Raw genomic sequence first — 57,671 nt, 5'->3', positions numbered from 1 at the left:
AATCAACCGGATGGTCAGCCTTTGTGAAACACAGATGGATGGAGCGTCTGCTTCTTCGCAGGTACTGCTGCTTTGGGACGGTTCGCGCAGTGCCTCCGGCTGGGTGGATGGAATGTGTGCCACACAGTATCAGTTTGACATCATGGATGTCCATCACATGAATTTGGACCGGATGAAAGAATATCAGGTTCTGGTCGTACCAGCTGGCTTTTATTTGAATGAGAAAGTGACGGCAATGTTGGTGGATTTTGCCGGCAGCGGAGGGCAGCTGCTTATAGAAAAGCATGATGCATCGGCAATCCAGAAACTGGCGGCGTATATGGGAATCAAGCCGGCGGTAACCGAAAGTGATTCCCTTACTGCCAGCTATATCCGATTAGAAACAGAAGATACAAGCCTGCGCAATCAGCTGGAGGAAATCACTTTTATTCCATTGAGGGGACAGGTGCTCTATATGAAGCCTCAGGACAATACTGAGGTGCTGGCTACCCTGGTTCCTCCATTTGCTCCAATGGACGCAGTGGGGGCTCCGCCGGAGCGGGCCAGTATGCCGGTCAGCCAGACGGATCTGCCGCTGATTCTGCGCCATTCGTATCAGGATGGAATTGTGATGACCCTGGGTTTTGGTCTAAGTGAATTGATTTTAGACTATCATTTGGAAGATCATTACCTGCTGATGCGGAATTGTCTGGATGCCCTTACCGGTGTTTCAAAAGAATTCATCATGGCTGAAACGGTGGCTGGAATTCTGACCACGGTATATCATAATGGTCAGGACATATTAGTGCACTTGGTTAACGGTGTCGGCCAGCGGCCGTTGATCAGCTCGATTCCTTATTTCAATGCCGGATTTACAGTAAAATTGCCGGAAGGCAGAACCGCCGTAACCGTATCTGCTGTAATCGAGGATGAAGCGGTAAGCTGGCACCAGGAAGGCAGTCAGGTGATTGTAAGTTTAAGTAAATTATCCGTTTGGAATATGATATCAATAGAAACAGCATAGGCTGGCAGAATGAGAGGTAAGTATGGCTTGGTGGATGAAAAATAATCTCCGGATGATTCAGAACAACATCCGGGATATTGATGCAAACATGGATATTGACAAACACATTGAATGGCTGAAAAGTTTTGATGTAAATGTACTACAGATTGGCTGCGGGGGAATTACGGCCTTTCATCCCAGCAAGCTGGAGTGTCAATGGAAAAGTCCTTATATGGAAGGAGATTTTTTTAATGAGGTAGTAACTAAATGTCATGAAAATGACATTAAAGTCATTGCCCGTTTCGATTTCAGCAAGACCCATGAACGGTTCTATGAGTCTCATCCGGAATGGTATTCGAGGAAGCCTGATGGTTCCCCAATACGCTATCATGATACGGTAGCAACCTGTGTAAATGGTGAATACCAGCGTAAATGGTCTCTGGAAATCATCCGGGAAGTGCTGGAGAAATATCCAGTAGACGGAATTTTCTTTAATATGTTCGGGTATATCACCTTTGATTACAGCGGCAATGATGTGGGAATTTGTCAGTGTGAGGGTTGTCAGTCGCGTTTCTATGAAATGTACGGTGAGCCATTGCCGGAGAAAGAAGATGACAGCAACCCGGTATTCCGCAAATATCAGGAATTTAAGGTGATTACGTTAAATGAAATTCTGACCAGCATTCACGAGCTGGCCCGTTCCGTTTCGCCGGAAATTGCGGTCAGTACCTATACCGCCCACGGCGTGGATATTGTCAGAAATGAGTCGAATTCGGCACTGGACCGGCTGCTTCCGTTCTGGATTTACAACAGTACGGATAATGTTGGGGTGATAGAAGGCAGCTATGAAAACAAGATCAGTTCCAATTGTGCCATTAATGCCGTTGACCTGCCCTACCGCTTTATGGGAGTTTCCAAATATTTGAATGAAATACGTTTATATGGTAATCTGGCTGCCGGGTCCGGGCTTGACTGGTGTATTATCGGAAATTTTGATGATTATCCGGACTATGATAATTTCTTGTCAGTTCGTGAAATCTTCAAATATCATAAACGTTATGAGCGGTATTACGGACATTTCAGGCATAATGAAAAGATCATGGTGGTTTGTGATACGGCCCGACATGTGATCAACAAAGAATACCGTGGACTGTTCCGGATGTTGAAAGAAGAACATATTCCATTTCGAATTGTTGAAGTTGCAGCACTTGAATCAATAATGGATGAATTCGACCGCTATGACTTGATTTTCCTGCCGGCAGTGAGGACACTCTCAGAGGCGGTTAAGGCGGCACTGGTTAAAACCACTGCACGGGTAGTTGGCAGCGGCCTGGCGCTGGAGGGTGATGAAGCTTATGTCAGTGAGCTGTTTGGAGTCCGGTTAAAAGAACAGATTACTGATGTGAGAGGCACCTATCTGCTGACAGAACCCAAGTTTGTATTCTCTGATTTTAAAGATAAGCAATGGGTCTTTCTGGATAAGCAGTATCGTGAGATAGAACTCTTAGAGAAAACCGGAGGTCTGCTGCCAAAAGTTGAAAAGGCGATGTTTGGACCGCCGGAGCGCTGCTTTGGTCATCAGGTAACAGGGGCCAGTATGATGGCATTCAGTGAAAACGGGAATATCTACATACCGTGGATGATTGCGGAAAATTACTATCAATACGGGTATGATGAGTTCAAACGGCTGTTGCTGGATGTGACTGGGGCTGCTGAAAGCAGGCCGTTTATTACCGATGCGGGGCCGATGGTGGAAATGTTCCTTTCACAGATTGATGATTCCCAGCATCTGCTGCAGCTGATTAATATGACCGGTTTCAACGGAATGACCTTCTTTGAGCCGTCAGAGATTCCGGAGATATCAGTGGTATTAAAGGATATAAAGCCGGCCTCCGTGAAGGTGATGACGAAAACCGGATTACAGGATACCTTCTATAAGAACGGCATGAAGATATCGATGGAAAAGGGTGAAGTTTATAAAGCATTTTTAGTGCAGCTTTAATGCTGTTGCAAAGGAGGGAATCGGACAATGAAGATCGTAGTTTTGGATGGGTTTACAGAAAATCCGGGGGATCTCAGCTGGACTGGACTTGAACAGTTGGGCTCACTGACGGTATACGAGAGGAGCCCCTGTGATGACGAGGCTGAAATCATCAGAAGAATCGGTAATGCCGAAGCTGTATACATCAACAAGGTGCCGTTGACGGCAGCCGTCATCGAACAATGTGAAAACCTGAAGTTTATCGGTGTGCTGGCAACCGGATATAATGTTGTGGATATCCGGGCTGCCAGTAAAAAGGGCATTCCGGTATGCAACATTCCCACATACGGTACCGCAGCAGTCGGACAATTTGCCATTGCACTGCTGATGGAAATCTGCCACCATATTGGGCATCACAGCCAGGCTGTTTACGAAGGGCGCTGGAGTGCCGGTCCTGATTGGTGCTTCTGGGATTATCCGTTGATTGAGCTGGCGGGTAAGACAATGGGGATTATCGGTTTTGGCCGGATCGGTCAGGCGACTGCAGGGATTGCTCAGGCCATGGGAATGAAGATTTTAGCTTATGATGCTTATCAGAACCCGGATCTGGTAACGGATACATGTAGTTACAGTGCTCTTGATACCTTGTTGGAGGAGGCGGATGTAATTTCTCTGCACTGCCCGCTGCTTCCGGAAACGGAAGGAATCATCAATAAAGAGACTATCGGGGTTATGAAGGATGGCGTGATTATTATCAACAATTCCCGCGGGCCGTTAATTGTTGAAGCTGATCTGGCTGATGCATTGAGAAACGGCAAAGTATTTGCAGCCGGTCTGGATGTGGTCTCATCAGAACCGATCCAGGAAGATAATCCGCTCCTTCAGGCACCGAATTGTATCATTACTCCGCATATTTCCTGGGCGCCGAAAGAAAGCAGGGCTCGGCTGATGGAGATTGCTGTAGAAAATTTGAAAAGATTTATTGACGGTACTCCTGTAAATGTGGTAAATCCTTAATAATGGAGAGAAAAAATGAACGAATCTATTCATAAGTATTTTAAAGTTGGATTAATTCAGTGGATGAGTCATCCGCGAAAAGATATTCTGGAATCGGTCCGCCAGATTGCGGCTGATGATTTTTTTGACGCCATTGAAATCGGTCCGATCAAGGACGATGAGAAGCGTGAACGGACCAAAGTGTTACTTCAGCAGAGTCATATGACGGTCTGCTATGGCGCACAGCCGCGCTTACTGGGAACGGGGCTGAACCCCAATGACTTAAACGAAGAGGGAAGACAAAAGGCGGAGCAGACTCTGCTGGATGCGGTGGATGAGGCAGCCGCTCTGGGAGCCAAAGGGATTGCCTTTTTGTCAGGCAGGTGGCTGGAAGAAACTAAGGATGAGGCTTACCGGCAGCTGCTTAAAACCACCACAAGTGTATGCAGGTATGCGGCAGCAAAAGGAATGAATGTAAACCTGGAAGTGTTTGATTTTGACATGGATAAAGCCGCCTTAATTGGCCCAGCACCCTATGCGGCCAGGTTTGCGGCTGATATGCGGTGCCGCTGCAGTAATTTTGGGCTGCTGGTAGATTTATCCCATTTCCCGACCACTTATGAAACCAGCCAATTTGTCATCCGGACACTGCGGCCTTATATTACCCATCTGCATATCGGCAACGCCGTGGTAAAATCAGGTTGTCTGGCATATGGGGATTTGCATCCGAGGTTCGGCTTTCCGGACAGCGCAAATGATGTGCCTGAGCTGACGGATTTTTTCCGGGTACTGAAAGACGAGGGCTTCTTTAACGAAAAAAACCCGTATGTACTTTCTTTTGAAGTGAAACCATGGGATAATGAGGAAGAAGATATTATTTTAGCAAATACAAAGCGAGTAATAAATCGGGCCTGGGCAATGGCATAAAACCGCCCGGCAAGGAGGATAACATAATGGATGAGAAAATAATGCTGAATTCGACGGACACTACCGGGAATATGATTGCCCAGGAGATACGCAAAGGCATTTCCGAAGGACGGTATAAAACCGGCGAAAAGATTAAAGAAGCGGATTTGTGCCAGCGGTTTGGTGTGAGCCGGACGCCGGTGCGGGAAGCGTTTCGTCTGCTGCAGAATGAAGGCCTTCTCGTTCATAATCCCCAGCGGGGCGTACAGGTTCCGGAATTCAGACTGGAGGAGCTGATGAACCTCCAGCAAATGCGGACAACGCTGGAATGCTTATCGGCCCGCAACGCAGCGCCTCTTGCAAACGAGGAGAACATATGGCGGCTGCGGGAACTCAATCGTCAGATATCGGAATTTGATGAGAACAATACCCATAAAACCGATGCCCTGGATCGTGAGTTCCATCTGACAATTGCCCGTATCGGCAGCAATCCATATGTAACTGACTTCCTTCAGAATATTTTAACGAGATATGAGCTCTCTACTTATGTAATACCATTTCAGGGGAGCCGTATTCCTTATACGTATAAAGAGCATGAGGATGTGATTACGGCATTGGAATTAAATGATGCCGAACTGGCGGAAAAATATATGAGTATTCATTTTCATTACAGTACCCTTTCGTTAAGTAAAAAATTGGCGAGATATATGGAGGAAATCAAGCAGAAAAAAAGGAAGAAACGTAATTAAATGTACTGGCTGTTATGAATGTAAATACCTGAACAGGATGATTATTTATAACGGCCAGTTTACAGGATCGCATAAATATATGATAGGAATGATTGCAGCTCGCTTAACGACAATAGCATTTTGTTGCAGGAAGTTAAGGTTTTTAAGACAAAAATACGGATTTTATTTCACTGGGAATGTACTTGATGCAGGTAGCAGGCTTAACTATGTGGTCGGTTCATGTTTTTAATGTACACGGCTTGACGGTATTGGCGATTAATATCATGACACTTGTGTTTTCAGCAATTATTTTATTCTGTAAAATGAAATATAAATAGACGTGAAAGGCGGTATTATAATATGAAAATCGGGTTTATTGGATTAGGAATTATGGGAAAACCGATGGCCAAAAATCTAGTAAATGCAGGTTATGAGTTAGTTGTTTTTGATTTTAATAAAGAGGCGGTGGCCGAACTGGTATCCTGCGGAGCAGCATCGGCAGAATCCGGCAAAGAGGCGGCGGCTCAGGCTGAAGTGATTATAACCATGGTGCCCAATTCGCCCCATGTCAGAGCCGCTGTTCTGGGTGAGAACGGGGTCGCAGAAGGCGCAAAGCCGGGAACGGTTTTAATTGATATGAGTTCGATCGATCCAACTGAGAGTAAAGCCATCGGTGAGGAGCTTAAGAAGTTCGGGATTGAGATGCTGGATGCTCCGGTCTCCGGCGGAGAACCGAAGGCAATTGACGGTACTCTGTCGGTAATGGTCGGCGGAAAGAAGGAGTTATTCGATAAGTATTATGAAATGCTGATGGTAATGGCCGGTTCGTCCGTATATGTCGGGGAACTTGGTTCCGGGAATGTTGCAAAGCTGGCAAATCAGATGGTTGTGGCAGTCAACATAGCAGCGATTTCAGAAGCGCTCACGTTTGCAAAAAAAGCCGGTACCGATCCGGGGCTGGTGTATCAGGCAATCCGCGGTGGCCTTGCCGGGTCTACAGTTATGGATGCCAAAACACCGATGATGCTTGAGCGGAACTTTAAACCGGGGTTTCGGATTGAACTGCACATCAAAGACTTAAATAACGCATTAAATGCGGCACATGCAGTCAGTTCACCGGTGCCGTTAACAGGACAGCTGATGGAAATCATGCAGGCATTGCGGGCAGATGATAATGACAAGGATGATCACTCTGCGATTGTAAAATACTATGAAAAGATAGCTAATATTACGGTTTGTCCGGACAAGCTGCAATAGCAGCGATGAGGTCATGCCCGGTGAAGCGGGGCACGCTGTGAGTAAATAGCGAAGCGGATTGCGAATATCCAATTGATTTAGTGGATAAAAGGTTTGTGACTGACCAATTTGTTTAATGGTCGGATATGATATTGAAAATCTGGCAAACCTGAGGATAAAGAAATCATATTATGGGGGAATTACTACTGGCCGCTATGGACGCACCGCTGATAAAAATCTTCTGGTCAGGAGAGTCAACATCATAGCGTATCATGTAACTGGTGGATGTGGCTGAACGCACTGGGCAAAATTGTGATTGACGATGCCCCGTGTTATTGGATATAATTAGGTTAGCTATAAGCAAAGTAAAGAAGTTCTTGCGGCGCAAGAGCTTTTTTGTTATTATGATGTAGAAATTAGGCGGTGAGATGAAGTGGCGAACAGATTTGAAGACAAAGTGGCCTCGGTAAGTAAGGCCCTGACCATATTGGAAGTATTGAGCAACGAGCCGGAGGGATTGGGGCTGCTGGAAATCAGCAGCCGTGTCGATATGCATAAGACAACGGTTTACCGACTTCTGACATCATTGATGGAGAAGAACTTCGTTGAGCAGGATGAACAGACGGGACGATATTCTATGGGTCTTAAGATACTGAGCCTGGCCAATGCATTTTATGAGAAAGTGGATATCCGGATTATTATACGTAAATACATATCCGGACTTTTGGCTGGAGAGGTAAGTTCCTCTTCTGAAGATCAGTGTTCAGAAGAAGGTTTTCTTTTGGTCAGCAAACGCATGGAACACAATTTTGTTGTGATGGACTGTCTGGAAGGCGGCATGCTGGCACCTCTGCGTGTTGGAGAGGTACTTGCAAAGGAGAGCATCATCGTGAAGACTTGCTGTGCCAATATTGCAGTTTGGCAGCAAGGCAAAAACATGTATCCATCAGGACTTACTGTGAAGCAGGAAGCAGAATACCGCCAGGAACTTAAGAATATCTCTATTCAGGGTTACGGATATTCTGAACGGGACGTGGGTGCTCTCCCCTGTGCAGCAGCGCCTGTATTTGATTATTCCAAAAATCTGGTATGCGTGTTGAGCATCCATTCCATATCATTGGAGGATCAGAAGGTACGCTCCAGAAAAATATTAGATTTGATGAATACAGTAAACCGTATTTCCGGTGAGTTGGGTTATGCAGGATATTTATAGATAAACAGAAAAACGTGTAATGACATTTACAAGGGCATGGAGAAGAGAGAGTTATGAAATCTCTTCTCCATGCCCTTGATTTTGTATTTGTGCATTTGTAATAAAATACAAAAAATAATTGACATTAAAGTGTAAGAGATGTATTATAAAAACACAAAGTTGTTTCGTAATACGAAACTAATGCAAATAATAAACCGTATTACGAAATGATAATTAAAAATACGAAATTCAAAAAGGAGGTAACTATGGAAAAGTACACAGCAAAGGTCAGCAGTGTGACAACTGCAGAGGTAATTGTGTGCGGTGGGGGATGTGCCGGTGTGGTAGCAGCGATTGCCAGTGCCAGGAACGGGGTTAAGACAATTTTGGTAGAAAAGACATCCATTGTAGGAGGAACAGCGACGAATGGTTTGGTTGGACCATTTATGACATGTTTTGACCCTTCAGGCAAACAGCAGATTATCAAGGGGATTTTTAATGAAATTATTGAAAGAATGGAAGAAAAGGGCGGTGCAGTTCATCCATCTAAGACAGGGGCTGTAAGTAACTATGGCTGTTATATCAAGCTCCGTCATAATAATGTAACTCCGTTTCATCCGGAGACACTAAAGATGGTGCTTTTGGAGATGCTGGTGGAGGCCGGCGTGGAATGTTATCTGAACACCACCATTCTGGATGTGGAGATGGAGGGTGACAGAGTTACTGGAATTGTGGCATTTGATGGAAACGACCTCCGGCTGTTTGAGGGGAAAATAGTAATAGACTGTACTGGAGATGCCTTTGTAAATGTAAAGGCAGGTGCTGCCTGTGAGATGGAGGATGTGGAGACAGGACTGCAGCCCATGACACTGTTTTTCTGGATTTACAACGCTGATGATGAGAAAATCGAGGAATTTTTAAGCCAGGACGAAGAAACAAGATACCTGCCTTACCACCATATCATTGAGAAGGCAAGACAGGAAGGCAAATTCAACATTAACCGGAATAAGATAGGCATGTACCACATGGTCAATCCGGGAGAGTGGAGACTGAATACCACCCGTATCCAGGGGAGGAATCCGGTGGATTCCAAGGATATGAATCAGGCTTATATGGATGGCATGAGACAGGTGGATTTTCTGATGGAATTCTTCAAACAGCTTCCCGGCTTAGAGAATGCACGCCTGGCTCAGGTGGGAGCAAACGTGGGAGTCAGGGAATCAAGGCGGATCATAGGCGAATACATATTGACGGAACAGGATATGATTGAGAACACAGAGTTCCAGGATACCATAGCCCTGTGCAGTTATCCTGTAGATTTGCATCCGGCGAAAGGAGCTCTCACTGGGACGAGCTATAAGAAAGAGCACACGGATGTGGCCGATGTATATGAGATCCCATTCCGTATCCTTCTCACCAGAGATCTGGATAATGTCCTGACAGCAGGCCGCTGCGTGTCGGCAACTCATGAGGCACTGGGAGCCATCCGGATTATGCCAAGTGTCTTTGCAATGGCTCAGGCAGCCGGAACAGCAGCAGCCCTGGCTGTCAGAAGTGATATAAAGCTAAAGCAGCTTGATACCAAAAGACTGCAGGAAATACTGGAAGAGCAGGGACAGTGCTTAAAAAGGCATAAATAAATTGAAAGTACATACTCGATTAGAAGAAAGAAGAGGGTTGGGATTATGAATGTGTCAACAGTTTTAATTATAGCGGCATTTATTATTATCGTTGCCTTGATGGTAACAGATAAAATCAATGCAGTGGCTGCTTTGCCGCTTATGGCAGTGGTACTCTGCCTTATCGTAAGAATACCTGTAAAAACAATTATGAATGATGTTGTAGGCGGCGGGATCTCCGGTCTGTCGGGTGCTATCTTTTCAACATTGATAGCGGCGGTGCTTGGAGAAGTGATCCGAAAGACAGGCATTGCTGAGAAATTAATCCGCAGTGCGGCAGAAATGGGAGGGGATAATCCATATTTTATGGCTATTCTTTGTTTTCTGGCCTGCGGTTTTTGTTTCATCGGTTTAAGCGGAGTAGGCGCTAAGATTATGCTTGGCTTAATTGTGTTCCCGATTATGCTGTCTGTCGGTGTACCTAAGGTGATTGCAGCATTTGTCATGCTTGCGGGAACGTCTATTGGATATTTCATGAATGTTGCAAGATGGACGTTTATCGGTAATCTTGTAGGTTTGGAAGCGTCAGACCCGCTTGTGAAGAATACGGCTATCATGCTGATTATTCCAGGTATTATTATCAGTATTCTTTTAATTGTTATTGGAATCAAGGTAAAGGGGCCGGTATTTTCCTGGTCCGCAGAGAAAAAATCAGTCTCAGCCAATGACAGCGATGTACCTTTATACGCCGTACTTGCTCCTGTGATTCCTCTGGTACTTGTTATGGCATTTAAGTGGGACGTGAATACTGCACTGATTGCAGGTATTATCTATGCAGTTTTATGTACCCAATGGAAAGTGGGATTCAAGGGTTCCCTTGATTTAATAAATAAAGCAGCATTTGATGGTTTTGCCAATGTTTCTGTGACAATTGTGATTATGATGGGCATCGGTATGGTATTGGCAGCCGCAAAGCAGGAGCTTTTACTGGCCCCCATACAGGCGCTGCTTACAAAAGTCGTGCCCACATCACCGCTTATGATTATTCTGGTATTTGGAGCCATCGGACCGTTCCTGACAATGTACCGAGGACCGTTAAATCCTTGGGGGCTGGGGGCTGCTCTGATCGGTATTCTTCTGGGAACAGGGCTTCCCATTGGACTGATTGTAACTTTGGCCTGGCTTTATGATTATTATGTGGCAGTGAATGACCCGACAGCTTCTCAGGTAACCTGGGCATGCGGTTATATGCAGCTGGGAGTTGGAAAGTATACGCGGGGAACATTCCTGATCGATGCTCTCTTTGTACTGGCAGGAGTCATTCTTGCAGTAGTATTCTTTATGTAGTAAATTGAGTAAATGAGGAAAAAATGATGGGAAGAAAAATAAGGATTGGAATTGATGTGGGAGGAACCTTTACAGATGCCATTGCTCTTGATAATGAGACATATGAAATCGTAGGCATCAAAAAGGTTCACACGACCCATCATGCAGAAGAAGGAGTTACCCGAGGGGTAATTGACATATTGAACATGCTGCTGGAGGAAATCCATTGCAGCTCAGAGGACGTGGTCTTTATAGCGCATGGGACCACTCAGGCAACCAATGCGCTTTTAGAAGGCGATGTGGCCGAAATCGGTATTTTGGGTATGGGGAGCGGTATCGGTGTGGCTAAAGTAAAAGCAGATACGGATATTGGAGGAGTAAAACTAGAGGATGACAAAGAGATAAAAACCTCCTATAAATTCATCAATACAGGGAATGGAGTGCCGGAGGCTGAAGTCATTCAGGCAGTAGAAGATTTTAAGAAAGAGCATATCAATGTACTTGTTGTAAGCGAAGCTTTTTCCGTGGACAACCCTGAAAATGAGGAGAAGGCAGCCGAGGCTGCAGCCAAAGAAGGCATGATGGTCACTGCAACCCATGAATTGTCGAAACTTTACGGGCTGAGGGCAAGGACGAAAACAGCAGTTATTAATGCATCAATTCTTCCGAAGATGATGCAGACAGCGGATTTGACCGGTCAGGCAGTAAAAGATGCACAGATCAAGGCACCTCTAATGATTATGAGAAGTGACGGCGGTGTCATGCAGATCGATGAGGTCAAAAAACGTCCTATACTCACTGTTTTGTCAGGGCCGGCAGCAGGGGTTGCGGGAGCTTTGATGTACGAAAAGATATCAGACGGAATCTTTCTGGAAGTCGGAGGAACAAGTACCGATATATCCGCAATCAGGAATGGGAAAGTAGTAACAAAGTATTCTAAGATTGGCGGTCATAATACTTATGTAACATCACTGGATATCCATACAATAGGTATCGGCGGCGGAAGCATGATACGTTTTAACCAGAAGAAAATCATAGATGTGGGACCGAGAAGTTCCCATATTGCCGGACTTGCCTATGCATGCTTTGCAGATTCAAAGGAGCTGGAAGGGGCAAAGGTGATCAGTGTCACTACGCCAAAAGATAAAACCTGTGATTTCCTGGCATTGGAGACGAAAGAAGGAAAACGTTACGCAGTGACCTTGACTTGTACGGCAAATTATCTTGGAAAAGTTGGAGATGGCGATTATGCCAGGGCAAATCCCGAAAGCGTCAGAATCATATTTGAGATACTGGAGCGGGAATTTGGCCGCCCGGCACAAAGTATTGCCTCGGAGATTATGGTTATAGCTGTTGCCAAGGTTGTTCCTGCTGTAGAGGAATTTGTCAAAGAATATAATCTGTCGAAAAATTACCTTATACTGACAGGAGGAGGCGGCGGGGCAAGCTCTGTGGTGCCATACGTGGCGGAACAGATGAAGCTTAAGTACAAAGTCGCCCAGAATGCCTCAGTAATTGCTACCATAGGTGCGGCATTGGCCATGGTGCGCGATTCTGTGGAAAGAACGATTGTAAATCCAACACAGGATGATATTATGAAGATAAGGAATGAGGCGGAGCAGGCTGCGATCCGCTCAGGCGCCTCACCGGAGTCTGTGGAAATAACCATAGATATTGACACGGCCAAGAATATTGTACGGGCAACTGCAGTGGGGACTACGGACTTAAGTGCAAAGACATCTCATGGAGAAGTGCTGGATGATGAACAGATTAAGGATAAGGTAATCCAGGCTTTCAGTAATCAGGAAGTAAGTGCTGTCAATGATATCTATCATTCACCGACTCTCCATGCCTTTGACGTTGTGTCATCAAAAAAAGGTTTTCTTCCTTTTATGAAGAAAAAAATGCGGACCACTTGTGTAATCGATATGAGCGGAGTGATCCGGTTAAATGTGGATGACAGTGATAATTATGTAATCCGTGAATCAGACAGAGCATCTTTTGTAAAACGGGTGGAAGAACATATGAAGTTCGATGAATCAGGGAAAACTTCTCCGATTATCCATCTGGTGGTAAATGGCAAGATTGCAGATTTGTCCGGATTGGACAGCGAAGAACAGATTATGGCTCTGGCAGACCTTGAGTTTAAGCGGCTGACACCAGGCAGTGATTATCTGGCAATTATCAAGAAGAGATAAGGTGAAAATATATGGCACAGGAATACAGCAGAGTGGAAAAATCAGGGCTTCAGATGTTTGAACGGTTTGAATATACAAAATCCCTGCCTGAACAGGAAAAAATCGAAATAATCCGGGAGGCTGTCCGGTTTGGAGAGAAGAGAGCCGATGAACTTAAGGCTGAGTTCCGCTCAGCAGTACCCAGCCAGATTCTCAACATGCAGGGAATTCTTATTCTTGAAGAAAACGACAAGGATAATACCCGCCCAAACTTTGTGAAATTTGCAGAGTTTCATGTTAAGCAGAAAAAGGTGCTGCTGAACAGTCAGGTGCTTCGTATAATATCCCGGCAGATGGAGCGAGATCTTGTAAAAGAAATTATCCTGTGCCATGAAATGTACCACTATTTTGAGATGTTCCGCTGGGGAAGGACGGGGGATTCCTTCAAACGTAAGGTGAAGCTGTTCCAGATGATTCCTGTGACAAGACGGATTCTCCCGGCAGAGGAAATTGCTGCAAATGCATTTACGAAAGCATATTTAAAACTGGAGTTTGAACCTCAGGAACTGGAGCAGATTTATTTTAACCGGATCAAGTAAGTCCGGTAAAGCGAGGCACGTTGTGAGCAAGTAACGGAGCGGATTGTGAATATCCGCTTGACAGGTGCTGCAGAATAGAGCGGCATATGTTTTAAATCAGGCACAGAGTTACATGGGCTGTAAGATGTTCAGGTGTGAAAAAAGGACTGAATAATTGATATATACCGTCCTTTAATATTACAGGTTTATGACACAGATCTAAAAAGGGGTAAACGGTACCCTGATAGTAAGACACAGAAAAAAGCTGTGTTGAACTATTAGGGTATCGTTTACCTCTTTAGGTTATCTCATTTTTTACTTTATGGTTTGTGTTACATATACACAAATAAAAATAAACAACTGCATTATTTGGAAATAAAAATAAACGAATATTGAGCACATTAATAATTTTTTTTGTTTATTTTTCATATATGTCTGTTCGTATATAATGGACACAACAGCTGGACGATAATTGTTGCTGTATCCAGTTGTAATTTGATAATTTTGTGAAATATCAAAAATTAGGAAAGGAGTACATGACACATGATTGATGAGACACAAGTTCAACAACCGCTGTTGTTCCAGGACAATCGGATTGAACGATTTTACATCGGCGGGAAACTGCTGAATGAGTGGCGGAAGGCTGAGGCGGGTGAAGATACCCATATGTGTGAGGAACTGCTTGTCACATCCATCGGCGCAATTTCCAAGGGAAAGGAGGAGGGATTTGCAGTCAGCAGAACAATAGAGGAACAAGGAGCGCTGCTGTTAAGCGATATTATCCGGGAGTATCCGGAGGAAGTGCTGGGAAAAAGATTTCATAAATATAATCCCAGTCAATTGACAGTTCTGGCACGGGCGGGAGATACTAAGGTCAGACTGGTGATGCAGTGCCACCCAAAGCGGGAGGATGCCAGAAGATTTTTCCAGATGCACATGGGTAAGAGCGAGGCATGGTACATTGCAGGAACCAGAGAAGAGGAACATAACTTATGCGTATATGCCGGCTTTAAACCTCATGTGACCAGGCAGCTTTGGGCGGATTTAATCGAAAAGCAGGATGTTCCGAAGATGCTTGACTGCCTGCACCAGATACCGGTCAGGCGGGGACAGACAATTTTAATTCCGGCGGGAATGGTGCATTGTGTGGGACCAGGCTGTTTGTTCCTGGAATACCATGAGTGTAACGATGTAACGGTCAGAGTGGAGCGAAACATTAATCAGATGACGCTGAGCGATGAAGAGATGTTTTGCGGACTCAGCACGGACGACGGCCTCAGTTTGTTTGACTACACAACCTATACAGATGAACAGATCGTCCATAAGGTTATTATGAAGGAACGCATTATTGAGAAGCAGGAACAATACATCATAACGGATTTGATCAATGAATCGGACAATGATTCATTCGGCATACAGCTTGCCGAACTCAACGGAACTTACGTTCTGCCGGAGTTTGACGGACACAGGATTCTGATTCCGGTGGAACATGATCTGATACTAAGAGAGGGTGATAAAGCATTCCGGCTGGTGCAGGGACATGCGGCCCTGATACCTGCGGCATGTAAAGATTTGAGGCTGGAAGGAAAGGGCTGTAAGGTAACCATTGGAATACCATTTATCTCGGAGAAGGAGAATTTGTGAATGAAAATTGTTGGGGTAGCAGCATGTACTGCAGGAATCGCGCATACTTACATTGCCAGAGAAAAGCTGGTAAAGAGCGCACAGCTTCGCGGGCATACCATTGCTTGTGAGACACAGGGAAATATCGGCATAGAGAATGAACTGGATCCGAAGGCTATTGCAGATGCAGATGTGGTCATTCTGGCAGTTGACGTGGCGATTGATAAGGCGGAGCGCTTTGAAGGGAAAAAAGTTATCAAGGTAGATACTTCGACATTGATTAAAAATCCCATCGGGTTTATGCAGAAAGTGGAAAAAGTGATTGATAAATAGGGGGAGCACTATGAAGGATATCATTAACTTGAAGGAATTGAAGCAGCACATATTGACCGGTATTTCTTATTTTATTCCGCTGGTGGTCGGTGCAGGTTTGACGATGGCAATCGGAAGGGCGTTGGCGGGACAGTCGGTTGCGAATCTCGGCGAGAATGGTATTGGGTACTGGATGTTCCAGACCGGATCTTTGGGCATGCAGATGATGACACCAATCTTTTGTGCCTACATTGCCTTTTCCATAAGCGGCAAGCCGGGACTGGCACCGGGCTTTATCATCGGCTGGCTGGCCCACAACATTAATACCGGCTTTATCGGCGGTATGGTGGGCGGTGTTCTGGTCGGTGTCGTAGTGAACTTATGCCGGAAATATATTAAATTGCCGAAGACGATTGAAGCTTTAAGGGGAATGCTGCTCATACCGTTTTTAGCTACGGCTGTGTCGGGGATGTTGATGTTTGCTGTTATAAAAGGGCCGATTGTCTGGCTGATGGCAACAATGACCGCTTTTTTACAATCCTTATCATCCGGTTCCAAGTTTCTTTATGGCGGTATGCTGGGAGCGATGGCAACCTTTGATTTTGGCGGACCGGTTAATAAAACTGCGACCGCATTTGTCAATGCTCTTTATGCGGAGGGAATCCGTGATGCCAAGACCGTCCAAATTATCGCCAGTATGATTCAGCCGCTGGGAATTTCACTCTCTTGCCTGATGATGAGAAATAAATACACCAGACAGGAAAAGGAGACATTAAAAGCCGCCTCCATCATGGGCTGCTTTATGATTTCAGAAGGTGTGATACCGATTGCAGCGCGCGATCTGCTGCGGGTAGTGACCGCCTGTGTCTGCGGTTCTTTTGTGGCAGGCGGGCTCTCCATGGTATGGGGAAATTCTTCCGAGCTGTTAAATGGCGGGTTTATCGCCTTCCCATTCTTTTCATCGCCGGTTCAAGGACTTCTCTCACTGGGGAGCGGTGTAGTTATCACAGCAGCAGTTCTTTCGATAATAAAGAAACCGGTTACTGAGGCAGATGAAAATCGAAATGAGGATTTGGGAAAAGAACTTTCAGATGAAGATCTGGACGAAATTGAAATTGAAATTATATAAACAGGAGGCATTATGCTATACAATTTAAAGGAAATGTTAACAGTAGCTAAGTTGAATCATTTTGCTGTTGGCGCATTCAATACTTCGGATCTGGCTCTGGTGAGGGCAGTAGTTGAGCAGGCGGAGGCGACAAATACACCTGCGATTCTGCAGTTTGCACCAGGGGAATTTAAATATGCTACTCCTCATTTCTTCCAATATGTGACTCAGAGGCTGAAAGACAGCAAAGTGGCCTTTGCCTTGCATCTGGATCATGGAAAGACCATGGAAGAGTGCGTGGAGGCGATCCGGGCCGGATTCACATCCGTGATGTATGACGGTTCCCTGCTGGAGCTGGCTAAGAATAAGCGGCATACAAAAGAAATCGTGGATTTTGCCCATTGGCTGGGTGTATCTGTGGAGGCGGAAATCGGCACCATCGGCCAGGTCAGCGGTTCGGATGAGGGCGGAGTTACGGATGTTACTTATACCAATCCGGAGGAAGTTGTTGATTTTGTCGGAGCGACCGGCTGTGACGCGCTGGCGATTGCTATCGGCACTGCCCACGGCATTTATCCCAAGGGATTGAAGCCCAAACTGCAGCTGGAACTGCTGGCAGAGATCAATAAAGTTGCCACCGTGCCGCTGGTGCTGCACGGTGGCAGCGATAATCCGGATGAGGAGATCAGGCAGGCCTGTGAGATCGGAATTCAAAAAGTTAACATATCGAGTGATATTAAGCAGGTTTTTTTTGCAAAGGTTCATGAAATTTATACAAACACCGGTAATTTTATGCCGCCGCAGGTCTTTAATCCGACCATTGAAACGGTGAAGTTTACGGTTCAGGAAAAGATGGATCTATTTGGGGCAACTGGGAAATCCTATTTATGGTAGGTTGAAATCCCAATGACACGATATCAGGAGTGAACGATGAAACAGGTAAAAGATAGTATCTTATTACACAATATACTATTGCTGCTAAGTGAAAATGAATACATATCCGTATCCAAGATTGCGTCGGTTCTGGAGACCAGCGACAGCACGATCCGTCGAAAAATAGACGCTCTTAATGATACGCTGAAGGAATCCGGGTATGGCTGTATACAGAAATCACCGCGGAAAGGTCTGCATCTGGTGGTAAAAAACAGCAATGCGATTCCGAAACTGTTTTCCAGTTTTGGTTCGGGAAGTATCGCAACCGGGAGACAGCAAATTGATAATTACCTGTTTCTGCTGCTATCGTCGAAGGATAACCGGCTGACCTTAAATGAGTTAAGTGAACAGGTATATGATTCCATTCCAGTGGTCAGAAAGAATTTGAAGGTCTGTGAAGAGTGGCTGGCAGTGTTTGAACTCCGGCTTAATTTCCGGCGGAATTATGGGATTTTTTTAACAGGAAGCGAAGAAAATATCCGGCTGGCAATCAAACATCTGGTGCTGAATAACGGATTGTACAGCATTGATGAGGCCATCAGCTTTTTTGCCAGAGGGCTTGACTTAGCTTTGTTAAAAAAATGTATTTTCACGATGAAGGACAAGTGGGACTTGAAGTTTGCTGAAGAGTCCTTTCATTCCCTGCTTATTTACGCGACGCTGGCCATTGTCCGCGGCCGGTTTGGATTACTGAATATTTCGGAGGCAGACCGGGATACAATCCCCAGGTATGAAGAGTATAACTGGTCAAAATCCTTGTTTTTGATGATTGAGGAAAAGTTTTTTGTTAAGATCAGTGAGGAAGAAACCATCTACTTTTCCATCCAACTGCTGTGTTCTTATCTGATACACGGCGGAGGGGCAGAGGAAAATACCGCTTACGAGTACGACGAAAAACTGAAGATATTTATTACCCGTATTGTTGAAGTGATCAGTGAAGTGCTGAGTATGGACTTGACCAGGGACAGGGAATTATATTATGGGCTTTTAAATCACATCCGGCCGGCCATATTCCGGATGCGGTTTGAGAAAAAGACGACCAAGACACTGAGTGACTTTATCAAGGAAGAGTATAAACAGATGTATCGGGTATCATGGGCCTTGTCAATTCTGTTTGAAGAGTGCTATGGCATTAATATCTCTTCAACGGAATTAAGCTATATTGCTTTGTATTTTCAGGCTTCCCTTGAACGGCTGTCCAATCCGGTGAGCATGGCGCTGGTCACGAACCTGGGGATGGGATTAAATCAGCTGTTTGCAAACAAGATCAGGATTTCAATTCCGAAGGTGGAGACGATTGCAATTATTTCCTTGCATGATTTTGAACGCTCTATGCTGCAGCAATATGATCTGATTGTCTCAACGTCGGATTTAGGCGTTGTCAGTAATAATGTTCTGCAAGTCGGTTCGCCGCTGGCGGATAAGGAAATAGGGGAGATCCAGCACCGGATTGAAATCCTTAATAATCACAAATTAAAAACAAAAATGAAGTTTGATCCGTCCTGTCATGATTTATTTGATCCGCAGTTGATTTTTACGGATGTGAAAGTCAGGGACAAAGAGGAATTGCTGAAGCTGCTGTCTGATCGTCTGGTTTCGCTGGGTCATGTGACCGCAGACTATCACGAATCCATCTTAAAACGGGAAAAGACAGTGTCCACCTGTATCGGGAATGGGGTTGCCATTCCCCACGGGAATTCTGGATTTGCCAATCACTCCAAGGTGGCAGTGGCACTCCTAGACAGTCCGTTGGAATGGAATATGGAAAACGCTGTGGATACAGTATTTCTCCTGGCGTTTAAGGTTGAAAACCGGGATGACTCGAAGCTGATCCAGCTCTTTTACAAGGGCTTTCTGGAGCTGATCGAGACCGAGAGCAGCCTTGGCTATCTACGGAGTCTGGACCGGGATGAGCTTTATCAATATTTGATTCAATAGAGGTGAATGATGCAGCTTAAAGATGTACTTGATGAAAGAATTATACGTATTGGCCTGGATGTAAAGGATAAAAATGAGGCATTAAACAGATTATCGCAGCTTTTATATGAAAATCATTACATCGATAATGTCGATGAATTTGTAAAAGATATTTATCTGCGTGAGGCGGAGGGAGTCACGGGAATTGGGGGAGGAATTGCCATTCCCCATGGTAAGAGCCTGAGCGCTAAGCAGCCGGGAATTGCAATTGCGACTTTGAAGGCACCGATTCAGTGGGAGACTTTGGATGAGGGAGATGTGGATACCATTTTCCTGTTCTGTGTCAATGCGGACAAGGATTTTGGAAGAAATCACATGCTTTTGCTGTCTAAGGTTGCGGCGAAGCTTGCGGATGATGAACTGATACATAAGATTCGGAAGGTTTCCTCCTGTAAAGAGATGATCTCTTATCTGACAGGGGAGAAGATATGAAGGCAATGATGGGATTTCAGAAAGGATATGATAAACGCTATGTGCAATAATTATGAAAGGGATGACAGCGTTCTGAAGAAAATGGCGATGGAGATCCGACTGCTGGCCCTGGAAGGGATTCATGCGGCGGGAAGCGGTCATACGGGCGGTTCGCTGTCTGTGGCTGAGATTCTTTCGGTGCTGTTATTTCATGATATGCAGGTGAATTTAAAGCAGCCTGAGGACCCTGATCGAGATCGGCTGGTGCTCTCTAAGGGGCACGCGGCGCCGGCTTATTATGCGGCTCTGGCATTAAAAGGATTTTTCCCGAAGGAGGATATGAAAGGACTGCGGCAGGTAGGAAGTCATCTTCAGGGCCATCCTTCCATGGTGAAGACCAAGGGCGTGGATATGTCCACGGGGTCTCTGGGACAGGGACTTTCGGCAGCAAATGGAATGGCAATGGCTGGAAAGTATCATGGAAAAGATTATACTGTTTATTGTATCTGCGGAGACGGGGAATTGCAGGAAGGGCAGATTTGGGAGGCGGCGATGACTTCCGCGCATTATAAGCTGGATAATCTGGTTTTGTTTGTGGATCACAATCATTTGCAGATTGACGGCCGGACAGAGGAAGTGATGAACGTTGAACCAATTGGTGAAAAGTTTCAGGCGTTTGGCTGGGATGTGGACGAGATTGACGGGCATGATGTGAAAGCGATAAAGGCGGCGGTAACTGCGGCAAAAGGCCGGAAAGGTGTGCCATCAGTGATTGTTTGCAATACCGTGAAGGGAAAAGGCGTGTCATTTATGGAGAATCAGGCTGTCTGGCATGGGCTTTCCCCGGATGATGACCAATATGAGCGGGCAGTCATGGAATTAACGGCAATGGAGACGGAGAAGGAACGGAGGTCGGCAGAGTGATGGGATATTTGTCAACGCGGGAGGCCTATGGGGAGGCGCTGGCTGTGCTGGGGCAGGAACGGGAGTTCGTGGTACTTGATGCAGATTTGTCCAAGGCAACGCAGACGATACGATTTGCGAAGCGTTATCCGGACCGCTTCTTTAATATGGGAATCAGTGAGGGAGATATGATGTCTGCAGCAGCCGGAATTGCATCGACTGGGGAGTGCGTGTTTGCCAGCACTTTTGCAATGTTTGCAGCAGGGCGGGCTTATGAGCAGATTCGGAATTCCATTGCCTATCCCGGGCTGAACGTGAAGATCGGGGCCACCCACGGAGGGATTCTGATCGGAGAGGATGGAGCATCTCATCAGTGCATTGAAGATATTTCACTGATGAGGACGATACCGGGAATGACAGTGATAGTACCCTGTGATGAATATAGTGTGTTTGAGGCGGTGAAAGCTGCGATGGAGATAGACGGACCGGTTTATTTAAGATTCGGCAGAATGTCGTCACCTCCGGTTTACGCAAAAGACACGGTTCGGTTCACGGTAGGGAAAGGCAATGTACTCCGGGATGGAAATGATGTGGTGATTATAGCCATCGGTGATATGGTATATGAAGCGCTGGCAGCGGCACAAACTCTATCCGAGGATGGGCTGTCTGCAGCAGTCATTGATATGGCGAGTGTCAAACCGATTGATCGGGATTTGATTCTGACCTATGCGAAAAAGATCGGAAAAGTTGTGACGGCTGAGGATCACAGTGTGATAGGCGGGCTTGGAAGTGCGGTGGCTGAAGTGCTGGCGGAGAATGGGAATGCAAAACTGCACCGGGTTGGAGTACAGGACCGGTTCGGGTGTTCGGGGAAGTCTGCGGATTTGCAGAATAAGTTCAGTTTGAATGCTTCAGGGATTATTATGGCAGTAAAGGACTTTTAAAATCAATGACGCCAAGTTGAGAAATTTAACTGAATCAAGTAAGTCCCCCACTTCAGATGTGAAAAGCATTAAGTGGTGGGTGGGAACTTGTTTGTGTCAGGTAGAGTACAGGCTCCACCTGACAGGCAGCGACAGCTGCTATTGGGTTTTGCCCGATAAAGCGGGGCAGGGCCTCCCCCCCCACTATCGGGGACGCCGTGAGCAAGTAGCGAAGCGGATTGCGGACTCTTTGGAGTCCGTTTTTTTTATTTGGCATAAAAATGGTGCTGCTGCTCCAGTAGATTTAATCTACTTTTGCAACAGCTCCTTTTCGGTTGAAGCCCATTATTGTTCCCCTCCGATTCCAACATTTTGTAAAGTAAGCCCTATAACACCCTGATCCCTTGGGCAGAAGATTCCAATAGTTTTTACTTGCAAAATGAAATAAGATAGAGTAGACTAAGTTATATTGGAATATGTTACATTAACATAATATACTTTGTTTTATTAATAAATTTAACTAGAAGGATAAACATTGCAGGCATATGGTATTCGGCAAATTCCTGGCTGCCTGTAACTACGAACACGCACATGTTTATGAAAAATATATCAAAACAACAGAAACGGATTTTAAAGTACAGGAGGAAGCAGGATGTATTATGAGATTTGCACACTGAGTTGTCTTATGGAAAAACCAATGCATGGCTATGAACTTGGGAAAACCTTAAAAAGGAATTTCAGCGCCTGCACACGCATAAGCAACAATACCATTTATCCCATTCTGAAAAAATTTCAGAAGTCTGGTTACATCATGAAACGAGAAGAACAGCAGGAAGGAAAACCTGACCGGTTTGTTTATGAAATTACGGAGGCGGGTAAAAGAAGCTTTATTCAAACGCTCAATACGATAACGGATACACTTGCCTTTGATCGTGAAGAATTTTTCATCCGGGTTTCTTTCTTTCACCTGCTGACGCCTGACATCCGCAGAAAAGTTCTGGAAGGCAGGCTTGCATTTATACAGGAGGCGATGCTTACCACAAGGACGCTGCAGGATGGAGAAAGCCTATACGGTCATCGGTCGGCGGAGGGACGGGAATTTTTATTGGAATTGTACCGTTTAGAGATGGAGACTATTGCCAAATTTCAATGCCGGATTGACGAGCCATGTTTGGCTCCGAAAGAATATTTTTTTTAAAGAAAGGACAATGATATTATGTTTAACAGTTTGCTACAACCAGGTAATATCGGAAACGTCACACTTCAAAACAGGATGATTATGCCTGCAATGGGCAGCGGGCACGGCGGAATGGATGGCTCCGTCACCGACGATCTCATTGAATACTTTGTTGCACGGGCAAAAGGAGGCTTTGGCCTGGTCATCACCGAGTATGCATTTGTTGATCCCCCAGGGAAAGCCAATCCGGGCCAGCTTGCTATTTATTCGGATGAATTCATACCCGGCTGCAGGCGGCTGACCGATCGCATTCACAGGGAGGGAGGCAAAATCTTTATTCAGCTTCATCATGCGGGCAGGCAAACAATGAAGCAAACCACGGGTATGCAGCCGGTGGCGCCTTCGGCGATTCCCTGTCCGATGTTGGGCGGCCAGCCACGGGAACTCACCACGGAAGAGGTCTACGGTCTGATTGAGAAATTCGGTGATGCTGCGGTGCGTGCGCAAGAGGCCGGATTTGACGGAGTGGAGCTTCACGCGGCACACGGATATTTGATTGCGCAATTTCTATCCTCTTATGTGAATAAACGGACGGATGAATTTGGCGGTGACTTGATGGGCCGGGCGCGTTTTGCAGCGGAAATTATTCAAAACATCAAGAAAAAGTGCGGTGATTTCCCCGTAAGCGTCCGCATCAGCGGAGAAGAATTAGTGGAAGGCGGACGGCAGATTAACGAGACGAAAGTGTTGGCTAAACTTCTGGAACGCAGCGGTGCAGATGCGCTTCATATCTCACTTGGCACCTATGCCGTGATGCCTTATATGGTTCCGCCCAGCAATGTACCCATTGGCTTTATTACCAAATATGCTGAAGCAGTCAAAAAATCTGTTAAAATCCCCGTCATTACAGTAGGCCGTATTAACGATCCGGTGCTTGCCGATTCCCTCATTGAGGATGGGATTGCGGATTTTGTTTCACTTGGACGTGCTTCCCTTGCTGATGCGGAGTTTCCTCTGAAGGTACAGGAAAATCGAATCGACGAGATTTCTCCATGTGTAGGCTGCCTGACACGCTGCAATGGCACTCCAGGTATTTTACCGGGAGATCATGGCGTCTCCTGTATGCTAAATCCGTTTTCCGGCCACGAAAGCAGTCTGAATATCGAAGCAGCCAATTCCCCCAAGAACGTGGTTATTGTCGGCGCGGGCGTTGGCGGACTGGAGGCCGCTTGGGTCGCCGCCGCCAGAGGTCACCATGTGGTAGTGCTGGAGAAAGCAGGAAAAGCCGGCGGGCAGGTTCTGCCCGGCTGCATGCCGCCAAATAAGAGTGAACTTGCGCGCGGTATCAAATACTATCTGATAATGTGCAGGAAGTACGGCGTGGAGATACGTTACAATACCGAGGCCACCACGGAAAGCATCTTGGCATGCAAACCGGATATCGTGATACTGGCAACGGGGGCAACACCCATCTGGCCGAATATCCCCAACGAAGGAATCCGGGTGACGCAGGCAAATGATATTCTGAACGGAAATGCGCAGATGGGTTACAACAACCTCGTGGTCGGTGGCGGTATGGTCGGGCTGGAAACTGCGGAATTCCTTCTTTCGGAGAACCGCAGAGCGACCGTGGTAGAGATGCTGGACAAAGCCGGTACGGATATGAACGGGAGTGTGGCATTCTTTGTGTTCAAGACTCTGCGTGAAAGCGGGGTGGAAATTATGACAGGTACCAAGGTGGAACAGTTCACCAAAGACGGTGTTGTCTGTTCTGGGAAAGATGGTGAACTTCACCTTTCCGGTTTCGACAATGTGATTTTGGCAATTGGTTCCAGGGCTTACAATCCACTGGAAGAGAGTCTTAAAGGTAAGGTGCCTGACCTGCACGTGATCGGTGACGCGGTACAGCCGAGGCGGATCGCGGCAGCCGTAGAAGAAGCTGCGCGGCTTGCGGTAAGCATTTAGAATGTGTTATGGGTTAATGAGTGCATAAATAGGAAGAAGGGATGCAGATATTCAACTGCATCCCTTTCATTTTATATAAACATTGTGAGTTACTTGGAATACTTATTTCATTTGCATGAAGTACGCCAAAGGCATAATCAATTTCTATAAGACTGGAAGTGACATCTGGCAGTGGTAAAAATCCTGAAAGGCCGACGTGGTTTAGATATTAAGAAATTGCCTCCGTGCCTAATTCCGGCAGCAACCGTAAAATAGAATTATACCGAAGTTATAATATAAAATGAATAATAAAACGGAAGAAAAGTAATTAAAAACAGAAAAAATACAGGAAAAGAGAAAAATGAAACACTTTTTATTGACAAGAAAAAGGTAAAAGAATAAAATGTGACTTAAAATTAAATAAAGCCGCAGAAAGCAGGCATTCCATATATAAAATAACAAACCGGAAATATGGGCGGAGACTCCGGAATGGGAATTCTGCCAAGCTTTATAACTAAAAAGTTTTTCTAATTCTTTTGCAAAGGGGCAACGTCCTATATCTGTAGGAAACTTGCTCCGAACCTGATATTCTTACTTCGTAAATCCCCAGCAGATACAGGATAAAAAATGAAATCATGTGATTACGGATACGTCTGCCGTATTCTTTCGAATGCATGCCAGGATATGCGTCAATATCTGCAGACGGGCGGATCGCCGGCCAGTCTTGAATCTGGGCCATACAGGCAAACTGTTTAGATAAATAATAAGAAGAATCAGGAGGAGAAAAATTATGAAAAGAAAAACGATGGCATTATGGATGGCGATTATAATGACGGCAGCGCTGATGACCGGATGCGGCGCTTCTGCATCTGCGACAACTGCGGCATCAGAGAGTACTACAACCGCCGCACCTGCAGCAGAAGCAGAGACCACCGCCGCTGAAGCATCGACAGAAGCGGAGACCACTGCTGCTGCATCGGGAAAAAAAACAGAAATCTATGCGTTCATCGCAGCCAGCTTAAAAAACACTATGGAGAAAATCAAAGAAGATTACGAGGCGGATCATCCGGAAGTGACCATTATTTACAATGCGGACAGTTCGGGAACCCTGCAGAAGCAGATTGAAGAAGGGGCAGAGTGTGATATATTTTTCTCCGCGGCGACCAAGCAGATGAAAGCGCTGGAGGACGGCGGCCTTGTGGTGGATGGCTCTGTGACGGATCTGCTGACCAATAAGATTGTACTGATCAAGCCCGCCGGTATGGAGACAAAAGTGACCGGATTCGATAATATCACCGAAGCCTCCAGTCTTGCACTGGCCGGGGAGGATGTGCCGGTTGGCCAGTATGCCCGCCAGCTGTTCACTAATATGGGTATGCTGGATAAGGTGATAGCCATGGAAATCAATGAAGGAGCCAATGTTACGGCTGTGCTTACTGCAGTAGCTGAGGGAAGCAATGAGGTTGGTATCGTATATGCCACTGACGCGGCATCCATGGCTGACAAGGTGGAGATCATTGCCGAAGCAGATAACAGCCAGATAGAACCAGCAGTTTATCCGGTTGGTCTGGTAAAGAATGCTGAAGCGGATGATACACAGGCAAAGGCTGCAGAAGAATTTAAAACTTATTTGACTGCAGATGAGGTACCGTTGGGCCTGTTTGAAGAAGCTGGATTTAAGATAAGTAAATAAAATATACTAAAGTAACCGGGAAGGGGATAAGAATTATGAAAATCAGTGCAAGGAACCAGTTAAGAGGAAAAGTAATCAGCATTCATACAGGAGCAGTCAATGCCATTGTAGGAATTGATATCGGCGGAGGTAATATTGTTTCAGCAACCGTATCCCTGGCGGCAGTTCAGGACCTGGGACTGGAAGCAGGAAAAGACGCTTATGCAATCATCAAGGCCACTTCCGTAATGGTAGGCATTGACTAAAATTATATATGGAATAAAGTGCCAAAGGGCTGATCTGAAAACGTTATGAAGAGATGGCCTAAAACAAGTATCATGAATAAGCCCGCCTGATGGCGGGCTTATTTACTGCATCATAATCACTTCCCGGCATAGCTTTTTCTCTTTCAGAATGTGATAAATGGCATCTTTCCATTTTCCTCAATACAACTTATTTTTTTTAACCGGATGGCTCTATTTCGGGTCATAAAGAAAAGGCTGACTTTGCTTTCAAAACAATTATAGGATATGGGTGACAGGTTTTGATATCACGTGTTACAATTTCCGACAAAGAATACATATAGAAAGTTACAGGAAAATAAAGGAATTGTACATTCTGGCGGAAAAAGCGGGGATGCTCAATTTTCATTGAATGGATTAAGAAAATTCAGCAGGCTGTGCCAGACGATGGCTATATTTATTCCAGACACTTTAAGGGGGCAGGTATTTCAGGCAAAGGATATTGAAAGACATACTTCCCAGGAACGGTGCGCCGTGATATTGGCAGTGGAAAGCCCTGTAAAGCTGGGTGAATTTAGGAAGTATCTTCTTCGAAAAGGGATTCTCCAGTCTGTGGTGAATAAGATTTTCTTTGAGAATGCACAGAAATTTTAATATTTTATGAAAAAGCACAGAAGCCGTAAGAAAACTGCAGGAATAAGGAGGCAGAAGAGATGATTGTCAAAGGCGGAACCGTGGTTATGGAAGCCAGGGAAAAAAGAGCGGATATCAGGGTAAAAGATGGCGTAATTGTGGAAATTAAAGAGAATATAAGCCTGGAGGAGGGAGAAGAATCCGTAGACGCATCCGGATGTATGGTGATGCCGGGAGGAATTGATGCCCATACCCATTTTGACATGCCGGCAGCAGAGTGTAAGACCTCCGATGATTTTTTTTTCGGAACCAGAGCGGCAATCATGGGGGGAACCACAACCATACTTGATTTTGCAGAATTTCAGAGGGGAGAGAGGATGCAGGATGGCCTGGACCTCTGGCATGAGAAAGCAGACGGCCGGTCCTTCTGTGATTTTGGATTCCATATGACAGTTCCGGAATGGAAGGAAGGGACAGGAGAACAGATCCGCTCCATGATCCGGCAGGGGATCACCTCTTTTAAAGCTTATACGGCTTACCAGGACAGCATAGGGGTCCGTGACAAAGAGCTGTATCCTATGATGGAGTGTATCAAAGAGACGGGAGCGATTCTTTGTGTGCATTGTGAAAATGGAGAAGTATTGGAGTATCTGCAGAAGAAATATTTAAAAAAGAATCCAGATAATATTCGCAGCCATCCGTTGTCCAGACCTGATTTGGTGGAAAAGGAAGCTGTGTCCAGAGTCATTGATTTTGCGGAAATGACCGGTGCCAGGGTCTATATTGTCCATGTGAGCACAGGGGAGGCAAAACAGGCCATAGGCCGGGCAAAGGAACGGGGGGTGCACATTTACGGGGAGACGTGTCCTCAATATCTTCTTCTGGATGAATCCTGTTATGAACTGCCGGGGTTTGATAGTGCAAAATATGTGCTTTCACCGCCTTTGCGGAAAAAGGATAACCAGCCCGCATTGTGGCAGGGGCTTAGGGAAGGAGTGCTGGATACGGTTTCCACGGATCATTGTTCTTTCTTTTATAAAACTCATAAACACCTTGGGAAAGGGTATTTTACCAGAATTCCCAACGGAATACCGGGAGTTGAGCACCGTATGGAACTGATGCTTCATTACGGAGAGCAGCAGGGGCTGAGTCCGTGGATGATTGCCAGGGCAACGGCTGAAAATCCGGCCAGGATTTTTGGGCTATACCCCCGCAAGGGAGTGATTGGGGTGGGAAGTGACGGAGATCTTATGGTTGTAAAAACGGATTTCCCACACATGATCTCTGCGGATACCCAGAATCAGCAAGTGGATTATACGCCCTATGAAGGCTTTTGGGTGAAAAAGAAAATCAGGCATGTGTTGCTGAGAGGTCAGATTGTTGTAAAGGAAGGGAAGCTTGTACAGGAGGAACCAGGAGGAAGATTTTTAAAAAGAGAGATCAGCAGATAGAAATGAGGGGATTTCCGGATGTCGTTGAGTTATTTGAAAAAGATTCAGGATACAGTTGTCCAGTATGGGAAAATACTGTCTCAAATGGTAAATATGGATATTGTAATTGTGGATTCCGATTGCCTGCGGATTGCGGGAACCGGATTTTTTGAGCCGGAGATAGATGTCTATGTAGGGGAGACTGCATTTGTCTTTAACCAGGTCATGCGCACCAAGCGTCAGATTGTGGTTGAAAATCCGGGAGAGCATCCGCTGTGTACGGACTGCCCCCGCTGTCACCGCTGCAATGAAACTTATGAGATATCAGCTCCCATTCTGATGGATGATATGGTGATCGGTGTGATCGGAATGGTGTGTATGACTCAGGAGCAGAAGGAACTGATCCAGCCCAGGCTTACCATTTATCTGGAATTTCTGCGCCAGATCGCGGGCCTTGTGGCATCAGCGGCAAAGGAACATTTAGAATCAGAACGGAACCGTGCCCTTAACGGCATGCTTCATGAGATGGTCAACCGGGTCAGCCAGGGCATCCTGGTGTTAGATGGACATAACAGGATCACCTCTGCCAATGAGGAGGCGGAAAGGCTTTTAAAGCTGGAAAAGTCAGAAGAGCTGGAAAAGTTTGTGAAGGTGGAAATCCAGGAGACCGGAGATGAGATGAACCATCAGAAGGAGTACAAGCTTTTGGTGAACGGATCCATCTATACCGTATTTGGCACCTGTTATCAGGCGCAGGTGGGACAGGCTCCTTATGGGACCATGCTCATATTCCATGATATTAAGGTATTGCAGGATGAAATATATGAAATCACCCAGTTAAGCAGCATCAAAGCTCCGGAGCAGCTGATCGGAGACAGTCAGTCCACCAGACAGTTGAAGGAATACATTGAAAAGATTGCGGATGCAGGCACCACGGTGTTGATCACAGGCGAAAGCGGAACCGGAAAAGAGGTGGCTGCAACCTCCATCTGGAGAAGGGGAAAACGAAACAAGGAGAGGTTCATTACGATTCATTGCGGGGCCATTCCCGACAGCACCATGGAATATGAGCTGTTTGGATATGTGAAAGGCGCTTTTTCGGGAGCAGATCCCAACGGACGAATGGGGAAATTTGAGCTGGCAAACGGAGGAATCATTTTCCTGGATGAAATCGGGGACCTGCCCATCCACCTTCAGGGAAAGCTGCTGCGGGCCATTCAGGAGCATGTGATAACAAGAGTCGGATCTAACCATGAAATCCAGGTGGATGTGCGCATCATTGCGGCAACCAACCGGGATTTAAATGAAATGATCCGGCTTAGAAAGTTTCGCCGGGATTTGTACTACCGCCTGAATGTGATTCCCATTGTCATGACGCCGCTGCGAGAGAGGACGGAAGAAATCCCTCAATTTGTGCGCCATTTCAGCGCCCGTTATTGCCGGCTGTTTGGTAAAAAGCTGACCAGGATCGCTCCTGAGGTCATGGAATGCCTGAAGGAATATGACTGGCCGGGAAATGTGAGGGAATTGGAAAACTGTGTGGAATTCATGGTGAGCATGATGGGGGAAGACGGGGTAATTGACCTTTCCATGGTTGGCAGCGAGCTGAAAGATAAGATGGCCCTTCCAGGCCGGGAGGTGGGCATTACCCCGATAAAGGAACTGGAACGCAGGGAAATAATCCGTGCTCTTGATTATTACGGTTACCATACGGAGGGAAAAAAGCTGGCGTCCGCCAGACTTGGCATGGGGATCGCCACTTTGTACCGGAAGCTGGAGGAATACGGGATTGCAGGCATAAAAAATTAAAAAAATTATTTATGCAAAGGCTGGAAATGAAATTTTCAGCCTTTTATCAATTTGATAAAAAATAAATTGCTTTATAGGTCTGAGAAAGGGGAATTGGATCTGTTATCAAATTGATAATTTATAATTATTGTATATTTATTCGAAAATACAGATTAAATATGCAAAAAGTGGAATAAAATGGGTAAATATACAGGGAATATACAAAAAAAGTAGTTGACATTTTTTTGCCGATTCGTTATACTTCCATTCAAGAAAACACGTAACAAAAAAACGAAGGCGTTTTGAATCCATTAGGTTCAAAGCGCCTCTTTCTTTTTGCCGTCAGAGAGGGTGTTGTTCCATGAAAAAAAATAAAATGACTGCGGTAAAAGCCTCCTGGCTCATATTGTCGGCGGATGAAGTTTATGAGAATCATGGGTTTCTCATAGAAGATAACAGGATTTCCTCCGTTGTTCCCAATGAACGGATCACAGGGACCTGGGATGAGGATGGGGTGCTGGACTGCAGAGGGAAGATTGTATGTCCGGGCTTAATCAATGCACATATGCACCAATATGGAATTTTATCCAGAGGCTTTCCTGTTATGGGAAGTGTGACGGACTTCGATACATTTCTGGGCAATTACTGGTGGCCTTATATGGAGGACCGGATTCGTTTTAAGGCTGTGGAGATAACCTCAAGGGCATCGGCGGCAGAGCTCATTCACAGCGGCGTGACCGGATTGTGCGATACCCTGGAAGCCCCGTATTGTGAACCGGATACTCTGATCCGGCAGGGGGAAATACTGGAAGAGCTTGGAATCCGCGGGATCGTTTCCCTGGAAAGCAGCCAGCGCATTGATGAAGCCAACGGACAGTTTTGTCTTTCTGAAAATGCCAGGGCTGCGCAATATTTTAAGAAAAAGCAGGGATTGGTGGAAGGGGCGGTCTGTACCCATACAACATTTACCTGTAACGACGGATTTATTCGCCAGGCAATGGAGCTGGCGGAAGGTATGGACGTAATGTACCAGTTTCATTTGTCGGAAAGCCGGCACGAACCGGAAAAAGCAGCATTCAGGAACATGCGGCCCGCCCAGATTTACGGCAGCCTTGGAGTCCTTGGACCGAGAACCCTGGCTTCCCAGTGTGTGAAGCTGGATTCTTCGGAAATCAGCCTGCTGGCCGAAAAAAAGGTAAAAACCGTACATATGCCCATCAGCAACTGCGAGGTGGGAGGAGGAATTGCTCCCATTGTATCCATGCTGGAGGCGGGCCTGACGGTAGGACTTGGAACCGATGGATACATCAATGATTTTTTTGCCGTCATGAAGGCTGCTTTTTTAATCCATAAGGCGGCCCTGGAAAAAACCGAGGTCATGGCTGCATCGGAGGTCTTTCGCATGGCTACGGAATATGGGGCCGGATGTCTTGGCTGGAAAAGGTGCGGAAAATTAACCCCCGGTTTTTATCCTGACTTTATTGTCTTAAAAGATGAGTTTTTAACTCCTGTTACAAGAGAAAATATATTTGACCAGATCGTAGTTCACGGAAAAAGGGATTATGTGGACCGGGTGGTGGTAAACGGCAGAATTCTCGTCGATAAAGGAATTCTTCTGAACATGGATGAAGAGAAAATTAACGCAGAGATGCGGGAATTTGCAAAGGAATTCCGGGAGGGAGCCGTATGAACACATCAATATTCGGGATAGAGCTCCAGTCCCCTTTTATCGTAGGATCAGGGCCCTTAAGCTATAATGCGGAAGGCATGATCCGGCTTCACCGGACCGGCGCCGGAGCAGTGGTGACTAAAACCATCCGTCTGGAAAAGGCAGTAAACCCGGTGAACCATATGGTCCGGTGTGAAAAGCAGGGGCTGATCAATTGTGAGAAATGGTCGGATTATGACTCCGGATTCTGGCTTGATGGAGAGCTTAAAAAGGCGGTGGACGCCGGAGTGGTGTGCATTGCCAGCGTAGGACACACTCTGGAGGAAAGCTCACAGATTTTAGAACGGCTGGAACATACAGGAGTTCCCATGGTCGAACTGGTATCCTATGACAGAAAAGAACTGGTTCCCATGATACGGGATGCAAAAAAGAGAGTATCCATTCCTGTTCTATGCAAGCTGTCGCCCAATGTTCCTGATTTTCTGGAAATGGCGGAGGCCTGTATGGCTGCCGGTGCCGATGGATTTACGGCATGTGATTCCATGGGACCTGCGTTGAGAATTGATATTGAAACCGGGCAGCCTCTTGTGGGAGGTACAGACGGATATGGCTGGGTGACCGGTTCCTCCATTCTTCCATTTATTGAACAGAAAATCTGTGAACTGCGGAAAGTCTGTCATTTGCCCATTATAGGTCTGGGAGGAGTGATGAAGTGGCAGGATGGAATTGAACTGGTCATGGCAGGAGCGGATTATATCGGTGTCTGTTCCGCACTGATTATGAACGGACCGGAATACCTTTTCAAACTGCAAAAAGGGGTGGAAGGCTATCTTGCCGGCCATGGATTTCAGTCTTTAAAGGAAATCCGGGGAACGGTCCATCAGTATCTTCCGGAACCGCCCGGCACAGATTTTCAGATGGGTTTTGAAAAATCCCGCTGCACCAGATGCAATATGTGCATAAAGGCATGTGCTTATGAGGCCAGGGGATTTGACGAAGAGGGGAATATGATTTTGGATATGGAACGGTGCCGGGCCTGCGGCCTGTGCCTGACCATGTGTCCAGTAAAAGCGATTTTCAGAAACACTCCGTAAAATTTAAGAAACGAGGACATGAACTGATGCTGAGTGAAGAAAGAGGAAATGCGGTTATTGATCTATGCAGAAAACTGATCCGGGTGAGAAGCTATTCCGGAGAGGAAAAGGAAGTCTCTGACTGCTTAAAGGAGTTCATGGAGTCAAACGGCTTCCATGAGGTAGCGGTGGACCGGTATGGAAACACCATCGGACACATAAAGGGAAACCGTCCGGGAAAGAGGATTTTATTTGACGGACACATGGATACCGTACCCATTACCCGGGAAGACCAGTGGCAGGCCCCTCCCTTAAGTGCTGACATAAAGGACGGGAAAATTTATGGAAGAGGAGCTTCGGATATGAAAGGCGCTCTGGCGGCCATGGCCTGTGCGGCGGCTGATTTTGCCAGGGACTGTCAAAATGATTTTGCCGGAGATATTTATGTGGCAGGCGTGGTCCATGAAGAATGCTTTGAAGGTCTGGCTGCAAGAGAGATCAGCGCTTATGCAGAGCCGGATTATGTGGTGATCGGCGAAGCCTCCCAGCTAAACTTAAAAATAGGCCAGAGGGGGCGGGCGGAAATTGTGGTGGAAACCTTCGGCGTTCCGGCCCATTCTGCAAATCCTGAGAAAGGAAATAATGCGGTTTATCAGATGGTGAAGGTCATTGAGGCCATTAAGGCCTTAGAGCCTCCTGAGCATCCGGTTCTTGGAAAAGGAATTCTGGAGCTGACGGACATCAAGTCCAGTCCATATCCCGGAGCCTCCGTAGTGCCGGAATACTGCCGCTCCACCTATGACAGGCGGCTTCTGGTAGGGGAAACCAGGGAAAGCGTTCTGGAACCCATTCAAAAGCTTCTGGAAGGGCTGATGGAAGAAAATCCCTGGATTCATGCAAAAGTCTCCTATGCCATTGGCAGAGAAATGTGCTATACAGGCAATCCCATAGAAGGTGAGCGCTTCTTTCCAGGCTGGCTGTATGAGAAGGACAGCGATTTTGTTCAGGCGGTTTACCAGGAGCTTCAGACGGCGGGTTATACTCCTGAAATCACCCAGTACAATTTCTGTACCAATGGAAGCCATTATGCAGGGGAAGCGGGAATTAAGACCCTCGGGCTTGGACCCTCAGAAGAATGTCTGGCTCATACCATCAGCGAGTATGTGGAAATACAGCAGTTGAAAAAAGCTGCGGACTGTTATTACCTGACTATGAAGGCTTTGCTTGATGAAACCAAAAAAAATATTTGACAATTGGGATTTACATATGGTATTTTACCTGTAACGAGGGCGTTAACAGAAATGTTTCCGCCCTCGTTTTTTTAATTAAATACAGGTAGATTTGTTAGCCGTAAATTACATCACTGATGTAATTCGTAAATCCTTATCTCATTTATCCATTTAATCAGAATGCCGTACTCTGTTTTCAGGACGGTCTGAAAGGATAAATGCAGTAAGGATTTTTTATTTCATGGAGAGAGGAAATGGGAATGAAAATATTAAAATCCATATCAAAACCAATTTTATCCATTGTGCTGGCGCTGCTCATAGGAGCTGTTGTCATATTTCTGGTAGGGGAGGATCCCGGGGAAGTTTATCTGGTTATGCTTGAAGGCTCCTTGGGAACTCAGAGAGCAATCGCCTTGACACTGGTTAAGGCCACTACCTTGATCTTTGTAGGAATGAGCTATGGCTTTGCCTATAAATGCGGTCTGATCAACATCGGTATTGAAGGCCAGCTTTATATGGGAGCGTTGTTTGCGGTCTGTCCTGCAGTTTTTTTAAAGCTTCCGCCCCTGCTTCACATTCCTCTCAGCCTCTTTTGCGGATTTCTGGGAGGAGGGTTATGGGGAGGCCTGGCCGGCTTTCTGAAAAACCGGTTTGGCTCCAATGAGATGATCACTACGGTCATGCTGAACTATGCGGCCATTTATTTCACCTCATATATGGTGAACGGTCCCATTCAGGAAGCAAAAGGAGCCTACCCTCAGACGGACAGCATCCAGCCGTCGGCCCAACTGATGAACTTAATTCCCAAAACCCAGTTAAATATCGGCCTGCTGGTGGCTTTACTGGCCCTGGCTGTATATTTCCTGTTCTGGAGGTACACCTCCAAGGGATACGAAATGAGCATGGTAGGCTCCAGCAGCGAAGTGGCCCGTTATGGTGGGATTTCCGTTAAAAAGACAGTATTCCTGTCCATGTTCGTGGCAGGGGGCCTGGGAGGCCTGGCCGGCTGTATGGAGGTTATGGGAGTTCAGCACAAGCTGATTGCAGGACTGTCCGCGGGCTATGGCTTTGACGGCATTGCAGTTTCTCTCCTGGGAAATAACGGAGCGGCAGGAATCCTGTTTTCTTCCATTTTGTTCGGAGCCCTCCGAAGCGGAGGAAATGCCATTCAGATGTTTACCAAGATACCGGTTGCTGTAATATACATTTTGCAGGCTTTGGTCATCCTGTTCGTGGTGGCTGATGTGTTCAGAAAGAGACAAGGAAGGAGATAAGCAATGGAAGAAATGTTCGGCTTTTTGAAAGTTGTGATCAACACGTCAACTCCAATTCTGTTTGCAACACTTGGAATTCTGCTGATGCATTTATCCGGCGTTTTAAACATCGGCGCAGAAGGGATGATGCTTATGGGAGCCTTTTCCGGAATGGCAGGGACCTATCTGTTTGGAAATGTCTGGTACGGCGCCCTGTTTGGAATGGCGATTACAGGTCTTATGGGACTGGTGTTCGCATTTTTTACCATAACCATGAAAGCAAACCAGACCGTAGTAGGCGTTGCCTTTAACATACTGTCCATCGGACTTACCACCACCCTGTACCGGATGCTGTTCGGCATCGGCGGCTCTACGCCCCAATTGACCGGATTCCGTCCGGCTGCCGCAGGACTTACACTTCCGGTCTATATGGGGATCGGAACGGTTCTTCTGTTAACGTTCTTTCTTTATAAGACAAAGCCGGGACTTAAGATCCGGGCTGCGGGGGAAAATCCCAGGGCAGTGGATTCCATGGGCTTAAGTGTACCGGGAATCCGGTATGCCGGCACTGTAGCCGGCTCCATGCTGATTGGTTTTGGCGGCGTGTACTTATCTATGGGAATCCTGTCCTTTTTTTCAGAAGAAATGGTAACAGGACGGGGCTACATTGCCCTGGCGGCGGTGATCTTCGGCCGGTATACGGCAGTGGGTTCCCTGCTTGCAGTTTTGGTTTTCGGTGTGGGAGAGGCTTTTGTTTACCGTCTCCAGGCAATTGGAAGCGGGATACCCACCCAGTTTATTTTGATGATTCCGTATGTACTTACGGTTATCATAGTAGCCGGATTCGGAAAAAAATCAAACGAACCGGAGGCTCTTGGCCAGCCTTATGAAAAGGCCAGGTAACCAGTTTTTCACACGAAGCAGGAGGAGAAAAAATGATGAAGAAATCTATGTTTTTCAAAGTGACCGCAATGGCGGCAGCAGCCCTGATGAGCCTTTCCATGGCCGGCTGCGCAGGAAGTACAGGAAGCTCCGCAGACAGCCAGACCACCGGAGCAGCTTCCCAGGCAGCATCTACTGAGGCAGCAAAAGGCGAGGCTGGGACTACAGCCGCTTCCCAAATGGCTCCGGAAGATTATAAAGTGGCTTTGCTGCTTCCGGGTACGGTAAATGACAAGGGATGGAACCAGGAGGCCTATGAAGGACTGGAGCAGATTGAAAAAGAAATCGGCTGTCAGGTAACCTATTCAGAAAAGGTTGCTCCTACGGATTATGAAAATGTATTCCGGGGCTATGCGGACCAGGGCTTTCATCTGATTATCGGACATGGATATGAATTTGCGGATGCGGCCATGAAGGTAGCTCCCGATTATCCTGATTCCATGTTCTGCATTACCAGTGCGGATATATACCAGGAGCCCAATGTATGCTCTCTGGAAAACTTAAATGGTGAGCAGGGATTTTTAGCCGGAGCGGTAGCAGCCATGGCCACCAAAAGCGGTGTAGTAGGTTCTGTCGGCGGAATGGAAGTGCCCTCAATCGTTTATTTTAACCAGGGCTTTGTACAGGGAGCTGCCTATGTAAATCCGGAGGTAAAGGCTCTGACCGCCTTTACGGGAGACTTTGATGACGCGGCAAAGGTAAAGGAACAGGCAAATGCATTTATCCAGCAGGGAGCTGATGTGATCACCCATGATGCCGATGCTGCAGGACTTGGAATTTTTGAATCTGCAAAGGAACATGATGGGGTATATACCATTGGTTCGGTAGGCGACCAGTACGAGCTTCTTCCTGAAAAGACCCTGACCAGCGCAACGAACCAGATCAGCAAGGCAATCCTTCTGGCTGCCACATATCAGGTTGCAGGAGAGTTAGAACCCATTTCCTATAAATTCGGTATAAAGGAAGAGGTAATCGGCCTGGCAGATTTCCGGGATTTAAAATCTGTCTTTACAGAAGAGCAGTTAACGGAACTGGAAGAAATACAGAAACGGATTGTAAACGGTGAAATCAAAATTGAGGTTTCTGCACAGTAATTCATAGTTGAGGAGAATAGTATGATGAAAAAATCTATGATTTCTAAAGTGTCCGCAGTGGCAGCAGCAGCCCTAATGACCGTTTCACTGGCTGGCTGCGCAGGAAGTACGGGAAGCACGGTAACCAGTGCTCCACCTGAAACAACCCCTTCCGTAACGGAAACCTCCGCTGAGGCCGAGGCTTCCGCCTCTTCCCAGACAGATGCAAAAGATTATGAGGTAGCTTTGCTGCTTCCGGGTACGGTAAATGATAAGGGCTGGAACCAGGAGGCCTATGAAGGCCTTCAGATGATTGAAAAGGAAACCGGCTGCCAGACAGCCTATTCAGAAAAGGTTGCTGCAACAGAATATGAAAATGTGTTCCGGGGCTATGCGGATCAGGGCTTTAACCTGATTATCGGCCATGGATATCAATTTGCAGATGCGGCCATGAAGGTGGCTCCCGATTATCCTGACTCCATGTTCTGTATAACCAGTGCAGATGTGTATCAGGAGCCTAATGTGTGCTCTCTGGAAAACTTAAATGGAGAGCAGGGATTTTTAGCCGGAGTGGTAGCGGCCATGGCTACAAAAAGCGGAGTGGTGGCTTCCGTCGGTGGTCTGGAGATTCCCGCAATTGTTTATTTCAACCAGGGCTTTGTACAGGGAGCAGCCTATGTAAATCCGGATATAAAGGCTCTGACAGCTCTTACCGGAAACTTTGATGATGCGGCAAAAGTAAAGGAACAGACAAACGCATTTATCCAGCAGGGGGCCGATGTGATCACCCATGACGCCAATGCTGCAGGGCTTGGAATTTTTGAAGCCATAAGGGAAACTAATGGAATATACGCCATTGGTTCCATACAAGATCAATATGATCTGCTTCCTGAAAAGACTCTGACCAGTGCCACTAATCGCATCAGCAAGGCAATTCTTCTGGCTGCCCAGTATCAGCTTGCCGGAGATTTAGAACCGGTGTCTTATAAGTTCGGTGTGAAGGAAGGGGTAATTGGCCTGTCTGATTTCCGGGAATTGAAGTCAGTGTTTACAGAGGAACAGTTAACGGAAATTGAGGAAATAAAGAAAAAGATTTCAAATGATGAAATCGAAGTAGAGGTTTCTTTACAATAACCGGAAGTTACGGAGGGACGGATCATGGCGCCATTATTGGAATTAAGGAACATTTCAAAATACTTTTTTGGTTTTTGTGCCAATCATGAAATTAATCTGACGGTGGAAGCGGGAAAGGTATATGGCCTGCTGGGAGAGAATGGGGCCGGAAAAAGCACCCTGATGAACATTCTCTATGGGCTGGAGCAGCCGGATGAGGGAACCATTTATATAGATGGAAAACAGGAAAGGATATCCTCCCCTAAGACGGCAATCAGCAGAGGAATCGGCATGGTCCATCAGCATTTCATGCTGATTCCGGCCCTGACTGTGACGGAAAATGTGATCCTGGCCATGGATGAAAACAGACATCTGCTTCTGGATAAAAAAACAGTGGCCAACCGTATCATGGAGCTGTCGAAACGGTATCATCTCCAGATTGACCCTTACGCCAAGGTGGAGGATTTAACCGTAGGACAGCAGCAGAGGGTGGAAATATTAAAGGCAATTTACAAGGACTGCCGCCTGCTGATTCTGGATGAACCTACGGCAGTTCTCACTCCAAAGGAAATCGAAGAGCTTTGCGGCATGATCCGTCACTTTAAAAAGGAACAGAAATCAGTTATTTTCATCACTCATAAGCTGAATGAGGTCATGCGGGTCAGCGATTCCATCTGTGTGCTGCGGAGCGGGGAAAAGGTTGCTGAGGTCCTGCCGGAGTCCACCAGCCAGCCGGAGCTGGCGGCCCTCATGGTTGGAAAGGCAGTGACATTCCGGGTTGAAAAGGAAAAACGGACTCCCGGCAAAGAGGTGCTTTCCGTCAGCCATCTGGGAGTAAACCATAGGAACGGCCGCCGTGCTGTAGACGATTTGTCCTTAAGGGTGCGGGAAGGTGAGATTTACGGAATCATCGGCGTGGATGGAAACGGCCAGCCGGAGTTGGTACAGGCAATTACGGCCCTGACTAAAATCGAGTCAGGATCAGTGGAAATCCTGGGGAAGGATGTGACCCGGGCAGAGCCAAAGCAGGTGCTGGACTGCGGAGTATCCCACATTCCGGAAGACAGGCAGCACATGGGAATAGCCATGAAACGGACTGTAACCGATAATCTCCTGCTTTATAACTATAATAACAAAGAACTGAAAAAAGGAATTTTTCTCGATTGGAAAAAGCTGGGATGGTTTGCAGAGGACATGGTGAAAAAATATAATGTCAAGGTGCCTGATCTGCAGATGCAGATCGGATATCTTTCCGGGGGAAACCAGCAGAAGGCTGTAGTGGCCCGGGAGATGGAAAAGGAGCCTAAGCTTCTTCTGGCAGTTCATCCCACCAGAGGAGTGGATATAGGAGCCATTGAATTTATCCATAAGCAGATTGTAGCGGCCAGGAACCTGGGCTGTGCCGTGCTTCTTGTTTCCACGGAACTGGAGGAGGTATTGTCCTTAAGCGACCGGATAGGCGTTATTTATGAAGGAAAGATTTTGGGAGAAATGGACCAGAGCGATGCGGACATTGAGAAAATCGGTCTGCTGATGGCCGGTTCGGCAGAGGAGCAAAGGACAGGAGCGTAAATATGGATAAGATGGATTTATTATTGACCCATGTAACAATTGTAACCGTAGACAGCCACCGCCGGGTGCTCTATGACGGAGCCATGGCGGTGAAGAAAGGAAGAATTGCCAAGGTAGGAGAGACAGAGGAAATTCTGAGTGAGTATCCTGAGGCAGAACGGATTTTAGACTGCCGGGGCAAGATTCTCTTCCCCGGTTTTATCAACACCCATAATCATTTATTCCAGACTCTTTTAAAGGGTCTGGGAGACGATATGGTGCTCAGTGACTGGTTAAAGACCATGACCTTTCCTGCAGCCCGTTTTCTTACGCCTGAGGACTGTTATTACGGGGCAATGCTTGGCTGTATGGAAGGAATCCACTGCGGAATCACCACAATGGTGGATTATATGTACCCCCATGCGGTTCCCGGCTTAAGCGACGGAGTGCTGGAGGCATTTTCCCAGATGAAGATCAGAGGGATTTTCGGACGGGGCTGTATGAATGATGGACTGGATTTTGGAGTCTGTCCCGAAATCATGCAGGATGTTTCCACTGTGGAAAAGGATCTGATCCGCATTTTTGACAGCTTCCACAACAAGGAAAACAGCAAAGTAAAGGTGTGGACGGCACCCGCCGCCCTCTGGTCTAATTCCGGAGACATGCTCCGCATGCTTTGGGAGGTGACGGAGAGCTACCAGTCCGGCCTGACGGTACACGTATCGGAAACTCCTTTTGACCGTATGGCTACAGAGGCCCTTCACGGCTGTGCCGGAGTGGACTGTTTGGAGAAGTACGGCATAACCGGTGAAAATGTGCTGATGGTACATTGTGTGTATCTGACGGAATCGGATATCAGCAAGGCCGCTCATTACGGCTTAAAGGTTTCTCATAATCCGGTGAGCAATATGTATCTTTCCTCCGGTGTGGCTCCCATTCCGGATATGCTGAAAGCAGGCGTTGCCGTAAGCCTGGGAGTGGACGGTGCCGCAAGCAATAACGGGCAGGACATGATAGAGCTGATGAAGACGGCAGCCCTGCTCCAGAAGGTACATACTCTGGACCCTACGGTCATAACTGCTGAAAAAGTACTGGAGATGGCAACCATTGACGGGGCAAGAGCTGTTGGAATGGAAGAGGAAATCGGCTCCCTGGAAGCAGGAAAAAAAGCAGATTTTATTATTTTCAATCCATACCGGTCCCCTAAGGCCGTACCGGTTCACAATCCGGTTTCCACCCTTGTCTATTCATCTACACCGGCCAATATTGAGGCAGTGGCCGTGGACGGGGAATTTTTAATGGAACAGGGAAAGCTGACCATGATGGCGGACGAGGAAGCGGTTTTGGCAAAGGGTCAAGCTCAAGCGGACAGTCTGGCAAAACGGGCCGGAATCACCAACCGGGGAGCCGGACATTTATGGAATACCCTATAGAAGGAGCGGTACAATGACCCAGAAGAAGGAATACCGGGTAATCGGTAAATCCCATCCAAGGGTAGATGCAGGAGACAAGGTAACGGGCCGGGCTCTTTATACGGATGACCTTCAGATGAAGGGAATGCTTTTTGCCGGCTGTGTGTATACCACCCACCCCCATGCCAGAGCCAAAGTCGATATAAACGCTGCAAAAAGTATGGAGGGAGTAGCCTGTGTGCTGACCATGGAGGATTTCCCAAAGCCCAGAAGCTATTGTGATTATTACTACTGCACTGATACGCCCTGCTTTATGGGAGATGTGCTGGCAGTGGCGGCGGCAGAGGATGAGGAAATATTGGAACAGGCTTTAAAAGCAGTCCGGGTAACCTATGAGGATCTTCCGGCCGTATTCACTATTGAAGAAGCCCTTAAAGAGGATGCGCCCCAGATCCGGGAGGACGGGGTGGGACTTTCTCAAGGCGTGCCGGCAAAAGAAAAAAAGGGAAATGTATTTTTAAATTCCTACCATCCTCTTCGCAAAGGGGATGTAAAGGCAGGATTTGAGGAATCACAAATCATTCTGGAGAGGACATACCGGACTCAGATGGTGGAACACGCCTACATAGAACCGGAATCGGTGCTGACCTATTCCGATCCTGACGACGGAATGATAACCATTCACTCCTGTTCCCAGCAGGGACATGCGCCAAGGGAATTTGTGGCGGATGCCCTAAACCTTCCCATGAACTGCATCCGCGCTGTCCAAAGGACAGTGGGAGGCTCCTTCGGCGGGAAATTTGAAGTGGTGGGACTGATGAGCGCAAGGGCGGCTCTCGTCACCTTAAAGACGGGACGGCCCTGCAAGATAACCCTGACCAGAGAACAGTCCATAGTGGAAAGCATGAAGCGCCATCCATTTCTCAGCAATATCCGCATCGGCGCCTTACGGGACGGAACAATTCTGGCTTATCAGGCCACTCAGATTGAAAATTGCGGAGCCTATAACAGCCAGGCCCCCTGGATGAATATCCGTGCCATGGCCCATTCCGCAGGTCCTTATGAAATTCCCAACATCCGGACCGATACCTACGGAGTGTTCACCAACAATATGCATCCCGGCGCATTCCGGGGATACAGCTCTCCTCAGATCATCTTTTCCAATGAGATGATAATTGACGAACTGGCCGATGCCCTGGGTGTGGATTCCCTGGATATTAAACGAAAGAACCTGCTGCGGCAGGGCAGCCTGACCGCTACGGGACAAACTCTCTGCCACACCACACTGTTTCCCAAAATGATGGAGGATATTGTAAGGAATACGGATTATGAGAGAAAAAGGAAGGCTTACAAAGGCCAGACAGGATTGTGGAAAAAAGGAATCGGGCTGGTGACCAGCTACCGCGGCTGCGCTCTGGGAAGTGAAGGAGTGGATGCCACCGGAGCCATGTTTACCGCCTTGCCAGACGGGAGCTTTCTCCTGGATGCGGCTCTGATGGAGATTGGTCAGGGCCTTAAGACCGTTTATCTCCAGATCGCTGCGGAGGCCAGTGGGATTTCCCCTGACCATATTGCCGTAAAATCAGTGGATACCCACAGTATCCCGGACAGCGGCTTAACTGTGGCCTCCAGAGGGACTGCTATGGGCGGACAGTCCGTCAAACAGGCGGGAGAAAAGATGAAAGAAATGCTTCTTGAATCGGGACGGCTCCTGCTGGATGCCAAAGAAGATGAAACTGTTGAAATTGCCGGCAGCATCTGCTTTTTGGAGGAAGATCCAGGGAGGCGGATTCCCGTATCCAAAATCTGCACGTACCGCAGATACCAGGGACTTCCTATGGCTGTTTATGAGTGGTATATTCCCAGGCCCCTGGGAACGGAAGAAGGGACAGGGCAGGGGGAGGCCTTTACAACCTATGCTTATGGCGTCTGCGTGGCAGAGACAGCCGTCAATGTCATGACCGGACAGGTGAAGGTGGAAAAAATAACTTCTTATCATGATGTGGGAAAGGCCATTAACCCTGACATGATACGGGGACAGATATACGGCGGTATTATGATGGGGATGGGATTTGGACTATGGGAAGAGATCCGGCTCCACAAAGGGAAGACCCCGGACTTGAATCTGGATTCCTACCGGCTGGGGACCGCCCTGGATGTGCCGGATATGGATATAAGGCTTTATGAATGCGACGACCCGGAAGGAACCTATGGCGCAAAATGCATTGCTGAGGCGGCCACAGAAATGATTGGGGCGGCCCTGGCCCTGTCGGTCAAGCATGCCATTCAAAAACCGGTCCGCAGCCTGCCGGTTACCATGAAACAGATTGCAGGCTTTGAAATGGAGGCTGGAGATGGAAAATAAAAAACTGCTTCAATTTATATGCAATGGAAAAACAGAAGCCGTGGCCGTAAATGGCAGCGAACGGCTCATTGATGTTTTGCGAAAAAAACTGGGACTTACGGGAACCAAGGAAGGCTGCGGTGTGGGAGAATGCGGCGCCTGTACTGTGATTGTAGACGGAAAAGCCGTAAATTCCTGTCTGGTCCCCGCTGTTTCCATTGAGGGCCGTCAGGTGGTAACGGTGGAAGGACTGAAAACCGATGAGGGCCTCCACCCTTTACAGGAGGCATTCATCCGTCATCATGCCGTTCAATGCGGTTTTTGTTCTCCGGGGCTTTTAATGAGCGCCAAAGCCCTGCTGGATGAGGTTCCCCATCCAGGCCGGAATGAGATAAAGAATGCCATCGCCGGAAACCTATGCCGGTGCACTGGCTATGAGCAGGTCATTGAAGCGGTTCTTGACGCGGCGAACCGGAAGGAGTGAGGACCTATGTTGTTTGAAGGCTATGAAAAAATGGTTTCGCTGAATGAGATAAGCTTAAGGCTGATGAGCAGGCCTTCTCTTCTGTTTGCAGGAGGAACCGATTTGATGGTAAAGGCCAGAGAGAGGGGCTGGTATGAAAAAAAGACCTTCCTGGACATATCAGAGCTGAAAGAGCTGAAAGAGATCCTTGAAACAGAAGATTTTGTGGAAATCGGGGCGGCGGTGACCCTTACAGAACTGCTGGAATCGGAAGACGTTCAGAAAAGCCTCCCTCTCCTTTGCCAGGCCGTTTCCCGGGTCGGATGCAGACAGATCCGAAACCGGGCCACTCTGGCGGGCAATGTGGCAAATGCCTGTCCTGCGTCAGATTGCATTCCTGCTTTGATGGTTCTGGATACAATCGCTGTTATTCAGGGGGTCAAAGGATGCCGGGAAATTTTATTGCCGGAATTGTTCCGTGAAACCAGAAGCTGCCTTCGCCATGAGGGGATGCACGTAAAGACCTGCTTTTACGGGGAGACGATGGAAAAGAAACTGTTTTTAGAGGGCGGGGAATGGATCCGGTCGGTCAGAATCAGGAAGCAGAAAACCGGTGAAAGAGGATTGTTCTATAAGCTGACCAGGAACCGGTCCAGTGAACTGGCCGTTGTCAACATAGCTGCAGCAGTCCGGCAGTCAGGGGCAGGGCTGCAAATAAGAACCAGCGTGGGAGGAGTATTTCCTAAACCCCTGCTTTTTCCTGAGTTTGAAGCTGCATCAGAGAAAAAAGAGGAAGCACCCTGTGGGTATACCTTTATGCCAAAGAACGTGGCAAAAAAAGAGGAAACAAAAGAAAAGATCCGGCAATATGCGGCCGCATGCGCACAACTGATGGAGCCCCTTCAAAATGCACTGGTGGATTATCCATATAAAAAACAGGTCGTAAAATATTTAACAGAAGCAGTGCTTTTAGAACTGCTTTTGGGGATTCCCATGGAAGACCGGGAGGAGTGAGCCTTATGGAAATAATAGGATTACAGGTAAACGGTATTTTTAAGGAAATAGCGGTGGAACCAAACCAGACTTTATTAAAGACCCTGCGAAAGGTGCTGAAGCTGACAGGAACGAAATGCGGCTGTGAGACCGGGGACTGCGGAGCCTGTATGGTTTTGATTGACGGAGAAGCAGTCCGTTCCTGCCTGGTGAAAACCTCAAAGCTTTCCGGAAAACAGGTGGTGACCATTGAAGGCATTACGGGGGAAATGAGAAAAAACGGTGACCTGCATCCCATTCAGCAGGCATTTGTGGAGGCCGGAGCGGTCCAATGCGGGTTCTGCACTCCTGGAATGATTATTTCAGCAAAGGCGCTGCTGGATAAAAACCCTGATCCAAGCCGGGAGGAAGTGATACAAGCCATTGATAAAAATTTGTGCCGGTGTACCGGTTACGTAAAAATTGCTGATGCGGTTTTACTGGCTGCCAAGAAGATGGGAGGGAAAGAAAATGAAGTCACAGAAAGCGCCGGGAGGTGTGGGAGCTTCCAGACCCATCCGGGATGCGCAGGAGAAGGTATCAGGTCAGAAGCTGTATGTGGCTGACATGGAGTTTCCGGGGATGCTTTATGGAAAGATGCTTCTAAGCCCCATTGCCCATGGAAAAATCCGTTCTATAGATACCAGGGAAGCGGAAGCACTTCCAGGAGTATACGCTGTGGCAACCTTCCGTAACACACCTGGGACATCCTTTAACAGCGCAAAGCGTCTGATCGAGCAGCAGGTAATCTGCAATGAAAAGATCTTTGATGATACGGTCCGTTTTGTGGGGGACCGGGTGGCTGCAGTGGCTGCAGAGACGGAAAGCATCGCAAAGGAGGCCATTAAGCGGATCAAGGTGGAGTATGAAGAACTTCCCGTGATTCTCAGTGCAGAGGAGGCCGCCGGGGAAGGACAGTACCCCATCCATCCGGGCGGAAATATTGCCGGAAAGGTAGAGGTTTCCGCCGGAGACCCGGAAGCCGCCTTTTTACAATGTGATTATGTTCTGGAAGGAAAGTATTCCACACAGGCCGTACACCATGGGGCAATAGAACCCCATGTGGCCATTGCGGACTGGAATGCAAGAGGCCATTTGACGGTATACAGTCCCAATCAGAACAGCTTTGCCTTCCGCATCATACTTTCCGAAATTTTCGGAATCAGCTATAACAGGATACGTGTAATTGTGCCTGCAATCGGGGGAGCTTTCGGAGGCAAGCTGGAGGTGACGGTGGAGCCTGTGGCAGCCATTTTGAGCAAAATGTCAGGGCGCCCGGTCAAGGTCGAGCTTGACCGCAGGGAAACCATACTGGCAAGCAGGTTGCGGCATCCATCCCTCACTTATATCAAAACCGGGTTTATGAAGGATGGGATTTTAAAGGCAGTGGATTTTAAGATGTATATCAACACAGGAGCTTATGCTTCCAGCGCCATGAATGTGGCCGGCGCATTGAGCCATAAAGTGTTCATGGCCTATAAATCCCCCCATATGCACATTGAGATTTACCCGGTTTATACCAATACCATTGTTTCAGGAGCCATGCGGGGATATGGGTCGCCCCAGGTGTATTTCGGTTTCCAGCGCCAGATGCATAAAATAGCAAAATTTCTTCACATGGATGAAGCAAAGCTGCAGCAAATAAATATGGTGGATCCTGACGGCAAAAATCCGGTCCATCATCATCCCCTGGGAAATCCAAGACCTAAGGACTGCCTTCAAAAACTGCTTGAGCTGATGGATTATTCAAAGCTTTTAAAGGAGCAGGAGCAGAGCAGGAAGGAGGGGGGAAGATACCGCATTGGCATAGGAATAGCCATGGGAGTACACGGGAACAACTGCTTTGGCGCACATCGGGATACCACCAGTCCAATGATCCGGATGAACGAAGACGGGAGCTGCATTTTGTATACCGGAGCCCATGATATGGGAAATGACAGCGTGGGAATGCAGGTGCAGATATTATCCCAGGTCCTGGGCATTTCCCTGGACCGCATCGAGGTGGTAGCAGCGGATACGGATGGCTGTCAGTGGCATATCGGCGATTATTCCAGCAGGGGAGTCTATGTCATCGGAGCAGCGGCTAAGAAGGCGGCGGAAAAGATGAAGGAAGAGCTTCGGAAGGAAGCGGCTAAGGTCCTGGATGTTTTGCCGGATCAGATTGAGCTTCACGATGATGCTGCATGGGCTTGTGACGGCAGCGGAAATTATGCTTCCCTCCGCCAGGTGATGATACACTGCCAGAGCGTAAGCAAGAGAGAGCTTTGTGTGATGGAAACCTATCACGCTTACCGGGGAGCATCTTCCTACGGGGTACATCTGGCAAAGGTGTCTGTGGACCGGTCAACCGGGGAGACGAAGGTGCTGGATTACGGTGCAGTCCATGACGTGGGCCATGTAGTGAATCCCATGATGATAGAAGGACAGCTTGAGGGAGCCATTCTCATGGGCCTGGGCTATGGTCTTTTGGAAGAAATCCAATACGATGCCAGGGGAATTCCTTCTCCCCTCACGTTCAGACGATACCGGATGCCCAGGGCAGGGCAGGTGCCAAAGCTCCATTTGGGCTTTGTGGCTGATATAGATGGAGGCGAGCCGGGAGGGCCTTACGGCGCAAAAAGTCTGGGAGAAAGTCCTGTGGTACCGGTAGCGCCTGCGCTTGTCAACGCAATCTGCAATGCGCTGGAAATTGAGCTGGATGAACTTCCTGCATCACCGGAACGGATAAGGGCGGCGCTTTTGGAAAAAGGAAATGCTTAAAAAAAGGAGATCAACATGGTAAAAATTTTAGGTATATGCGGAAGCCCAAGGAAAAAATCTGCTTTTACGGCACTGGAGGCAGCCCTGGAGGCTGCAAGGAATTCCGGAGAAGCCGTTGAGACAGAGCTGGTGGAGCTGAGGGGAAAGAAGATCAGCCTGTGCATCCACTGCAACCAGTGTTTAAAGCGCCAGGAGGATCACTGTACCGTCTTTACCGATGATATGACGCCTTTATATGAAAAGTTTTATCAGGCAGATGGCATTATCATCGCATCACCGGTTTATGAAATGAATTTGACCGCTCAGACCGCCGCCTTTATGGGACGGTTCCGTTCCGCATGGCTGAAAGGGATACAGGAGCCGGAGTTTTTCATGCACAAAGTAGGAGCCGGAATTGCAGTAGGAGGCACCAGAAACGGAGGGCAGGAGTTTACCATGGCGGCGATCCAGAACTTTTTCCTCACTCAGGGAATCACCCTGTGTGCCGGGGGAAGCGGGATGTATTCCGGCCCCATGCTCTGGAATCCGGGAGACGGCTCCACTGAGATGGACGATAAAACGGGCATGGAGCTGGTACGGCTGCTGGGTAAGAAGGTGGCGGTCATGGCCAGGATCATGAAAGAAGCTGAGATCCGATGAGAAGAAAAACGGAAAAGGGAACCATAGAAAAGTAACGATAGAAATGGAAGTGGCAGTTCATGGAAGAGATTGTATTGAATGTCAACAGCAGAAATTATACTATTTTATCAGAAAAAAACTGGACTCTTCTGTATGTGCTGCGGGAGATCCTGGGACTGACCGGAACCAAATGCGGGTGCGGAACAAACGACTGCGGCGCCTGCCGGGTCATCATTGACGGAGAGGCGGTAAACTCTTGCGCACGCCTGGCATGGAAGCTGGAAGGAAAGTCCGTTATTACCATTGAAGGGCTTGGAAACGGACAAAAGCTCCATCCCATCCAGCAGGCATTTATTGATGCAGGAGCGGTACAGTGCGGATTCTGCACGCCGGGTATGATTCTGTCAGCTAAGGCGTTGTTAGATAAAAATCCAGAGCCCCTGGAAGATGAGATACGGACTGCGCTGCGGGATAATCTCTGCCGGTGTACCGGTTATGTAAGAATTGTGGAAGCCGTAAAACTGGCAGCTGGGCGAATGAAGGAGGGGGACCATGAGGGAGGATGAGTTTCAAAACGGAGTTCTGGGAAAGAGCCATCCGGTTTTAAATGTAAATTCCAAGGTTACGGGAAACCTTCTCTATACAGGAGATATGAAGCTGCCGGGAATGCTTTATGCACAAGTGCTGTTCAGCCCGTTTGCCCATGCAAAAATCAAATCCATTGATGTGTCTGCCGCAGAAGCGCTGGAAGGGGTACATGGGGTTGTATGTTACCGGGATTCACCCAAAGTGCGCTACAATGGAAATGGGGAGGATTCATCCTTTAAGCCGTCGGAGCTGGTTTTTGAAGACGTGGTCCGTTACGTGGGGGATAAGGTAGCTGCCGTTGCGGCGGAAACTCCCCTGATTGCGGCCAGTGCAATAAAACTGATCCAGGTGGAATATGAGCCCCTGCCCTTTTATTTAGATCCGGAAGAAGCCCTGGCAGAAGGGGCATGCCCCATTCATGAAGGAGGAAACTTAATGGAAGAGGTTTGTCTTTCCGGCGGGGATCTGGACAATGGATTTGCCGAAGCAGACCGTATATTTGAGCAGACCTACCGGGTGCCGCCTATCCATCATGCAGCCTTAGAGCCCCACGTTTCGCTGGCAGTTTATGATCCCGACGGTAAGCTGACGGTATATACGCCCAGCCAGGATGTGTTCGGACAGAGGCTGAATTTAAGTAAAATATTCAGCCTTCCCATGAACCGCATCCGGGTGTTGAACCCGGCAATGGGAGGGGGATTCGGGGGAAAGATCGATCTGATTACAGAGCCCGTTGCAGCTCTTTTGTCCATGAAATGCGGCAGGCCCGTAAAGCTGGTATACACCAGGAGGCAGGATATTTCGTCATCCACAACCCGCCATGGGGAGACCATTTATATCCGCACGGGAGTAAAAGCAGACGGAAAGGTAATTGCCTGCGACTATAAGGTTTATTTAAGTGCCGGAGCTCACAGCGGAGCCACCTCAAGCGTGGCATGGGCGGCAGGAGGAAAATTTTTTAAGCTTTTTGATATTCCCAATATGCGTTACCGAGCTTATACTGCATATACCAACTGTTCTGTAGCAGGAGCCATGAGAGGCTTTGGTTCTCCTCAGTTGTTTTATGCATTTAACAGCCAGTTGAACCAGATCGCAATGAAAATGCAATTTGATCTGCCTTCCCTGATGAAAAAGAATTTATTTAATCCCAATGATACGGACCTGCGGGGACAGAATTTGGGAAATTACCGCATCAGGGATTGTCTCTTAAGAGGACTTGAGCTTTTTGGCTGGAAGGATGCATGGAAAGAGCAGCAGGAGTCAGGGAAGGCCAAGGGACGGTACCGTATCGGGGTGGGTCTGGCAGCAGGCCCTCATGCCAGCAGCCTGTTCGGGGTATTTGCCGATACCACCGGTGTCATGCTTAAAATGAATGAGGATGGTTCCCTTACCATCTTTACCGGCGTCAGTGATATGGGAAACGGCTCCAATACCATTCAGATGATGCTGGTCTCAGAGGTCCTTGGAATTTCCATGGACCGGATCGCCTGTGTGAAAACAGATACGGAACTGACCCTGTTTGATGTGGGAGCCTATGCCAGCCGGGGTACCTATGTCGGCGGAGGAGCAGCCTTAAAGGCAGCCAGGGAAATGAAAGAAAAAATTCTCCTGGAGGCGTCTGAAATACTTGGCTGTCCAGCCAGGGAGCTTGTATTGAGGAATAACGGTGTATGGATGGCTGATGGAAGCGGTGCAGGGATTTCTATGGACAGAATCGCTGCCCATGCTCACAATGAGCATGAAAAGGATCTGGTTGCGGCGGTCACCTTCGGTTCTTTAGCAGTACCCATATCCGGCGGTGTTCATCTGGTAAAGGTCCAGGTGGATACAAAGACAGGAGAGGTGAAGCCTCTTGCCTACACGGCCGTTCATGACGTGGGGAAGGTGCTGAATCCGGCCTCCGTAGAAGGACAGCTTCATGGAGGCATTATGATGGGACTTGGTTATGCCCTGTCAGAAGAACTTTCATACGACGAAAAAGGGGCCCTGCGCCAGCGAAGGCTGGGAGACTGCGGCCTGTTCCGGGCAGACCAGATGCCTGAGATCCAGACAGAGTTTCTGGACAGCTACGAATCCACAGGGCCATACGGCGCTAAGAGCATAGGAGAATGTGCTACGGTGCCTTCCGCCGCCGCCGTAGCCAATGCAGTCTCCAATGCCCTGGGACATGAAATCACAAGGCTTCCCATACGTCCGAATGCGGTCTTAGAGGCTATTTATAGTGAAGCAGTTAAATGAATTGAGGACATTTCCGTTTTGGAAATGTCCTTTTTCCCTTTATAAATGAGAAGTTAGGGGAGGTGAAATGTCCAAGAAACTTTTTTGATATAGTTCCATTTACACCACAATCGTCAGAAAACAATATATTACTGTTAAAAAATAGTGGAAACAAGACTTTAATGAGAAATTTTTTTGTTTATTATGCAATATTGAAATCAATGCGGAAAACCAATATAGTTAATACAACCTAAGTAGTCGACGAAACTTCAGGGAAACACACTGTTACGATGTGGTAGCACAGATATTTATCTGCTGGCTACCTTTTTTTTATTTAAAAGGAGGATGTGCTATGAGACAGGTTGCTATCTATGGAAAAGGCGGAATTGGGAAGTCAACAACAACACAGAACTTAACGGCAGGACTTGCAGAGATGGGAAAACACATCATGATTGTAGGATGCGACCCTAAGGCAGACTCAACCAGACTGGTACTGGGCGGTCTGGCACAGAAAACGGTTCTTGATACCCTTCGTGATGAAGGAGATGACATTGAACTGGATTCGGTCATGAAGGAAGGCTACGGCGGAATCAAAGGTGTGGAGTCAGGCGGTCCGGAACCTGGCGTTGGCTGTGCAGGACGGGGGATCATCACTTCCATCAACTTACTTGAGCAGCTGGGAGCTTATACCGATGATCTGGACTATGTATTTTACGATGTTCTCGGAGATGTTGTGTGCGGAGGTTTTGCGATGCCCATTCGGGAAGGCAAGGCCCAGGAGATCTACATCGTATGTTCCGGGGAGATGATGGCCCTTTATGCAGCCAATAACATCTCTAAAGGTATTGCAAAATATGCAAAGACAGGGGGCGTCCGTATGGGCGGGCTGATCTGTAACTCCAGAAAGGTAGACAGGGAGGAAGATCTGGTTCAGGCAGTGGCTGCAAAGATAGGAACACAGATGATTCATTTCGTACCCCGTGACAATGCGGTACAAAGAGCAGAGATCCGGAAACGTACGGTTATCGATTTCTCACCGGAGGAGCCTCAGGCAGATGAGTACCGGCAGCTGGCCCAAAAGGTTGACAACAATGAGATGTTTGTGATTCCAAACCCCATGAAGATCGAGGAACTGGAAGAGATTCTGATGCAATATGGCGTAATGGACTGATGATCCGGCAGAGAGGAGAACGGCTATGTTATTAGTGAGAGCAATCGTAAGGCCTGAAAAGTCAGGGTACGTGATGAAAGAAGCGGCAGAGGCTGGATTTCAGGCGGTGACAAAGATGGATGTATATGGACGGGGCAAGCAGAAAGGTATCCAGGTTGGTGACATCTATTATGATGAGATCCCAAAAGAAATGCTGCTGTTTTTCTGCAATGATGAAGATAAGGACGATCTGGTAAAGGTAATTTTAAGAACGGCAAAAACCGGTGATGGCAATTTTGGTGACGGGCGTATCTTCATCTCTCCGGTAGAGGATGCTTATACCATCAGCAGCGGAAAACAGGGGCTTTGATGGAGTTTTTCAGGAGAGGAGAAAAGTGATGAAGGAAGTAATGGCGTTTATCCGCACCAACAAGGTAAATGTGACGAAAAAGGCTTTAGCGGAAGGTGGTTTTCCGGCATTCACCTGCAGGCCGGTGCTGGGCAGAGGGAAAAAAAGTATTGATCCCGAGCTTTTATCCATTGTGATACAGAATGGAGAGCTGCCTCTCAATATGTCGGGTGAACATCTGACGGAGGCATTCCGTTTAATTCCAAAGAGGTTTTTTACCTTGATTATGGAAGACAGTGAAGTACCAAAAGCTGTGGAGATCCTGATTAAGACCAATCAAACGGGCAATCCGGGAGACGGTAAAATATTTGTTCTTCCCATTTATGAAGCATATACGGTCAGAAGCGGTGAGAAGACGGTAGAGGCTTATTAGGAGGCGAAATCATGGCAAAAGAAAGAGATGAATTATTGGATAAATACTCGGCGCGGGTATTTAAAAACAGAAAGAATCATATCACCCAGCTGGAATTTGGTGACGCCCGGGATGAGATTATGGCTAACACCCGTGCAATTCCAGGCATCGTAACCGCAAGAGGCTGCTGCTACGCAGGGTGCAAGGGCGTTGTTGTCGGACCGATGAAGGATGCTGTCGTGATTACCCATGGGCCCATTGGATGTGCATTTTATTCATGGGGTACCAGAAGGAATAAAGCGAAGTCTTCCTATGAGGGGGAACCGAACTTTGTACCGTATTCTTTCTGTACAGACATGAAGGCGCCGGACATCGTATTCGGCGGAGAAAAAAAGCTGGAGGCAGGAATTGATGAGATCATGGACTTGTTCAGCCCCAAATGTATCTTTATCTGCTCCACCTGTCCCATTGGTCTGATCGGTGATGATGTGCAGGCAGTAGCGCGGCGGGTGGAGGAAAAATACGGGATCACGGCAGTCGGGTATTCCTGTGAAGGTTATAAGGGTGTATCTCAGTCTGCCGGACATCATATCGCAAACAACGGACTTATGCGCTATGTCATCGGTAAAGGCGAAAAGGCTCCAAAAACAAAGTACAGCATTAATATCTTAGGGGAATACAACATCGGCGGTGATGGCTGGGAGCAGGAGCGGGTTTTGAAGAAAATAGGATATGAGGTGGTATCGGTGTTCACCGGAGACGGTTCCTATGAAACCATGAAAAATGCTCATTTGGCAGACTTGAATCTGGTCATGTGCCACCGTTCCATCAACTATATTGCAGAAATGATGAAGACAAAATACGGAATCGACTGGCTGAAAGTAAACTTCATCGGTGTTGGAGCCACCTGCAAGTCTCTTCGTATGATGGCGGAGTATTTCAATGACCCGGAACTGACGAAGCGGACAGAGGAAGTGATTGCGGAGGAGCTGGCAGAGATCCAGGAGGATATGGAGTATTATAAATCCAAGCTAAAGGGGAAGACAGCCGGTATCTTCGTAGGAGGCTCCAGATCCCACCATTATCAGCTTTTATTAAAGGATTTTGGGATAGAGACCACCATCGCAGGATATGAGTTTGCCCATAGGGATGACTACGAAGGCCGGGAAATTATTCCCCAGATTAAAGCGGATGCTGATTCCAAGAACATTGAGGAAATCACCGTTGAGCGGGAAGAGGGATATACGGACCGCTATACGGAGGAGGAACTGGTTAAGCTGCGGTCAGCCGGCGTGGAACTGGATACCTATGACGGCATGATTAAAGATATGAAGAAAGGCCATATGGTAGTGGATGATTACAACATGTTTGAAACTGACCAGCTGATCGAGGAATATAAGCCTGATATCTTTTTTTCCGGTATCAAAGACAAATACGCAATCCAGCATGGCGGCGTTGTATCCAGACAGATGCATTCTTATGATTATTCCGGTCCTTATGCAGGATTCCGGGGAGCTGTTAATTTCGGCAGGGATGTGACCATGAGCCTGTATACCAATGCATGGGCGCTGATAAGTCCGCCCTGGAAAACAGCCCCCATGCTGGAAGGAAGTTTAGGAGGTGGAAAATAATGCTTGATTTAACTCCAAAAGAAATTATGGAGAAACGCCATATAACCATAAATCCATGTAAGACCTGCGAGCCGGTGGGAGCCATGTTCTGTGCTCTGGGTGTGGAGAACTGTATGCCCCACTCCCATGGTTCCCAGGGCTGCTGTTCCTATCACAGAACAGTGCTGAGCCGTCATTTCAAAGAGCCTGCCCTGGCGTCTTCCAGTTCCTTTACAGAGGGTGCTTCCGTATTTGGAGGAAGAAGTAATATCAATACGGCGGTGAAAAATATTTTTGACCTCTATGATCCGGATATCATAGCCATACATACCACCTGCCTGTCAGAGACCATCGGTGATGACGTAGGATCCTATATTCTGGATATGGAAATTCCGGATGATAAGAAAGTACTGTTTGCCAGTACTCCATCCTATGAAGGCTCCCATATTCAGGGCTTCTCCAACATGGTAATCGGTTTTATGAAGTACCTGACGAAAAAGACGGGTACACCCAACGGAAAAACGGCGATTTTTCCAGGCTGGGTCAATCCGGGGGACGACCGGGAATTAAAAAGAATCGCATCTCTCATGGGAGCAGATTACATCTATTTCCCGGATCATGACGGTACGCTGGATCATCCCATGGATGGAAAAAATGAATATTTTCATGCCCATGCAGGAACATCCCTGGCGGATATGGAGGCTTTGGGCGACTGCGTAAAGCTGATTTCCATGGGAACCTACTGCAGCCAGGAACCTTCGGATTATATGAAACGGCAGTTCGCTACGCCTTATGCCAATATTCCTCTTCCCGTGGGGGTGGCGCTGACAGATCGCTACGTGACAGAGCTTCGGAAGGTGACAAAGCAGGAGGTGCCAAAGGTATTGGAGGATGAGAGAGGACGATTACTTGACCTGATGCTGGATTCCCATCAGTACACCTATAAAAAGAAGGTGGCCATTTATGGAGATCCGGATATTGTTTACGCATTTACGTCTCTTTGTCTGGAACTTAGCATGTGTCCTAAATACATTATCACAGGCACACCAAAGGAAAGCTGGGTAAAAGAGATCAGGGCGCTGATGAGCCAGTATGGGGTGGATGAGTCGGAGTATGTGGTAAAAGCAGATACGGACTTGTTTTATCTGCACCAGCTGATCAAAAATGAAGGCGTAGACCTGCTTTTGGGATCCAGCTACGGCAAACAGATCGCAAAGGCGGAAGATATTCCCATGGTCAGAATGGGATTTCCGGTGCTTGACCGGTATGGCAATCCAATTCAGGCCTCCGTCGGTTACGCAGGCGGGATACGGTATGTGGAGAAAATCGTGGATGCCATGATGGACCGGCAGGACCGGGATGCTCTGGATGAGGATTTTGATGTTGTCATGTAGGGTTATAGCAGCAGATACAACTACATAGCAACTGGGAGGGAGGACCCCTCCCTATTGCTGTATCAGAGAGGAGCGGTTGAATGGGAAATATACTGGATGCCAGGAAAAGTTCTATTTTGTTTAAAGATGACTGCAGCGGACAGAGAAGCGGAATCTGCTGTGACAGTGACAGTGTATCAGGTGCGGTATCTCAAAGAGCCTGCGTCTACTGCGGCGCCCGTGTGGTATTGAATCCGATTACGGATGCTTACCATATCATACACGGCCCCATCGGCTGTTCCAGCTATACATGGGATATCCGCGGTTCTCTGACCAGCGGGGAGGATATCTACCGAAACAGTTTTTCCACGGATTTACAGGAGACGGATATCATCTTCGGCGGAGTGAGAAAGCTGGAAGCCGCAGTGGATGAACTGATGAAATTCCACCGGGAAGCAAAGCTGATTTTTATCTATGCAACCTGTATTGTCGGCGTAATCGGGGATGATGTGGATGCGGTATGCCGGATGAAGTCCGAACAGTATCGGATACCGGTGATTCCGGTCAAATCTCCGGGCTTTTCAGGCAGTAAATCCACCGGATACCGGATGGCCTGCGATGCAATCATGGAAGTCCTGCGTCC

At 47.4% G+C, this 57,671-nt stretch carries 48 protein-coding genes and 1 pseudogene (2 of these 49 only partly in view); all 49 read left to right on the top strand.

Annotated elements, in window-relative coordinates; translation table 11 throughout:
* Positions 1 to 1,003 carry the end of a family 10 glycosylhydrolase gene (locus tag K401_RS0129160; RefSeq protein ID WP_024296265.1) on the top strand. Its footprint begins 1,049 nt before the window's first position, so only the last 1,003 of its 2,052 coding nucleotides appear in the window; its start codon lies off the left edge, out of view; its stop codon occupies positions 1,001 to 1,003.
* 22 nt (positions 1,004 to 1,025) lie between these two features.
* The gene (locus K401_RS0129155; protein ID WP_024296264.1) at positions 1,026 to 2,984 is read left to right on the top strand and encodes an alpha-amylase family protein; all 1,959 of its coding nucleotides are present in this window, start codon (positions 1,026 to 1,028) and stop codon (positions 2,982 to 2,984) included.
* Positions 2,985 to 3,011: 27 nt separating this feature from the next.
* A complete protein-coding gene (locus tag K401_RS0129150; protein ID WP_024296263.1) occupies positions 3,012 to 3,980 on the top strand; it encodes a D-2-hydroxyacid dehydrogenase in 969 nt (322 codons plus the stop codon).
* Between the two features lie 15 nt (positions 3,981 to 3,995).
* Entirely contained in the window at positions 3,996 to 4,886 is an 891-nt protein-coding gene (locus K401_RS0129145) for a sugar phosphate isomerase/epimerase family protein (RefSeq protein WP_024296262.1), read from the top strand.
* 26 nt (positions 4,887 to 4,912) lie between these two features.
* Entirely contained in the window at positions 4,913 to 5,614 is a 702-nt protein-coding gene (locus tag K401_RS32155) for a GntR family transcriptional regulator (protein ID WP_024296261.1), read from the top strand.
* Positions 5,615 to 5,953: 339 nt separating this feature from the next.
* Positions 5,954 to 6,850: a 2-hydroxy-3-oxopropionate reductase gene (garR, locus tag K401_RS0129135; RefSeq protein ID WP_024296260.1), complete on the top strand. Its 897-nt coding sequence runs from the start codon at positions 5,954 to 5,956 to the stop codon at positions 6,848 to 6,850.
* 412 nt (positions 6,851 to 7,262) lie between these two features.
* Positions 7,263 to 8,042 (top strand): IclR family transcriptional regulator, encoded by a 780-nt coding sequence (locus K401_RS32150; RefSeq protein ID WP_024296259.1) that lies wholly within the window; start codon positions 7,263 to 7,265, stop codon positions 8,040 to 8,042.
* Between the two features lie 245 nt (positions 8,043 to 8,287).
* Positions 8,288 to 9,661 carry an FAD-dependent oxidoreductase gene (locus tag K401_RS0129125; RefSeq protein ID WP_024296258.1) on the top strand — a complete coding sequence of 458 codons (1,374 nt, stop codon included), beginning with the start codon at positions 8,288 to 8,290 and terminating at the stop codon, positions 9,659 to 9,661.
* 45 nt (positions 9,662 to 9,706) lie between these two features.
* A complete protein-coding gene (locus tag K401_RS0129120) occupies positions 9,707 to 10,987 on the top strand; it encodes a hypothetical protein (RefSeq protein ID WP_024296257.1) in 1,281 nt (426 codons plus the stop codon).
* 23 nt (positions 10,988 to 11,010) lie between these two features.
* Positions 11,011 to 13,164 carry a hydantoinase/oxoprolinase family protein gene (locus tag K401_RS0129115; RefSeq protein WP_034620061.1) on the top strand — a complete coding sequence of 718 codons (2,154 nt, stop codon included), beginning with the start codon at positions 11,011 to 11,013 and terminating at the stop codon, positions 13,162 to 13,164.
* Between the two features lie 11 nt (positions 13,165 to 13,175).
* Positions 13,176 to 13,742: a hypothetical protein gene (locus K401_RS0129110; RefSeq protein WP_024296255.1), complete on the top strand. Its 567-nt coding sequence runs from the start codon at positions 13,176 to 13,178 to the stop codon at positions 13,740 to 13,742.
* 522 nt (positions 13,743 to 14,264) lie between these two features.
* Entirely contained in the window at positions 14,265 to 15,365 is a 1,101-nt protein-coding gene (locus K401_RS32145; protein ID WP_024296254.1) for a class I mannose-6-phosphate isomerase, read from the top strand.
* Positions 15,366 to 15,677: a PTS fructose transporter subunit IIB gene (locus tag K401_RS0129100; protein WP_024296253.1), complete on the top strand. Its 312-nt coding sequence runs from the start codon at positions 15,366 to 15,368 to the stop codon at positions 15,675 to 15,677.
* A gap of 10 nt (positions 15,678 to 15,687) precedes the next feature.
* Entirely contained in the window at positions 15,688 to 16,785 is a 1,098-nt protein-coding gene (locus K401_RS0129095; RefSeq protein WP_024296252.1) for a PTS fructose transporter subunit IIC, read from the top strand.
* A 12-nt stretch (positions 16,786 to 16,797) separates the two neighbouring features.
* Positions 16,798 to 17,658, top strand: coding sequence for a ketose-bisphosphate aldolase (locus K401_RS0129090; RefSeq protein ID WP_024296251.1), 861 nt, complete (start codon positions 16,798 to 16,800; stop codon positions 17,656 to 17,658).
* A gap of 36 nt (positions 17,659 to 17,694) precedes the next feature.
* Entirely contained in the window at positions 17,695 to 19,635 is a 1,941-nt protein-coding gene (locus K401_RS0129085) for a BglG family transcription antiterminator (protein WP_024296250.1), read from the top strand.
* Between the two features lie 6 nt (positions 19,636 to 19,641).
* Positions 19,642 to 20,106, top strand: coding sequence for a PTS sugar transporter subunit IIA (locus tag K401_RS0129080; protein WP_024296249.1), 465 nt, complete (start codon positions 19,642 to 19,644; stop codon positions 20,104 to 20,106).
* Between the two features lie 39 nt (positions 20,107 to 20,145).
* A complete protein-coding gene (locus tag K401_RS0129075) occupies positions 20,146 to 21,009 on the top strand; it encodes a transketolase (protein WP_024296248.1) in 864 nt (287 codons plus the stop codon).
* Entirely contained in the window at positions 21,009 to 21,932 is a 924-nt protein-coding gene (locus K401_RS0129070) for a transketolase family protein (protein ID WP_024296247.1), read from the top strand. The genes K401_RS0129075 and K401_RS0129070 overlap by 1 nt, the downstream gene beginning before the upstream one ends.
* Before the next feature lie 631 nt (positions 21,933 to 22,563).
* Complete coding sequence (locus K401_RS32140; protein ID WP_024296246.1) at positions 22,564 to 23,109, top strand: PadR family transcriptional regulator; 546 nt, start codon at positions 22,564 to 22,566, stop codon at positions 23,107 to 23,109.
* An 18-nt stretch (positions 23,110 to 23,127) separates the two neighbouring features.
* Positions 23,128 to 25,053, top strand: coding sequence for an oxidoreductase (locus K401_RS0129055; RefSeq protein WP_029701080.1), 1,926 nt, complete (start codon positions 23,128 to 23,130; stop codon positions 25,051 to 25,053).
* A 769-nt stretch (positions 25,054 to 25,822) separates the two neighbouring features.
* The gene (gene modA, locus K401_RS0129050) at positions 25,823 to 26,725 is read left to right on the top strand and encodes a molybdate ABC transporter substrate-binding protein (RefSeq protein ID WP_024296244.1); all 903 of its coding nucleotides are present in this window, start codon (positions 25,823 to 25,825) and stop codon (positions 26,723 to 26,725) included.
* 35 nt (positions 26,726 to 26,760) lie between these two features.
* Positions 26,761 to 26,970, top strand: coding sequence for a TOBE domain-containing protein (locus tag K401_RS0129045; protein WP_024296243.1), 210 nt, complete (start codon positions 26,761 to 26,763; stop codon positions 26,968 to 26,970).
* 384 nt (positions 26,971 to 27,354) lie between these two features.
* On the top strand, positions 27,355 to 27,600 hold the full coding sequence (locus K401_RS33110; protein ID WP_166435304.1) for a hypothetical protein: 246 nt from the start codon (positions 27,355 to 27,357) through the stop codon (positions 27,598 to 27,600).
* Between the two features lie 59 nt (positions 27,601 to 27,659).
* Positions 27,660 to 29,030, top strand: coding sequence for a dihydropyrimidinase (gene hydA, locus K401_RS0129030; protein WP_024296241.1), 1,371 nt, complete (start codon positions 27,660 to 27,662; stop codon positions 29,028 to 29,030).
* Positions 29,031 to 29,048: 18 nt separating this feature from the next.
* On the top strand, positions 29,049 to 30,818 hold the full coding sequence (locus tag K401_RS0129025; RefSeq protein WP_024296240.1) for a sigma-54-dependent Fis family transcriptional regulator: 1,770 nt from the start codon (positions 29,049 to 29,051) through the stop codon (positions 30,816 to 30,818).
* Positions 30,819 to 31,158: 340 nt separating this feature from the next.
* Positions 31,159 to 32,487, top strand: a complete 1,329-nt coding sequence (locus K401_RS0129020) for an amidohydrolase family protein (RefSeq protein ID WP_051464105.1) — start codon at positions 31,159 to 31,161, stop codon at positions 32,485 to 32,487.
* Positions 32,484 to 33,560: a 4Fe-4S binding protein gene (locus K401_RS0129015; RefSeq protein WP_024296238.1), complete on the top strand. Its 1,077-nt coding sequence runs from the start codon at positions 32,484 to 32,486 to the stop codon at positions 33,558 to 33,560. Before K401_RS0129020 ends, K401_RS0129015 begins: the two co-directional genes overlap by 4 nt.
* A 26-nt stretch (positions 33,561 to 33,586) precedes the next feature.
* The gene (locus K401_RS0129010; protein WP_024296237.1) at positions 33,587 to 34,789 is read left to right on the top strand and encodes a YgeY family selenium metabolism-linked hydrolase; all 1,203 of its coding nucleotides are present in this window, start codon (positions 33,587 to 33,589) and stop codon (positions 34,787 to 34,789) included.
* A 239-nt stretch (positions 34,790 to 35,028) separates the two neighbouring features.
* Complete coding sequence (locus K401_RS0129005) at positions 35,029 to 36,042, top strand: ABC transporter permease (RefSeq protein WP_084493163.1); 1,014 nt, start codon at positions 35,029 to 35,031, stop codon at positions 36,040 to 36,042.
* A gap of 3 nt (positions 36,043 to 36,045) precedes the next feature.
* The gene (locus K401_RS0129000; RefSeq protein ID WP_024296235.1) at positions 36,046 to 36,924 is read left to right on the top strand and encodes an ABC transporter permease; all 879 of its coding nucleotides are present in this window, start codon (positions 36,046 to 36,048) and stop codon (positions 36,922 to 36,924) included.
* Between the two features lie 32 nt (positions 36,925 to 36,956).
* Positions 36,957 to 38,057, top strand: coding sequence for a BMP family protein (locus K401_RS0128995; protein ID WP_024296234.1), 1,101 nt, complete (start codon positions 36,957 to 36,959; stop codon positions 38,055 to 38,057).
* 21 nt (positions 38,058 to 38,078) lie between these two features.
* Positions 38,079 to 39,170, top strand: coding sequence for a BMP family protein (locus tag K401_RS0128990; protein WP_084493023.1), 1,092 nt, complete (start codon positions 38,079 to 38,081; stop codon positions 39,168 to 39,170).
* 24 nt (positions 39,171 to 39,194) lie between these two features.
* Positions 39,195 to 40,721 carry an ABC transporter ATP-binding protein gene (locus K401_RS0128985; RefSeq protein ID WP_024296232.1) on the top strand — a complete coding sequence of 509 codons (1,527 nt, stop codon included), beginning with the start codon at positions 39,195 to 39,197 and terminating at the stop codon, positions 40,719 to 40,721.
* A gap of 2 nt (positions 40,722 to 40,723) precedes the next feature.
* The gene (locus tag K401_RS0128980; protein WP_027352268.1) at positions 40,724 to 42,133 is read left to right on the top strand and encodes an amidohydrolase family protein; all 1,410 of its coding nucleotides are present in this window, start codon (positions 40,724 to 40,726) and stop codon (positions 42,131 to 42,133) included.
* 13 nt (positions 42,134 to 42,146) lie between these two features.
* Positions 42,147 to 44,477, top strand: a complete 2,331-nt coding sequence (locus K401_RS0128975; RefSeq protein WP_024296230.1) for a xanthine dehydrogenase family protein molybdopterin-binding subunit — start codon at positions 42,147 to 42,149, stop codon at positions 44,475 to 44,477.
* Entirely contained in the window at positions 44,467 to 44,940 is a 474-nt protein-coding gene (locus tag K401_RS0128970; protein ID WP_024296229.1) for a (2Fe-2S)-binding protein, read from the top strand. The genes K401_RS0128975 and K401_RS0128970 overlap by 11 nt, the downstream gene beginning before the upstream one ends.
* Before the next feature lie 6 nt (positions 44,941 to 44,946).
* Positions 44,947 to 45,933, top strand: a complete 987-nt coding sequence (locus K401_RS32135; RefSeq protein ID WP_024296228.1) for an FAD binding domain-containing protein — start codon at positions 44,947 to 44,949, stop codon at positions 45,931 to 45,933.
* 5 nt (positions 45,934 to 45,938) lie between these two features.
* A pseudogene (locus tag K401_RS0128960) lies at positions 45,939 to 46,409 on the top strand ((2Fe-2S)-binding protein); the annotation flags it as partial.
* Positions 46,410 to 46,422: 13 nt separating this feature from the next.
* Positions 46,423 to 48,711, top strand: a complete 2,289-nt coding sequence (locus K401_RS0128955) for a xanthine dehydrogenase family protein molybdopterin-binding subunit (RefSeq protein WP_024296226.1) — start codon at positions 46,423 to 46,425, stop codon at positions 48,709 to 48,711.
* Positions 48,712 to 48,726: 15 nt separating this feature from the next.
* A complete protein-coding gene (locus K401_RS0128950; RefSeq protein WP_024296225.1) occupies positions 48,727 to 49,350 on the top strand; it encodes a flavodoxin family protein in 624 nt (207 codons plus the stop codon).
* A gap of 59 nt (positions 49,351 to 49,409) precedes the next feature.
* Positions 49,410 to 49,895: a (2Fe-2S)-binding protein gene (locus K401_RS0128945; RefSeq protein ID WP_024296224.1), complete on the top strand. Its 486-nt coding sequence runs from the start codon at positions 49,410 to 49,412 to the stop codon at positions 49,893 to 49,895.
* Positions 49,882 to 52,155: a xanthine dehydrogenase family protein molybdopterin-binding subunit gene (locus K401_RS0128940; protein ID WP_024296223.1), complete on the top strand. Its 2,274-nt coding sequence runs from the start codon at positions 49,882 to 49,884 to the stop codon at positions 52,153 to 52,155. Before K401_RS0128945 ends, K401_RS0128940 begins: the two co-directional genes overlap by 14 nt.
* Before the next feature lie 331 nt (positions 52,156 to 52,486).
* Entirely contained in the window at positions 52,487 to 53,305 is an 819-nt protein-coding gene (nifH, locus tag K401_RS0128935; RefSeq protein ID WP_024296222.1) for a nitrogenase iron protein, read from the top strand.
* 25 nt (positions 53,306 to 53,330) lie between these two features.
* On the top strand, positions 53,331 to 53,654 hold the full coding sequence (locus K401_RS0128930) for a P-II family nitrogen regulator (protein ID WP_024296221.1): 324 nt from the start codon (positions 53,331 to 53,333) through the stop codon (positions 53,652 to 53,654).
* A gap of 28 nt (positions 53,655 to 53,682) precedes the next feature.
* Entirely contained in the window at positions 53,683 to 54,066 is a 384-nt protein-coding gene (locus K401_RS0128925; protein ID WP_024296220.1) for a P-II family nitrogen regulator, read from the top strand.
* An 11-nt stretch (positions 54,067 to 54,077) separates the two neighbouring features.
* Positions 54,078 to 55,676 (top strand): nitrogenase component I subunit alpha, encoded by a 1,599-nt coding sequence (locus tag K401_RS0128920; RefSeq protein WP_024296219.1) that lies wholly within the window; start codon positions 54,078 to 54,080, stop codon positions 55,674 to 55,676.
* On the top strand, positions 55,676 to 57,049 hold the full coding sequence (locus tag K401_RS0128915; RefSeq protein ID WP_024296218.1) for a nitrogenase component 1: 1,374 nt from the start codon (positions 55,676 to 55,678) through the stop codon (positions 57,047 to 57,049). Before K401_RS0128920 ends, K401_RS0128915 begins: the two co-directional genes overlap by 1 nt.
* Before the next feature lie 80 nt (positions 57,050 to 57,129).
* Positions 57,130 to 57,671 carry the beginning of a nitrogenase iron-molybdenum cofactor biosynthesis protein NifE gene (nifE, locus tag K401_RS0128910; protein ID WP_024296217.1) on the top strand. It continues 802 nt past the right edge of the window, so 542 of the gene's 1,344 nt are visible here — the first part of the coding sequence; the start codon lies at positions 57,130 to 57,132; its stop codon lies off the right edge, out of view.

The organism is Lacrimispora indolis DSM 755 (assembly GCF_000526995.1).
Lineage (GTDB): Bacteria > Bacillota > Clostridia > Lachnospirales > Lachnospiraceae > Lacrimispora > Lacrimispora indolis.
This window is presented reverse-complemented; position numbering and strand designations above follow the sequence as displayed.

Bases quoted from the DNA above. Each gene is read 5' to 3' on its own strand.
- K401_RS0129155 (WP_024296264.1), top strand. From the start codon at position 1,026: ATGGCTTGGTGGATGAAAAATAATCTCCGGATGATTCAGAACAACATC.
- K401_RS0129150 (WP_024296263.1), top strand. From the start codon at position 3,012: ATGAAGATCGTAGTTTTGGATGGGTTTACAGAAAATCCGGGGGATCTC.
- K401_RS0129145 (WP_024296262.1), top strand. From the start codon at position 3,996: ATGAACGAATCTATTCATAAGTATTTTAAAGTTGGATTAATTCAGTGG.
- K401_RS32155 (WP_024296261.1), top strand. From the start codon at position 4,913: ATGGATGAGAAAATAATGCTGAATTCGACGGACACTACCGGGAATATG.
- garR (WP_024296260.1), top strand. From the start codon at position 5,954: ATGAAAATCGGGTTTATTGGATTAGGAATTATGGGAAAACCGATGGCC.
- K401_RS0129125 (WP_024296258.1), top strand. From the start codon at position 8,288: ATGGAAAAGTACACAGCAAAGGTCAGCAGTGTGACAACTGCAGAGGTA.
- K401_RS0129120 (WP_024296257.1), top strand. From the start codon at position 9,707: ATGAATGTGTCAACAGTTTTAATTATAGCGGCATTTATTATTATCGTT.
- K401_RS0129115 (WP_034620061.1), top strand. From the start codon at position 11,011: ATGATGGGAAGAAAAATAAGGATTGGAATTGATGTGGGAGGAACCTTT.
- K401_RS0129110 (WP_024296255.1), top strand. From the start codon at position 13,176: ATGGCACAGGAATACAGCAGAGTGGAAAAATCAGGGCTTCAGATGTTT.
- K401_RS32145 (WP_024296254.1), top strand. From the start codon at position 14,265: ATGATTGATGAGACACAAGTTCAACAACCGCTGTTGTTCCAGGACAAT.
- K401_RS0129100 (WP_024296253.1), top strand. From the start codon at position 15,366: ATGAAAATTGTTGGGGTAGCAGCATGTACTGCAGGAATCGCGCATACT.
- K401_RS0129095 (WP_024296252.1), top strand. From the start codon at position 15,688: ATGAAGGATATCATTAACTTGAAGGAATTGAAGCAGCACATATTGACC.
- K401_RS0129090 (WP_024296251.1), top strand. From the start codon at position 16,798: ATGCTATACAATTTAAAGGAAATGTTAACAGTAGCTAAGTTGAATCAT.
- K401_RS0129085 (WP_024296250.1), top strand. From the start codon at position 17,695: ATGAAACAGGTAAAAGATAGTATCTTATTACACAATATACTATTGCTG.
- K401_RS0129080 (WP_024296249.1), top strand. From the start codon at position 19,642: ATGATGCAGCTTAAAGATGTACTTGATGAAAGAATTATACGTATTGGC.
- K401_RS0129075 (WP_024296248.1), top strand. From the start codon at position 20,146: ATGTGCAATAATTATGAAAGGGATGACAGCGTTCTGAAGAAAATGGCG.
- K401_RS0129070 (WP_024296247.1), top strand. From the start codon at position 21,009: ATGGGATATTTGTCAACGCGGGAGGCCTATGGGGAGGCGCTGGCTGTG.
- K401_RS32140 (WP_024296246.1), top strand. From the start codon at position 22,564: ATGTATTATGAGATTTGCACACTGAGTTGTCTTATGGAAAAACCAATG.
- K401_RS0129055 (WP_029701080.1), top strand. From the start codon at position 23,128: ATGTTTAACAGTTTGCTACAACCAGGTAATATCGGAAACGTCACACTT.
- modA (WP_024296244.1), top strand. From the start codon at position 25,823: ATGAAAAGAAAAACGATGGCATTATGGATGGCGATTATAATGACGGCA.
- K401_RS0129045 (WP_024296243.1), top strand. From the start codon at position 26,761: ATGAAAATCAGTGCAAGGAACCAGTTAAGAGGAAAAGTAATCAGCATT.
- hydA (WP_024296241.1), top strand. From the start codon at position 27,660: ATGATTGTCAAAGGCGGAACCGTGGTTATGGAAGCCAGGGAAAAAAGA.
- K401_RS0129025 (WP_024296240.1), top strand. From the start codon at position 29,049: ATGTCGTTGAGTTATTTGAAAAAGATTCAGGATACAGTTGTCCAGTAT.
- K401_RS0129020 (WP_051464105.1), top strand. From the start codon at position 31,159: ATGAAAAAAAATAAAATGACTGCGGTAAAAGCCTCCTGGCTCATATTG.
- K401_RS0129015 (WP_024296238.1), top strand. From the start codon at position 32,484: ATGAACACATCAATATTCGGGATAGAGCTCCAGTCCCCTTTTATCGTA.
- K401_RS0129010 (WP_024296237.1), top strand. From the start codon at position 33,587: ATGCTGAGTGAAGAAAGAGGAAATGCGGTTATTGATCTATGCAGAAAA.
- K401_RS0129005 (WP_084493163.1), top strand. From the start codon at position 35,029: ATGAAAATATTAAAATCCATATCAAAACCAATTTTATCCATTGTGCTG.
- K401_RS0129000 (WP_024296235.1), top strand. From the start codon at position 36,046: ATGGAAGAAATGTTCGGCTTTTTGAAAGTTGTGATCAACACGTCAACT.
- K401_RS0128995 (WP_024296234.1), top strand. From the start codon at position 36,957: ATGATGAAGAAATCTATGTTTTTCAAAGTGACCGCAATGGCGGCAGCA.
- K401_RS0128990 (WP_084493023.1), top strand. From the start codon at position 38,079: ATGATGAAAAAATCTATGATTTCTAAAGTGTCCGCAGTGGCAGCAGCA.
- K401_RS0128985 (WP_024296232.1), top strand. From the start codon at position 39,195: ATGGCGCCATTATTGGAATTAAGGAACATTTCAAAATACTTTTTTGGT.
- K401_RS0128980 (WP_027352268.1), top strand. From the start codon at position 40,724: ATGGATAAGATGGATTTATTATTGACCCATGTAACAATTGTAACCGTA.
- K401_RS0128975 (WP_024296230.1), top strand. From the start codon at position 42,147: ATGACCCAGAAGAAGGAATACCGGGTAATCGGTAAATCCCATCCAAGG.
- K401_RS0128970 (WP_024296229.1), top strand. From the start codon at position 44,467: ATGGAAAATAAAAAACTGCTTCAATTTATATGCAATGGAAAAACAGAA.
- K401_RS32135 (WP_024296228.1), top strand. From the start codon at position 44,947: ATGTTGTTTGAAGGCTATGAAAAAATGGTTTCGCTGAATGAGATAAGC.
- K401_RS0128955 (WP_024296226.1), top strand. From the start codon at position 46,423: ATGAAGTCACAGAAAGCGCCGGGAGGTGTGGGAGCTTCCAGACCCATC.
- K401_RS0128950 (WP_024296225.1), top strand. From the start codon at position 48,727: ATGGTAAAAATTTTAGGTATATGCGGAAGCCCAAGGAAAAAATCTGCT.
- K401_RS0128945 (WP_024296224.1), top strand. From the start codon at position 49,410: ATGGAAGAGATTGTATTGAATGTCAACAGCAGAAATTATACTATTTTA.
- K401_RS0128940 (WP_024296223.1), top strand. From the start codon at position 49,882: ATGAGGGAGGATGAGTTTCAAAACGGAGTTCTGGGAAAGAGCCATCCG.
- nifH (WP_024296222.1), top strand. From the start codon at position 52,487: ATGAGACAGGTTGCTATCTATGGAAAAGGCGGAATTGGGAAGTCAACA.
- K401_RS0128930 (WP_024296221.1), top strand. From the start codon at position 53,331: ATGTTATTAGTGAGAGCAATCGTAAGGCCTGAAAAGTCAGGGTACGTG.
- K401_RS0128925 (WP_024296220.1), top strand. From the start codon at position 53,683: ATGAAGGAAGTAATGGCGTTTATCCGCACCAACAAGGTAAATGTGACG.
- K401_RS0128920 (WP_024296219.1), top strand. From the start codon at position 54,078: ATGGCAAAAGAAAGAGATGAATTATTGGATAAATACTCGGCGCGGGTA.
- K401_RS0128915 (WP_024296218.1), top strand. From the start codon at position 55,676: ATGCTTGATTTAACTCCAAAAGAAATTATGGAGAAACGCCATATAACC.